Raw genomic sequence first — 56,398 nt, 5'->3', positions numbered from 1 at the left:
AGCGCGGTAGGCCTCTTTCGACGTGAGCGAGATGGCCCCCATCGTGCGCCCGTGGAAGCCACCCTCGAGAACGACGACGTCGGGGCGACCGGTGCGCCGCGCGAGCTTGAACGCGGCCTCGTTCGCCTCACTGCCGGTGTTGCAGAGGAATACGCGTGATCCCTCCGGCGCTCCGGCGATCTCGAGTAACCGCTCACCGAGGGCCACCTGACCGGGCGTCGTGAACAGGTTCGAGGTGTGGATGAGGCGTGCAGCCTGCTCCTGTACCGCGGCGACGAGCGCCGGGTGGCCGTGACCGAGAGAGTTGACGGCGATGCCACCGAGCAGATCGAGGTAACGCCGGCCGTCGGCGTCCGTGACGTAGCAGCCGTCACCCTCGGTGAGGACGAGGCCGGGCTCGCCGAAGACACCCATCATCGCCGTGCCGTACCGCTCGAGGTACGTCTGGCTCTCGTGCTGGGTACTCACCAGCGTCCTCCTGACGTGATCATCGTGCCGATGCCTTCGTCGGTGAAGATCTCGAGAAGGATCGAGTGCGGGCGGGTGCCGTTGACGACGTGTGTGTGCGGCACCCCTCCGCGCACCGCGCGAATGCAGGCCTCGAGCTTGGGCACCATGCCGGTCTCGACGGTCGCGAGCATCGCTTCGGCGTCCTCGGCGGGCAGGGTCGACAGCAGCGACTCCGGGTCGGGCCAGTTGGCGTAGACGCCCTCGACGTCGGTGAGCACGACGAGCTTGTGGGCACCGAGTGCCACGGCCAGCGCGCTCGCTGCCGTGTCGGCGTTGACGTTCAGGACCTGACCTTCGTTGTCGAGGTCGGGAGCCACCGACGAGATGACGGGGATGCGCCCCGAGTGCGTCAGGTCGCGCACGATCTGCGGATCGACCATCTCGACATCGCCGACGAGACCGATGTCGACAGCCTCCCCGTCAACGTACGCCGGCCGACGGCGGGCGCCGAACAGGCGGGCGTCCTCCCCCGACAGCCCGAAGGCCATCGGGCCGTGCTGGTTGATGAGGCCGACGAGTTCACGCGAGACCTGGCCAGTGAGCACCATGCGCACGACCTCCATCGTCTCGGGGGTCGTGACGCGCAGCCCACCGCGGAACTCGCTCTTGAGGCCCATGCGCTCCAGCATTGAGGCGATCTGAGGTCCGCCCCCGTGAACGACCACGGGGCGCAGCCCCGCGTAGCGCAGGAAGGCGATGTCCTCGGCGAAGGCCCTCTTCAGTGCCGGGTCGGTCATCGCGTTGCCGCCGTACTTCACGACGACGAGCGCGTCCTGGTAGCGCTCGAGCCACGGCAGCGCCTCGACGAGGGTGCCCGCCTTGAGTGCCGCAGAAGCGATCGAACTCAGGTCACGGCGCTCGCCGGCCAGCCCGTGGTCGTGCTCGGAGGTGCTCATGTGCTGTAGGCCGAGTTCTCGTGAACGTAGTCGTGCGTGAGGTCGTTGGTGAAGATTGTCACGGACTCCTCGCCCGCCTTGAGGAAGACCTCGACCTTCACTTCACGGTTCGACAGGTCGACGCCGGATCGGTCGTCGCCGACGCCGCCGTCGCGACAGACCATGACGCCGTTGATCGCAACGTCGAGCGTACGAGCGTCGAACGCCGCCTTGGTCGTGCCGACGGCCGCGAGGACGCGACCCCAGTTGGGGTCTCCCCCGAAAACCGCGCACTTGAAGAGGTTGTTCCCGGCGATCGTGCGTGCAACTTCAAGTCCATCGTTAATGTTTGCAGCTCCGTTGACGACGATCTCGATGTCGTGGGCAGCGCCCTCGGCGTCGGTGATGAGCTGCAGCGCAAGATCCTGGCAAACCTCCGTCAGGATGCTCGTGAACTCGCCCATCTCGGGGGCGACGCCGGAGGCGCCGGACGCCATGAGGAGCACGGTGTCGTTCGTCGACTGGCAGCCGTCGGAGTCGATGCGGTCGAACGACAAGCGCGTCGCCGTGCGCAGGGCTTCGTCAGCCTGCTCCGGGGTGAGGACGGCATCTGTCGTCACGACGACCAGCATCGTGGCCAGTGAAGGTGCGAGCATGCCCGCTCCCTTCGCCATGCCACCGACGACGTACCCCGAGCCGATGCCTTCGCACTCCTTGGCCACGGTGTCGGTCGTCATGATGGCCTCGGCCGCGTCGGCGCCACCGTCGGCGCTCACGGCGCCGGACACCTGCGTCACACCATTCTCGATGCGGTCCATCGGCAGGAGTTCACCGATGAGCCCCGTGGAGCACACCACGACATCGCCCGCACTCACGCCGGCGGCCTCGGCCACGAGTTCGGCCGTGCGGTGAGTGTCGAGGAAGCCCTGGGCGCCCGTGCAGGCATTCGCACCACCCGAGTTGAGGACCACAGCATCGACGCGGCCGTCGGTGACGACCTGGCGTGACCACGTCACGGGGGCCGCCTCAACCCGGTTGCTCGTGAACACCGCGGCACCGACGTGCTCGGGGCCGTCGTTGACCACGAGCGCGAGATCGGGCTTTCCGCTGGGCTTGAGGCCGGCCGTGACACCGGCGGCCCGGAAGCCTGATGCGGCAGTGACGCTCATTCCTTCTCCTTGATGATGTGGCCGGCACGCTTCCACAGCCCGCGGGCGCGGTCGGACTCGAAGGTGGGAACCATGATCCAGTCGGTGTCGAACGTGGAAACGGTGAAAACCGTCAGCTCGGCCTCACCGAGCGGCGTCACGATCGCCGACAGGAGACCGGTGAGGGCGAAGTCGAGCGGACCGTCGACCTCGAAGACGTTGAACGGCCCCTGCTGGCGCACCACCGCGTCACGCGGGATGGCGGACGACAGACACAGCACCGAGGTCTCCGATGCGGTGGCGCTCACCGAGACGAGCGGGGCGTCCGTGAGGGCCCAGTCTGGCACCACCTCGTGCGGCCCGAGGCGCACGTACGACAGTTCCTCGGGGTGGGCGATGAGGGTGAACTGCGCTCCGAAGGCGACCATCAGGGAGCCACCCCCACCGCGGGCAGGCCCGCGGCTTCGTCGAAGCCCAACGCGAGGTTCATCGACTGCACGGCAGCTCCTGCCGTGCCCTTCGTGAGGTTGTCGACGGCGGAGACGACGACGACGCGGCCGGAGCTTGCATCGAGGGCGAACTGAACCGCGACGGCGTTGGACGCAACGACCATCCCCGTCGAGGGCCACGAGCCGTCCGCAAGCAGGTGGACGAACGTCTCGCCGCCGTAGGCCGCCTCAAAGGCCGCGCGAATCGCCGCGGCGTCCACGCCGTCACGCACGCGCGCGGTACACGTGGCCAGGATGCCGCGCGGCATCGGCGCGAGCGTGGGGGTGAACGACAGGGACACGTCGTCCGCTCCCTGCGTGGCGCGGCGGAGGTTCTGCACGATCTCAGGGGTGTGACGGTGGCCGCCGCCGACACCGTACGGGCTCATCGATCCCATGACCTCGGATCCGAGCAGGTGCGGCTTGAGGCCCTTGCCGGCCCCCGAGGTTCCGGAGGAGGCCACGACGACGACGTCATCGTGCTCCACGAGGTCGTGGGCAAACAGGGGCGCGAGGGCGAGCGAGACCGCGGTCGGATAGCAGCCCGGGACGGCAATGCGGCGCTCCCCGGACAGGTTGTCCCGCTGCTTGGCTGCGGTCCCGAGGGTCAGTTCGGGCATACCGTAGGCCCACGAACCTGCGTACGGGGTGTCGTAGAACGCAGTCCAGTCGTTCTCGTTCTCGAGGCGGAAGTCGGCACCGCAGTCGACGACGAGCACGTCCTCGGCGAGCGCGGCGGCCAAGGCAGCGCTCTGACCGTGGGGAAGTGCGAGGAACACGACGTCGTGTCCTGCGAGGACCTCCGGCGTCGTCTCCTCAAGAACGACATCGGCCAGCGGCATGAGGTGCGGGTGGTGCTCACCCAGTCGCGAACCCGCGGAGCCCCCGGCCGTCAACGCTCCGATCTCGACGTTGGGGTGAGCGAGCAGCAAGCGGAGGAGCTCTCCTCCGGCGTATCCGCTCGCACCGGCGACTGCGACCTGAACCATGTCGTTCAGGCTACACGAATACGCATACTCATGCACAAGAGAGGAAAGTCATGCACCCCCGTGGGCGGGCCACAGGGGTGCATGTCAAGGTCAGGCGCCTCGCAGGCTGGCTCCGACGGCCTTGTCGACCTCACGGACGGCCGCATCGCGGGCGACGTTGACCTCCTCCGTCGTGAGCGTACGCTCCGGCGAGCGGAAGAAGAGCCGGTAGGCGAGCGACTTCTTGCCCTCGCCGACCTGCTCGCCCTCGTAGATGTCGAACAGCGCCAGCGACTCGAGGTTCTCCCCACCGCCGCGGTGCAGTGCGTCCTCGACGACCGCCGCGGTGACGCCCGAATCGACGACGAGCGCGACGTCGGAATGCGCCTGCGGGTACGTGGCGATCGGCTCCGCGACCCCGGTCCTCTCGGCGAACGCCGAGAGGGCGTCGAGGTCGAGTTCGCCGGCCACCACGCGCGGCGGGAGGCCGAGGGTCGTGAGTACCTTCGGGTGAAGCTCACCCGCGTGACCGATGACGCTGGCGTCAGGCAGCATGATCTGGGCACAGCGGCCCGGGTGGAACGGGGCCACGTCGGCCTGCGCCACCTCGAGCTGCACGCCGAGCACGCGACCGATGCCGAGCGCGGTGGCGACGGCGTCGCTCCAGTCGCTCGAGCGGCCTGCACCCCACCAGCCCTTGCGTTCACCGTCACCGGTCATCACCCAGGCGACGTGGCGCGGCTGAGCCGGGACGGCGTCACGGATGGCGGCGAGAACCTCGGGCGTCGGGTGCACTCCGACCCGCTCGGTCGGCGCCGTTCCCGCGGGGCCGGCCACGACGAGACCGAGCTCGAACAGGCCCACGTCCTTGAAGCCGCGCGCGATGTTGCGCTTGAGCGACTCGAGCATCGTCGACAGGACGCTGGTGCGCAGCAACGGCGCCTCGTCCGACAACGGGTTGCTCAGGCGAACGGTGGAGCGCCGCGTGTCATCTGCCCCGTAGCGCAGCTTCGTGTGCAACTCGTCGCTGACGAAGGGCAGCGAGATGATCTCCGAGAGCCCCTGAGCGGCGAGCGCGTTGGCCACGGTGCGGCGGTAGCGCTGCGACGCCGTGAGGCCGCGCCCGGCGACGGGGCGAGCGAGGACCGACGGGATCTGGTCGTAACCGCGCAGGCGGGCAACCTCCTCGACGAGGTCGGGCCCCGTCGTGAGGTCGGGGCGCCACGACGGAGCCGTGACGTTCCACCGTGCCCCCTCGACTCGCTCGACGACGCAGCCGACCGCGGTGAGAGTCGCCTCCACCTCGTCGTCGGTGTACGAGACACCGACGAGGCGCGTGGGCTGCTGCGGGTCGAACGCGATCGGAGCGGCAGGCACGACGGTGTCGAGGTCGGTGACGCCGTCGTCGACGCGGCCGCCGCCGTACTCGACGAGAAGATCGACGGCCAGCTGCGCTGCCGCGGCGGCGATCGCCGGGTCGACACCGCGCTCGAAGCGCTTGGACGCCTCGCTGCTCAGTCGGTGACGACGGGCGCTTCGGGCGATGCTGACCGGGTCGAAGTGTGCGGCCTCGATGAGGATGTCGCTCGTCGTGTCGCTCACCTCGCTCTCGGCACCGCCCATGACGCCGGCGATGGCGAGCGGACGCTCACCGCCGTCGGTGATGAGGAGGTCCTCGGCGAAGAGCGTGCGCTCCACGTCGTCGAGGGTCGTGATCTTCTCCCCCACCCGCGCGCGACGCACGACGATTTCCTCACCGAGCGTGGCCAGGTCGAAGGCGTGCAGCGGCTGGCCGAGACCCAGCATGACGTAGTTCGTGATGTCGACGGGCAGGGAGATCGAGCGCATCCCCGCCTCCGTCACGGCCTGGGACAGCCAGGCCGGCACGGGCGCCGCCGGGTCGACGCCGCGCACGATGCGGGCCACGTAGCGGTCGCACCCGACGTTTCCGCGCAGGGGCGCATCGTCGTCGACGCGCACGGGGTAACCCGAGGCGTTGGCCTCCGGAGCACGCGAGTTGAGTTCGAGCACCGGGTCGGTGAAGCGGGCCCCCGTCGAGTGGCCGTACTCGCGCGCGACGCCACGGATGGAGAAGCAGTAGCCGCGGTCCGGGGTGACGTTGACCTCGACCGTCTCGCGGTCGAGACCCAGCAGCGGCAGGGCGTCCTGGCCGGGCGTGAGGTCGCTCGCCTCGACGCCGAGACGCTGCGGGAGCAGGATGATGCCGTGCGAACCGTCGTCGGGCAAGCCGAGTTCGTCGGCTGCACAGATCATGCCGGCCGAGAGGTGACCGTAGGTCTTGCGGGCGCTGATGGCGAAGCCACCGGGCAGAACGGCACCGGGCAGGACGACGACGACGGTGTCGCCGGCGTCGAAGTTGTGCGCGCCGCACACGATGCCCTGGGGCTCACCGGTTCCGTTGGCGTCGCCGACGTCGACGGAGCACCAGTTGATGACCTTGCCGTTCTTCTGCTCCTCGGGCTCCTTCGTCAGAACGCGCCCGACGACGAGCGGGCCGGTGATGCCGCCGCCGTGGATCGCCTCCTCCTCGAGACCGATCTTGACGAGGTCGGCCGCTACCTGGAGACCTGTTGCTCCGGCCGGGACGTCGACGTACTCACGCAGCCATTCGATGGGAACTCGCATTACCTCAGACCTCCAAGCCGAACTGGGCGTCGAAGCGCACGTCGCCCTCGATCATCTCGCGCATGTCGGATGCGCCGGTGCGGAACATGAGCGCTCGCTCGACGCCCATGCCGAACGCGAATCCGCTGTACTCGCTCGGGTCGACGCCGCAGGCGCGCAGGACGTTCTCGTTGACCATGCCGCAGCCACCCCACTCGATCCAGCCGGTGCCGCCGCACGTGCGACAGGCCGGGTCTTCCCCGCGGCAGACGAAGCAGCGCAGATCCATCTCGGCGCTCGGCTCGGTGAACGGGAAGTAGTTGGGACGCAGACGCGTCGTGATGCCTTCGCCGAACAGCTGCGTGGCGAGATGGTCGAGCGTTCCCTTGAGGTGGGCCATCGTGATGCCCTTGTCGACGGCGAGGCCCTCGAGCTGGTGGAAGACCGGCAGGTGCGTGGCGTCGAGTTCGTCCGTGCGGTAGGCCTTGCCCGGCGCGACGATGTAGAGCGGCACACCGCGCTCGAGCATCGAGCGAGCCTGGACGGGCGACGTGTGCGTACGCATGACGAGCCCACCGTCGGCCGGGTCGAGGTAGAAGGTGTCCTGCATCTGGCGGGCAGGGTGGTCCTCGTCGAAGTTGAGCGCGTCGAAGACGAACCACTCTGCCTCGACCTCGGGGCCCTCGGCCACCTCCCAGCCCATGCCGACCATGAGGTCGACCATGAGCTGCTGCATCATCTCGACGGGGTGACGGCCACCGACCGGGCGGCGCAACGTCGTCGCCGTCGTGACGTCGACGGCCTCCTCGGTGAGGATGCGCTCGTCGCGCTCTGCCTCGAGCTCGGCCTGACGCTCCTTGATCGCCTGACCCACGCGTCCGCGCGCCTGGCCGACTCGCTTGCCCGCCTCGGCCTTGGCCGTCGGCGGCAGCGCACCGATCTCACGGTTGGCGAGAGCGAGGGGCGACTTGTCGCCGGCGTGGGCGAGGCGTGCGTCCTTCAACTCCTCGAGCGAGTTCGCGGCCGCAATGGCGCTGAGGGCGTCGGTGACGTTCGACTCCACGACCTCGGGGTCCAGTGCGGACACCTCGACCGGGTCGTAGTTGGTGTTGGGGCCAGACATGGGCCCGAGTCTATCGAGTGCGCGCAAACCGGAATGACGCGCCGTGTCAGTGCTGCGCGCCCGCCGAGGCGTAGAGGCAGACGGTGGCCGCCATGGCCAGGTTGAGCGACTCGGCAGCGCCGTAGATCGGCACGCGCACGACGTCGTCGCAGGCCTCGCGGACTTCGGGTTCGAGGCCCCAGGCCTCGTTGCCCATGACCCACGCGTGCGGCGTGGAGAGCTCGACGTCCGGAAGCAGCGTCGTGCCGACACCGTCCGCGGCGTGCAGCGTCAGCCCGGCGTCGCGGCAGCGGGCGAAGATGTCCTCGATGGCGGCACCGCGACAGATCGGCAGGTGCCACAGCGAACCCACGGTCGAGCGCACGACCTTGGGGTTGTAGATGTCGACACTCGAGTCGCTGACGACGACGGCGTCAGCACCCGTCGCGTCGGCGCCGCGGATGACGGTGCCCGCGTTACCGGGGTCCCTCACGTTCGTGAGGACCACGACGAACTTCGGCGAACCGGCGAGCACCTCGTCGAGGGTGCGGTCGACGGGTCGCGCGACGGCGATGATCCCCTGCGGCTGCTCGGTGTCGCACATCTCGGCGAGCACCTGGGCAGAGCAGTCGTGGATGAATCGACGCTCGTCAGGCTCCGCGTCGCGCTGCCAGGAAAGCGCCATCTCCCGCAGGTCCGGGTGACGTTCGGTGGCCTCGGCGTCGAGGTAGAGGTCGCGGATCGTCTCGGGCGCGAAACGGATCAGTTCGCGCACGGCCTGGCGTCCCTCGACGAGGAACAGTCCGGCCTTCTCACGCGCAGAACGCCGCCCCAGTGCCCTGACCTGCTTGACCCGATCGGAGCGGGTGTTCGTGATCATGGCGTGGAGCGGCGTTCGATGCGAAAGAGGTGCCTAGGAGGATCAGGCAGCCGGCGTCTGGGCCGGGACGTTCTTCTTGGCGATCTCGACGAGCGCGGCGAAGGCCGGGGCGTCGTTGACGGCCAGCTCGGCGAGCATGCGACGGTCGACCTCGATGCCAGCGGCCTTGAGGCCCTGGATGAAGCGGTTGTACGTCATGCCGTTGAGGCGAGCCGCAGCGTTGATGCGCTGGATCCACAGGCGACGGAAGTCACCCTTCTTGGCGCGACGGTCACGGTAGGCGTAACCGAGGCTGTGCGTCACCTGCTCCTTCGCCTTGCGGTAAAGGCGCGAGCGCTGGCCGCGGTAGCCGCTGGCCTGCTCGAGAACGGTACGACGCTTCTTCTGGGCGTTCACTGCCCGCTTCACGCGTGCCACGTGAGTACTCCTTGTTCATGGGCGGCGGCGCCGGGCGCCTGCCGCAAAAGCTGGTTGAGGGAAAGCTTCGGCTTACTTACCGAGAAGCTTCTTGATCTTCTTCTCGTCGGACGGCGCAACGACGACGTCGTTCACGAGGCGACGCGACTGACGCTTGGCGCGCTCTTCGAACTTGTGGACGTGGCGGGCGCGCTGGCGCATGACCTTGCCCTTACCGGTGACACGGAAACGCTTCTTGGCACCGCTGTGCGTCTTCATCTTCGGCATAGCCGACTCCTTCGCTCACTCGGCGCGCTCGTGCACGCCGGCTGTCTGACGGCCCGCCACCGGTCTCCCGGCGCGGGGGTCTTCACCCGAGGGTGAAGGACGATTTCAGTTGGCTGCCTCGTCGGCAGCCGGCTCCGCAGCGGGAGCCTCGGTCTCGGCGGCCTGCGTCGCGGGAGCAGCCTTGCTCGCCTTCGCAGCCTCGCGACGACGACGGTCCTCGGCGCGAGCCTCGGCCTTCTTCTTCGTCGGGCCGAGAACCATGACCATGTTGCGGCCGTCCTGCTTCGGCGCGCTCTCGATGAACGCCAGCTCGGCGACGTCCTCGGCGAGCTTCTGGAGCAGTCGGAAACCGAGCTCCGGGCGCGACTGCTCGCGACCGCGGAACATGATGGTGACCTTGACCTTGTCACCGGCCGACAGGAACCGAACGACGTGACCCTTCTTGGTGTCGTAGTCGTGCTGGTCGATCTTCGGTCGGAGCTTGATCTCCTTGATGACCGTGTTGACCTGGTTCTTGCGAGACTCGCGGGCCTTCATGGCGGCTTCGTACTTGAACTTGCCGAAGTCCATGAGCTTGGCGACCGGGGGCTTGGCCTGCGGCGCGACCTCCACGAGATCGAGATCCGCTTCCGCCGCGAGGCGCAGCGCGTCCTCGACTCGGACGATGCCCACCTGCTCACCGTTGGGGCCAACCAACCGGACCTCGGGTACACGGATCCGATCGTTGATGCGTGGCTCAGCGCTGATGGCCGACTCCTTCACTGTTGTGACGATTCGTTCCACCGCCGAGGCGGAGAAACGCGAAAAGGCTTCTTGCCTACGCAAGAAGCCTTCGTCTCAACGTTTCGCACGCTCTCAGGTATTCCCCGAGAACAGGCTCACCGGGGTGAGCCTTGTACAAACCATGACCACGACCCTGCCTCCCTGAGGAGAACCGAGGGTGGAGACCGAAGTCCCTCTTGCGCACCGTTCGTGGTGTGATTTCGCGGATCGCTCCAGGAAAGCACCACACGTACGGCTGGTAGCAACCAGACTAACAGCCCGGGGACCGCCCTCCAAACCCGGCGAAGCGGTCACTCCCCCACCCACGCGGACGCCCGTCGCGCACTGTGGGAGCGCTGCGCCCGCCGTCCACTGACGATGAGCACCCCGGCCACGCAGATGAGGGCTCCGAGCCCGCCCACAGCGGCGAAACCGCCGGCGAAGCCGTGACGGTCGATGGCCCATCCGGCGATCGGTCCGCCCAGCGCGCCGCCCGTCTTGAGGAAGGAACCGTGCCAGCCCATCGCCTCACCGCGCACTCGCTCCGGAACGACGCGAGCAACGGCGTCGACGGAAGCCGTCATCGTAGGCGCGCAGAACATGCCGGCGAGGAAGGCACCGAGTGCCAGGGTGAGCATGCTCGAGGCGAGTCCGATCGGCACGGTGGCCGCTGCCCACGAGTGCTGTGGCTGCCAGGATGGCGACGCCTGTCCTTCGTCGTCCCACGACGACCCCCTTCTCATGTCGCACCCAATTTCTGCTCAGTTGAGCAATAGTGAGCACACATGAGTAAAGTGTGATGTGACGCACAGTGTCAACCCTTGTCTCAGGAGGCCTCATGGTCGACGTGAACCTGCCGCTGACTCAGCTGCACATGGTCCAGGCGGCGCGCCGCTATTACCTCGACGACGCCTCCAAGGTGCAGATCGCCGAGGAACTCGGCATCAGCCGGTTCAAGGTGGCTCGCCTGCTCGAGGCCGCTCGCGACAGTGGAGTCGTGCGCATCGAGATCCTGGACCCCGGCGCCGTCAAGGACCAGTTGTCCCAGGACCTACGCGAGCGTTTCGGGCTGCGTCATGCGCTCGTCGTCGACGTCGAGGCCCTCGCCGGTGGCGAGAAGCTGGCTGAACTCGGCCGCGCTGCCGCATCCCTCATGCAACGCATCGCACAGCCCACGGACGTCATAGGCCTGCCGTGGAGCCGCATGGTGGCGCAGACCGTTCCGTTCTTCGAAGGACTGCCTCCGGTGCCGATCGTCCAGCTGTCGGGAGCCCTCGACCTCCCGGCACACGAGGCCTCCCCCGTTGACGTCGTGCGTGACGCCGCCCGCCTCACCGGCGGCGAGCCACGCGTGTTCTACGCGCCGCTCGTCGCGACGGACGCCGAGGCCGCGCGCGTCATCCGGGCACAGACAGCCGTGGCGGGCACCCTCGACGAGGCACGTCACTGCTCGCTCGCCCTCGTCGGCATCGGGGGGTGGAGCGAAGGCGAGAGCACGCTGTACGACCTCGCCACCGAGGACGAGCGAGATGAACTCGAGCGGCTCGAGGTCGTCGGGGAGATCGCCGGATCGCTGTTCAACACCGACGGCGAACCGGTCGAATCGGGGCTGAGCGCGCGCCTGGTCAGCATGAGCCCCCGCGATCTGCGGCTCATCACCGAGGTCGTCGCTGTCTCCCACGGAGCGGCTCGAGCGGAGGCGCTGCGCGCCGGGATCAAGGGCGGCTACGTCACGTCGGCCGTCGTCGACACCGAGCTCGCCCGCGCATTGCTCGGCGCACCCGCGGACGCCTCGGCAAGTTCTACCGGCCGGTAGAGGCGTCGACTCCCGCTAACCGGCCCCGGGGGTTTAGGCTCGCACTCGTGGCTAAGCACTTTGATGTCGTCGTCCTCGGCGCCGGTCCCGGTGGGTACGTCGCGGCAATCCGCGCCTCCCAGCTCGGGCTGAGCGTCGCCGTTATCGAGAAGAAGTACTGGGGAGGTGTCTGCCTCAACGTCGGGTGTATCCCGTCGAAGGCCCTTCTGAAGAACGCGGAACTCGCGCACGTGCTCACGCACGAGAAGGACCAGTTCGGCATCACCGGTGATGCCTCGATGGAGTACGGCCCGACGCACAAGCGTTCCCGCCAGGTCTCCGCGGGCATCGTCAAGGGTGTCCACTACCTCATGAAGAAGAACAAGATCACCGAGATCGACGGCTGGGGCACGCTCAAGTCCGACAGGACGGTCTCGGTGGAACTCAACGACGGCGGCAGCGAGGACGTCACCTACGACAACCTCATCATCGCCACGGGCGCCACCGTGCGCACGATGCCGGGCGTCGACCTGAGCGAGAACATCGTCAGCTACGAGGAGCAGATCCTCACCGACGAGCTGCCGAAGTCGATCATCATCGGCGGTTCGGGCGCCATCGGCGTCGAGTTCGCCTACGTCATGAAGAACTTCGGCGTCGACGTCACGATCGTCGAGTTCGCCGACCGCATGGTGCCCACCGAGGACGCCGACGTGTCCAAGGAGCTGCTCAAGCACTACAAGAAGCTCGGCGTCAAGGTCATGACCGGCACGAAGGTCGAGAAGGCCGAGGACACCGGCTCCGGCGTCAAGGTCACCGTCTCCCCCGCGAAGGGTGGCGACAGTCAGGTACTCGAAGCCGACAAGATGCTCTCCGCGTTCGGCTTCAAGCCGCGCACCGAGGGCTACGGCCTCGAAGACCTCGGCGTCGAGCTCACCGACCGTGGTGCCATCGCGATCGACGGCCGCGGCCGCACGAACGTCGAGGGCGTCTACGCCATCGGTGACGTCACCGCCAAGCTCATGCTCGCCCACACGGCCGAGGCGATGGGCATCGTCGCCGCGGAGACGATCGCCGGCGCAGAGACCATGGAGATCAACTTCGACATGATCCCGCGCGCCACGTACTGCCAGCCGCAGGTGGCCTCGTTCGGCTACTCCGAGGCTCAGGCCAAGGAGAAGGGCTACGACGTCAAGACGGCAACGTTCCCCTTCACGGCCAACGGCAAGGCCATGGGCCTCGGCGAGGCCGTCGGCTTCGTCAAGGTGATCGCGGACGCCAAGCACAACGAACTGATCGGCGCCGCGATGATCGGCCCGGACGTCACGGAGCTTCTGCCGGTACTCAACCTGGCTCAGCAGTGGGACCTGACGGCCGACGAGGTGTCGCGCAACATCTTCGCGCACCCGACGCTCGGCGAGGCTGTCAAGGAAGCCGTTCACGGCATCGCGGGGCACATGATCAACCTCTGATCGCGCACCGCGCAGCGCTCCACGGGGCGGCACTCCATGACGGAGTGCCGCCCCGTTCTGCGTCAGCCCTCGGCCGCAGAAGGGCACAGATGGACGCACGGTCAACCGATCTTCACGCCACGGCGGGCGGCGCCACGCCCGCACGAGCGTCAGTAGGTGAATTCCAGGTGAACATCGCACGATCGAACCTGTCGAATTGCCCGTCATCACGCGAAATTCTCGCGATGGGGGATGGACAAACGCCGTCACGGCCTCAGACTGGGAGTCGTGGACCTTTCCCTCATCCTCCTCGGGCTCGTCGTCGTCACGGCCCTTGCCTTCGATTTCACCAACGGCTTCCACGACACCGGTAACGCGATGGCCACGTCCATCGCCACGGGTGCGCTGAAGCCGAAGGTGGCCGTCGCCCTTTCGGGCATCCTCAACCTCGTCGGAGCGTTCCTCTCCGTCGAGGTCGCGCTCACCGTCACGAACGCCGTCATCAAGATCCAGAGCAAGGACGGCTCACCCAAGCCGGAGTTCCTCGCCGATCACGGCCAGGCTTTGTTGCTCATCGTCCTCGCGGGCCTCGTCGGCGGCATCGTCTGGAACCTCCTCACGTGGCTCCTCGGCATCCCGAGCAGCTCGAGCCACGCCCTGTTCGGTGGCCTCATCGGCGCCGCGATCGCCGCCATCGGCTTCGGCGGCGTCAAGTGGGTCGGTGACGGTACGAAGCTCGACGGCGTGGTCGGCAAGGTCATCGCCCCGGCGCTCCTGTCGCCCGTCATCGCCGTCATCGTCGCGGCGATCGGCACGAAGTTGATCTACGCCATCACGAAGAAGGTTCAGCACAAGGAGGCCGAGCGCGGCTTCCGCTGGGGCCAGATCTTCAGCGCCTCGCTCGTTTCCTTGGCACACGGCACGAACGACGCCCAGAAGACGATGGGCGTCATCACCCTCGCCCTCATCGGCTACGGCTCCTGGACCGACACCGAGTCCGTCCCGTTCTGGGTCAAGCTGTCCTGTGCCCTGGCCATCGCGCTGGGCACCTACCTCGGCGGGTGGCGCATCATCCGCACCCTCGGCAAGGGCCTCGTCGAGATCGAGTCCCCCCAGGGCATGGCTGCCGAGTCGTCGAGTTCGGCCGTCATCCTCGTCTCGAGCCACATGGGCTTCGCGCTCTCCACGACCCACGTCGCCACCGGTTCCATCCTCGGTACCGGCATCGGCAAGCGTGGTGCCGAGGTGCGCTGGAGCGTCGCGGTCCGCATGGTCGCTGCTTGGCTCATCACGCTCCCGTCGGCCGCGCTCGTGGGTGCACTCATGTGGTACGTCGGTGACCTCATCGGCGGAGTCGCCGGTGGCATCGTCATCTTCGCCATCCTGTGCGCCGCCTCGCTCTACATGTGGATGCGCTCGCGCAAGGCTCCGGTCGACCACAACAACGTCAACGACTCCTGGGAGCCCGAGGAGATCGCTGCGACGCACATCCCGCCGGTCGTCGACGAGACGAACTCGGACAAGCCCTCCACGTCCAAGGCAGGTACCCGATGAAGACGCTCTCCCTCGCGTTCAACAGTGCGTGGCACGTCCTGGCCGTCGGCATCGTGCTCGGCGCCGGCGTCCCCGCGCTCTTCGCCTTCGGAATCCGCGGCCTCGCGGCTTCGTCGGGCCAGATGACCGACGACTCCACGCCTCGTGCGTGGGGAAAGCCGGTCGCTGCGGTGTGCTTCCTTCTCGTGTGTGCTGCCATCGCGCTCGGTCTGACGATCATCGTCAGCTCCGGCTTCGGCATGAAGGTCTCCTTCGAGCACATCTACCCGACGCTGGTCGAGAAGAAGTAAGAACGACATGAACCCCGCACTCGAGCGCATCGTGGGGTGGCTGCGCCACAGCTACCCTGCCGGCGTTCCCGAGCGAGACTTTCAGCCGTTGCTCGCCCTCATGCGCCGCCGCCTCAGCGAGGACGAGGTCCACGAGCTCGGTGATCGTCTCGTGGCCGACGGACTCGTTCCGGCTGACCGCATCGATGTCGGCGTCGGCATCACGAAGGTGACGCAGGATCTTCCGGCGCCCGATGAGATCGACCGGGTCGTCCACCACTTGGAGGCCTACGGCTTTCCCGTCAACGACGACTGGCGCTGAGGGGCCCGCCCTTCACGACATGACAGTGGGGCTGCACAACCGATCGGTTGTGCAGCCCCACTCTCGTGTGGTGGCGCGGCTGTTTCAGACCTCGAGCTCCTCAGCCGTGAACGCGAACGCGAGCCCTTCGATCCTGGCTCGGGTTTCACCGTCGCCGGCCAGGCGCTCCCCCACGCGGGTTGCGAGAGCCTGCAGCTCTTCCTGGGCCAGACCGGGAGTCAGCTGCAGACGCAGTCGAAGAACGCCCTCCCCGGCGTCCTCGAGCCGGCGGCCGAGAACCGCGTTCCCCTCGGGCACGAGCGCCGCATCGACGGCTTTGGCCACGAACGGGTCCTCGTGAGCGGGTAGCCACGCCTGCTGCTGCGCGAGCGACCACAGCATGCTCGCGCGTACCACGACGCGGTGCGACGAAGCCATGTCGAGCAGGATTACCTCACACTGCTCCGATATGGCTGCCTGAGCGGCGAACGCGGCGCGCACCGGTGAGGGCCGCGCTTTCGGGTCCCAGCGCGCGAGGTCGTCGAGGCTGGAGAAGACCGGGAGCCCCTTCGTTCCGTCCGGCGCGGTGAGCGTCACGACGGCCATGTCGGTGGACTTCTCCACCGCGAGCGTCCCGGATTCGTCGACCTCGGTGGGCGCGGCGACGATCGGCACGAGCAGACGCGACTCGGCCAGTGCGGCCACCCAGTCGCTCTCGTTCCCGCTCTCCAATGCTGCGACGAGGGCAGGGTCTGCGGCGCCGGTGTCGTCGTCGAAGCCGGTGCTCGTCACCTGGCGGCCGGTGAACGGAATGCCGGCGGTGTCGGCCGACTCCCCCGCAGGGTCGATGTTCGGGTTGTGTGCGCCGCTCATCACTCGGGGCGGCCGGCGGCGTCGAGCGCGTCGGCGAGCGTGATGGTGCCCTTGTAGAGCGCGGAACCGATGATGGCGCCTTCGACGCCGGAGGGCACGAGCTCGCGCAGTGCGCGCACGTCGTCGAGCGTCGTGACGCCGCCGGAGGCGACCACCGGACGGTCCGTGCGGGCGCAGACCTCGGACAGGAGCTGCGTGTTCGGGCCGGCGAGCATGCCGTCCTTCGCGACGTCGGTGACGACGTAGCGGGCACAGCCCTCGCTGTCGAGACGCGCCAGCGTCTCCCACAGGTCACCGCCCTCGCGGGTCCAACCGCGCGCCGCGAGCGTCGTACCGCGCACGTCGAGACCGACGGCGATCCGGTCGCCGTGTTCGGCGATGGCGGCAGCCGTCCACTCGGGGTTCTCGAGGGCAGCCGTGCCGAGGTTCACGCGGCGACAGCCCGTGGCGAGCGCTGCCTCGAGCGACTCCGCGTCGCGGATGCCGCCGCTCATCTCCACCTTGATGTCGAGCTCACCGACGATGCGCGCGAGGATTTCACGGTTCGTCCCGCGTCCGAACGCAGCGTCGAGGTCGACGAGGTGGAGCCACTCGGCACCGGCCTCCTGCCAAGCCTTTGCAGCGGCGATCGGGTCACCGAACTGGCCGCCGGTGCCGGAGACGCCCTGGACGAGCTGGACGGCCTGGCCCTCCGAGACGTCGACGGCGGGCAGGAGTTCGAGGCGGGGGCTGGTCGACATGACGAACCTTTCGGTCGATTACAGGCTGCGAAGCCAGTTGGTCAGCAGGTGAGCGCCGGCGTCGCCGGACTTCTCGGGGTGGAACTGAGTCGCGGCGAGAACCCCGTCTTCGATGGCGGCCACGAAGCGTTCGCCGTGCGCGGCGTAGGTCGCCTCTCGGCCCTCGCCGAGCTGAGCCGAGGCAGCGAAGGAGTGGACGAAGTAGAAGCGCTCCCCCTCGATGCCCGCGAAGAGCGTCGTCGTGACCGGCGGCTCGACGCGCGACCATCCCATGTGCGGGACGACGGGGGCCGCGAGACGCTCGACCTGACCGGGCCATCGCCCGAGGCCGGGCTGCGGGGACGTGGAGGGTTCGCTCGAGCCGTCGAACATCACCTGCATGCCGACACAGACGCCGAGCACCGGCGCACCGGCCGCGAGACGATCGTCAATGAGTCGGCGCCCGCCGGCCGCCTCCAATCCCGCCATGCAGGCGTGGAAGTTGCCCACACCGGGCACGAACAGGCCGTCGGCTGCCGCGACGAGCTTCGGGTCGGCCGTCAGTTCGACGTTCGCTCCGATCCGTTCGAGCATGCGCACGGCAGAGCGGATGTTGCCGCTGCCGTAGTCGAGGACGACGACGCGCTTCATGACTTCTCCCCCGCGTTGACGCGGCCTTCGATCTCGGCGCGCTCCTCGCGCTCGTCCGTGACGTGCTTGTCGAAGCGGCGAACGGCCTTCGCGGTGGGCTCGACGAGGACGGCGTCGATCTTCGCCGTTCGCGCGAGGCCGAGCAGGTGCCCGGCGTTCACGCCAAGCGCAGCCATGATGCCGCGCAGAAGGTCGGCCGGTGCTGCGTCCGGCTGGGCCAGCACACGCCCGAGCGCTTCGGGGTGGGCGTCGTGACCGGCCGAGAGCAGGTCGCCGAGGGAGGCCTGCGGCAAGGCTGCCCGCACCGGGCCGATGCCCTGCTGCACGACAAACCACCGCGGCAGTGAACGCCACGCGCGCGGCTGGACGACGGTGATCGCCTGCTTCTCGGTGGGGACGAAGGCGAGCGACGGACGCAGCGCCATCGGCACCGGGCGCGCCGCGATCATCTGCGCAGGGTCGTCGTACGGAGCCTGTGCGTGTCCAGGTCCGGCCGGGACGACAGCGCACCACGGCCCGTCGATGTCGATGACGTAGGCAGGAACCGTGCCTCGCTCGACCCACGAGGTGACGCGCGAGACCTCACCGCGCACGACGACGACGGCGTCGACGGCTGCGGTGAAGCCGGTGTTCTGGGCGACCTTGGGCATCAGATCACAGAGCGCCCTTCGCGCTCGGGATGCCCTGAACGCGCGGATCCTTGGCGACGGCCGCACGCAGTGCACGGGCGATGGCCTTGAACTGGGCCTCGACGATGTGGTGAGGGTCGCGCCCGGAGATGACGTTGACGTGCAGCGCGATGCCCGCGTTGTAACCGAGCGACTCGATGACGTGCTGCGTGAGCGAACCGATGTAGTTGCCACCGATGACGGCGTAAATCTGCCCCTCGGGCTCACCGGTGTGCACGACGTAGGGGCGCCCCGCGACGTCGACGACGGCCTGGACGAGCGCCTCGTCCAGCGGCACCATGGCGTCGCCGAACCGGGAGATGCCCGCCTTGTCGCCGAGCGCTTCGCGCAGGGCCTGACCCAACACGATGGCGGTGTCCTCCACCGTGTGGTGTGCGTCGACGTCGAGGTCGCCCGTGGCGCGGATACGCAGATCGATGAGGCTGTGCTTGCTCAGCGAGTCGAGCATGTGGTCGTAGAAGCGCACGCCTGTGCGTACGTCGGACGTGCCGGTGCCGTCGAGGTCGAGCCACAGGCGGATGCTCGCCTCCTTCGTCGTGCGCTCGATGAAGGCGGTGCGGTGGTCTGCAGGGACCTCGGGTACGTCGAACCCGTCGGCGGTCACGTTCTGGTCGTTCATGTCATCCCTTGTGGGTCGGAGCGAGGTCGGTGAGGGCGGCGAGCACGGCGTCGGTCTCGCGCGGCGTGCCGGCCGTGATGCGCAGGTGATGGGAGATGCCGACGTCACGCACGAGGATGCCGCGATCGAGCAGCGCCTGCCAGGTCTGCTTCTCGTCGGCGAAGCCGCCCACGAGGACGAAGTTGGCGTCGCTCGGCGTGGGGGTGAAACCCAGCTCGGTGCACGTCGCCACGATGCGGTCGCGTTCGTGCTTGATCGCGTCCACCATGCCCAGCATCTCGTCGGCGTGGTCGAGCGCGGCGAGCGCGACGGCCTGCGTCACCGACGACAGGTGGTAGGGCAGGCGCACGAGACGCATCGCGTCGCAGAACTCCTGCGAGGCGGCGAGGTAGCCGACGCGGGCGCCGGCGAACGCGAAGGCCTTGCTCATCGTGCGGCTGACGACGAGGCGCGGGCGGCCGTCGAGGAGCTCGACAGCGCTGGCCGTTCCGGGGCGCGCGAACTCGACGTAGGCCTCGTCGACGATGACGACGGCGTGGTCGGTGGCATCGTAGATCGCCTCGACGACGTCGTTCGTCACGGCGGTGCCCGTCGGGTTGTTCGGCGTGCAGACGAACACGACGTTCGGCTGGTGCTCACGCACCTGCTCGACGGCCAGGTCGGCGTCGAGGTCGTAGACACCCTCGTGGCGATCGCGCAGACCGTCGATCCACGTCGTTCCCGCGCCTCGGCTGATGATGGGGTGCATCGAGTAGCTCGGCGTGAAACCGAGCGCCGTGCGCCCCGGGCCCCCGAAGGCCTGCACGATGTGGCTGAGCACCTCGTTGGAGCCGTTCGCGGCCCAGATCTGCTCGATCGGAAGGCGAACACCGGTGACGCGTGCCAGGTACTCGGCGAGGGCGGCACGCAGCTCGGTGAACTCGCGGTCCGGGTAGCGGTTGAGCCCGCCGGCGGCCTTCTCGACACGCTCGACGATGCTCGCGACAACGCTCTCGGGTACGTCGTAGGACGACTCGTTCGTGTTGAGCGCGACGGGCACGTCGAGCTGCGGAGCGCCGTACGGGCTCTTCCCCTGCAGTTCGGGGCGCAGCAGCGATTCGAGGGACTGCTCGCTCATGCGCGCCCTTCCACGTCCTGCTCGAAGCGCGCCGTGACGGCCTCGCCGTGGGCCGGAAGGTCCTCGGCGTTCGCCAGGGTGACGACGACGTCGGCGACCTCGGCGAGGGCGTCACGCGAGTACTCGACGATGTGGACGCCCTTGAGGAACGACTGCACCGACAGACCGCTCGAGTGGCAGGCACAGCCGCCCGTGGGCAGCACGTGGTTGGAGCCGGCGGCGTAGTCGCCGAGGCTCACCGGCGAGTAGGTGCCGACGAAGATGGCACCGGCGTTGCGCACCCGCATCGCGTCCTCGCGGCTGTTCGCCGTGTGGATCTCGAGGTGCTCAGCGCCGTAGGCGTCGACGACGCGCAGACCGGCTGTCACGTCGTCGACGAGGACGATGGCCGACTGCGGACCGCCGAGGGCCGTGGTCACGCGCTCGGTGTGCTTCGTCGCGGCGACGAGGCGCTCGAGAGCAGCCTCGACGTCACTCGCCAGACGCTCGGAGTCGGTGACGAGAACCGACGCAGCGAGGTTGTCGTGTTCGGCCTGGCTGATGAGGTCGGCGGCCACGTGGTCGGCGTCGGCCGTGTCGTCGGCGAGGACGGCGATCTCGGTGGGGCCGGCCTCGGCGTCGATGCCGATGAGCCCCTTGAGCAGACGCTTGGCAGCCGCGACGTAGATGTTGCCCGGACCGGTGACGAGGTTGACGGGCTCACACACGGTGGCGCCGTCCTTCTCGCGCGCGCCGTAGGCGAACATCGCGACGGCCTGCGCACCACCGACGGCGTAGACCTCGTCGACGCCGAGCAACGAGCACGCGGCGAGGATGGTGGGGTGCGGGTAGCCGACGAAGTCGCCCGTGTTGTGCTCCTGGGGCGGGCTCGCAACGGCGATGGAACCGACGTTCGCCACCTGCGCGGGCACGACGTTCATGACGACGGAACTCGGGTAGACCGCCAGTCCGCCGGGCACGTAGAGGCCCACCCGCTCGACCGGGATCCAGCGTTCTGTGACGGTGCCGCCCTCGGAGACGGTCGTCGTGACGTCGGTTCGGGCCTGGTCGGCGTGGACGATGCGCACGCGGCGAATCGCCTCGACGAGGGCGCCACGCACCGCGGGGTCGAGCTGTTCCTCGGCGGCCTTCAGGACCTCGGCGGGTACGCGAAGGTGCGTGGGACGCACACGGTCGAAGCGCTCCCCCAGCTCCCGCAGGGCGTCGGCGCCGTCATGGCGCACCTGCTCACAGATCGGTCGCACCACCTCGAGTGCGGCCTCGATGTCGAACTGGGCGCGCGGCAGCGCATCGCGCAGGCCACGAGCGTCCAGGGCGCTGAGCGCTGAACCACGAAGATCACGGCGAGAAATCACCCGTCCAGTCTAGGCGGGCGGCGAAAGTGCGCTCGCGCACGTCTCACGTGCCAGAAGCTCAGCGGCGGAAGCTCGGGCCCCGCCTGGTCTCCTCGGACTCGCCGTAGAAGACACGATCGACGACGAGGCGCGCACGGCGTGCGAGCTTGCGGTACTCCTCACCGAGTTCACGCCCGTCCCCGCGCGGCATGCCGAGCAGCGTGGCGATGCCCTCGCTGTCACGCAGGTCCGAAGGCAACGACTCGACGGGGCGACCCCGCCACAGCACCGACGCATTGCGCACGCGCGAGGCCATGATCCACGCCTCGGCGAGCACCTCGGCGTCGTGCTCGTCGAGCAGGTCGAGTTCGGCCAGCGCCCGGAGGGTGGAAACGGTGCTCGTCCCGCGCAGTTCCTCGTGGTCGTGGGCGTGCTCGAGCTGGTAGAGCTGCACGCACCATTCGACGTCGGAGAGTCCACCGCGGCCCAGCTTGAAGTGGGTGCGAGGGTCGGCTCCGCGCGGGATGCGCTCGGCCTCCATGCGCGCCTTGAGCGTCCGGATCTGACGGATCGACTTCTCCGAGATACCGCCCTCGGGCCAGCGAAGCGGATCGATGAGGGCCTCGAAGTCACGCCCGAGGGAGGGATCACCGACGACGAAGGCGGCGCGCAGCAGCGCCTGGGCCTCCCAACCCTCCGACCAGCGTTCGTAGTAGCTCGCGTACGAATCGATGGAGCGCACGAGCGGCCCGCTCTTGCCTTCAGGGCGCAGGTCGGCGTCGATCTCGAGCTTCGGGTCCGAGCCGGGCAGGTGCACGAGGCGACGCAACTGCGTGACGACGGCGAGCGCCTGGTCCTGGGCAGCCGAGGCGTCAGCTCCCTCGCGCGGGCGGTGGACGAAGATGACGTCGGCGTCCGAGCTGTAGCCGAGTTCGCCTCCGCCGTAACGGCCCATCCCGATGACGGCGATGTCGGTGATCTGTTCCTTCTCGCCGCCCAGCACTTCCCGCCAGGCGAGGTCGAGGCCGACCTGGAGCGTGGCGGACATGATGTCGGTGAGTGCGCCCGAGACGCCGTCGAGGTCGATCTCGTGGAGCACGTCGGCGATGGCCACGCGAGTGAGTTCGTTGCGGCGCACCGAGCGCGCCGCGAGCATCGCCTTCTCGACGTCCTGCTGGCGGCTGACGACGGACGCCATCGTCGAGGCGATCGCCGTCCGTGAGCGCGGCAGGCGGCGCGAGGACTCCGCGAACAGTTTGACGCTCTCGGGTGCGCGTTCGAGAAGGTCGGCCACGTAGCGCGAGCGCGAGAGCACCTCGGCGAACAGTTCGGCGGTGCTGCCCTCGCGCAACGTGTTGAGGTACCAGTGCGACGTGCCCAGCTCGTCACTGATGCGCCGGTAGGCCAGAAGTCCCGCGTCGGGAGTCGGGCCGTCGGCGAGCCACTGCAGGATGACCGGCATGAGGGTGCGCTGGATCTGCGCGCGACGCGTGAGGCCCGCTGTGAGCGCTTCGAGGTGACGCAGAGCGCCCGCCGGATCCGCGTACCCGAGCGCCGAGAGGCGGTCGCGAGCGCCTTCGTCGGACAGGCGCGCATCGTCGTCGTCCAGGCGCGCGACGGCCGAGAGAAGAGGCCGGTAGAAGAGCTTCTCGTGCAGGCGGCGCACGGAACGCGACAGATCGCGCCAGTGGCGCGTCACCGATTCGGCGGGGTCGCTCGTGAAGCCCACGGCGCGACCGAGACGACGCAGGTCGGCGTCGTTCGTCGGCATGAGGTGCGTGCGGCGCATCTTGTTCAGCTGGATGCGGTGTTCGAGCACGCGCAACTGGCGATAGGACGTGTCGAGCGTTGAGGCATCCGTGCGCCCGACATAGCCCCACGAACTCAAGGTCATGAGAGCGTCGAGCGTCGAGCGGGCGCGCACCCGATCGTCGGTGCGTCCGTGCACGAGCTGGAGCAGCTGCACGGAGAACTCGATGTCGCGCAGACCACCCTGGCCGAGCTTGATCTGTCGCTCCTGCTCGTACGAGGGGACGTGCGCCTCGACGCGTCGACGCATCGCCTGGGCGTCCTCGACGAAGTTCTCCCGCTTGCTCGCCTGCCACACCATCGGGCGGATGAGCTCGGTGTACGCCTCGCCGAGGGCCACGTCGCCCGCGACAGGCCGTGCTTTGAGCAGCGCCTGGAACTCCCAGCCCTTGGCCCAGCGGTCGTAGTACGCCTTGTGGCTCTTGAGGGTGCGCACGAGCGGACCCTGCTTGCCTTCGGGGCGCAGTGCCGCGTCGACCTGCCACAGCGAACCCTCACCGGTGCTTGCGGAACAGGCGCGCATCATCTCGGTGGCGAGTTCGGTGGCCACCCGCAGTGCCACGTCCTCGTCAGCATCCTCGGCTGGTTCGGCGACGAAGACAACGTCGACGTCGGAGATGTAGTTGAGCTCGCGACCGCCGGTCTTGCCCATGCCGATGACGGCCAGACGCGCCTGATCGGCCCCGTCGATGCTCGTCGTGGCGATGTGCAGACCCGCCTCGAGCGCAGCGCCCGCAAGGTCCGCGAGCGAGGCCGCCGTGGCCGGCAGGACGTTGACCGCGATCTCGGTGACGTCGAGCGCCGCGATCTGCACGAGCTGACGGCGGTAGGCGACGCGCAGGGCGTCGTAGGCCGTGACCTTCTCGTCCCGACCGTCGATCTCCGCGATGAGCAGACGGGCCAGCGTGTCCTGATCCCGCCGCTGTGCGGCGACGACGTCACGCCACTGGTCGGGCTTGGCGACGAGGTGGTCACCCAGCGCGCTCGACGCACCCATGACGCCGAGAAGGCGTGCGCGGGCCCCGGTGTCACTCAACGCGTCGGCGAGCGCCTCACGCTCACCGTCGTCGAGGACCTCCCGCAGGCGAGCCAGGAGGAGCAACGCCTGATCCGGGTCGGCCACCGCCGTGACCGTGGCCAACAGCGAGACCTGATCGAGCAGGTCCGACACCTCCGCGGCGAGGCTCTGGGCGCGCGTCGTGTCGAGGAATCCGGCGCGCCGCCAGGGCGACGAGCCTGCTCGGGCGGCGTTGGCGTTCACAGCCGACGCAGGTCCTGCTTGATCTCGAACTCCGTGACCTGGTCGCGGTAGGCGGCCCACTCGGCGCGCTTGTTGCGCAGCACGAAGTCGAAGACGTGTTCACCGAGCACCTCGGCGACGAAGTCGCTCTCCTCCATCGTGCGGATCGCTTCGTCGAGCGAGGCCGGCAGAGGCTCGATGCCCATGGCGCGGCGCTCACGCTCGGTGAGGTTCCACACGTCGTCCTCGGCCTCGGGCGGCAGGTCGAGCTCGTCCTCGATGCCCTTGAGCCCGGCGCCGAGGAGAACCGAGTACGCGAGGTAGGGGTTGGCTGCGGCGTCGAGCGAACGCACCTCGACGCGGGTGCTCTGCCCCTTCGACGGCTTGTACATGGGCACGCGCACCATGGCGCTGCGGTTGTTGTGCCCCCAGCAGATGTGCGCGGGCGCCTCGGCGCCGCCCCACAGGCGCTTGTAGCTGTTGACGTACTGGTTCGTGATGGCGGTGAACTCCGGCGCGTAGCGCAGCAGTCCCGCGATGAAGTGACGGCCGGTGCGCGAGAGCTGGTAGGGCGCTCCCGGCTCGTGGAAGGCGTTCGTGTCTCCCTCGAAGAGCGAGAGGTGGGTGTGCATGCCGCTACCGGGCTCCCCCGCCATCGGCTTGGCCATGAAGCTCGCGAAGTAGCCCTGTTCGAGAGCGACCTCCTTGACGACGGCCTTGAACGTCTGGATGTTGTCGGCCATCGAGAGGGCGTCGGCGTAGCGCAGGTCGATCTCGTTCTGGCCGGGCCCGCCCTCGTGGTGGCTGAACTCGACGGAGATGCCCATGTTCTCGAGCATCGTGATGGCCGCGCGACGGAAGTCGTGGGCCGTGCCGTGCGGCACGTGGTCGAAGAAGCCCGCCGAGTCGACCGGCACCGGGCGACCGCGACGCAGTTCTTTCTCGAAGAGATAGAACTCGATCTCGGGGTGGGTGTAGAAGGTGAAGCCGAGGTCACCGGCCTTCGTCAGCGCTCGGCGCAGGACGTCACGCGGATCGGCCAGGCTCGGGCTGCCGTTCGGCAGGAGGATGTCGGCGAACATCCGGGCCGTACCGGGGTTCTCACCGCGCCACGGGAGCACCTGGAACGTCGAGGCGTCGGGGCGAAGGAGCATGTCGGCCTCGTAGACGCGGGCGAACCCGTCGATCGACGAGCCGTCGAAGCCGATGCCCTCGGAGAACGCGCCTTCCAGTTCAGCGGGCGCGACGGCCACCGACTTGAGGGTGCCGAGCACATCCGTGAACCACAGACGGACGAATCGGATGTCACGTTCTTCGATCGTGCGCAGCACGAACTCCTGCTGTTGGTTCATGGAACTCATCCTGCCTCACTCGGCCCGCGAACGCGGAGCGGCCCCGGGGAGACTCCCCGGGGCCGCTCACATGCCGGACTCAGTTCACTTGGAGTACTTCACGTGGATGTTCATCCGGTCCTTCGTCTCACCCGAGACCGTCAGCGTGACACCGCTGCCCGCCGTCAGGGTCGAACCCGTCGGGTTGGACGCGTCGTAGTAGTTCGTCGCCTTGCGGTCGTCGAACGTCTCGACACCGCGCTGGCCGGCCCACGTGGTGGGCACGTCGTTGCGGTGCAGCGTGAGCGACGGCGTCTTCTGACGCGAGAACGGCGCGTCCCACGGCTGCAGCTTGTTCGAGACGTTCGTCCCGTCGGACCACTTCATCGCCTTGGCGTGGCTGTCGACCGGGAGGACGAGGCCGTGGCCGGGGTGCGTGGAGACGTTGTTGTCCTCGTACTCGTTGTCGACGTACCAGACGAGCATGCCCGTTTGGAACGCGAAGTGCTCGACGAGGTTCGGCTGCGTCGTGAGGAACCCGAAGTTGTACGGCCCCGTCTTGAGGTAGCGGTCGTAGCCGTTGTACTGACGGTTCTCCGCCATGTAGTAATGGCTCTTCTTCTCGCTCGTCGAACCACTCGTGCGCGAGAAGCCCTTGGCAACCCAGCCGTTGTCGCCGGACTCGACGTCGTCCGACAGCAGCGTGGTGCCGTCGGCGACCACCTTGATGTCGTCGAGGAACGGGCCGGCCATGTGGACGCCACCGTCGGTCTGGTAGCGGAAACGGAAGTCGATCTTCTTACCCGCGTAAGCCGACAGGTCGAAGGAGAGCTGCGACCAGTTCTTGTTCTCACCGGTCACCTCCTTGCCGACCTGCGTCCACGTCGAGCCGCCGTCGGTGCTGACCTCGCCGTAGAGGAAGTCGTAGCCCTCCTCGATCTCGTACCAGGCACCGGTGGTGAGGGTGGCCGACTTCTTGCCCGTGAGGTCGATCGAGCGGGTCAACGTCGAGTTGAGGTTGTCGGCGCTGCCGCCCCACCACTCGCTCTTGCCGGACTGCGGCGTGTTGTACGTCGTCGTGATCGTCTTGTCGGGAAGGCCGACGACGACCGCCTGCGGAAGCTTGGCCGAGTCACGATCACTCGGGCCGACAGCGACCTTCTGGCTCTTGCCGTACGGGACGCTCGTCGCGTCGAGCCAGCCGAGCTGCAGCTTCTCCCACGGGCCCATGTAGCCGGGGCGGGAGCCGATGTCGGTCTTGCCGTCGCCCAGCCACGAACCGGCGCTCATGAGCGACCAGTAGGAGACGTCGTTCTGCGCGCGGTTGGTCGTGTCGTAGAGGTCCGGCAGGCCCAGGTCGTGGCCGAACTCGTGGGTGAACACGCCGAGGCCACCGTTCTCCGGCTCGGTGGTGTAGTCACCGATCCACAGCCCCGTGTTACCCAGGGGCACACCGCCGAGCTTGTTCTCCGCGGGGCCGGTCTTGCCTGCGTTGTTCGAGTAGGCGTACCAGCGGTGCGACCAGATGGCGTCCTCGCCCTGTGCGCCGCCGCCTGCCTCCTCGCCCTCACCGGCGTGGATGGCCTGGAAGTGGTCGATGTAGCCGTCCGGCTCGTCGAAGTTGCCGTCGCCGTCGTAGTCGTAGCGGTCCCACTTGTCGTAGTCGGCGAGGTAGGCCTTGATCTGGGCGTCGGTCTTGCCGGCCTTCTTCTGCGCCTCGACCCACGCCGTGGCACTGTCGCGGATGAACGACCAGGAGCCTTCAGCCTCGCTCGTGCCATCACCCTCGACCGGGTTGTGGCCGTAGCGCGCCTCGTTGAAGGGCACCTTGACCCAGTCGCTCACGTCACCCTTGACCGCGAAACGGCCGTTGGACTGCTTGGCGTAGAAGTCCTTGAAGGACTCGCCCACGCCGAACATCATGTCGAGGTAGTGGGAGCGGTTGAAATCGGCCTTCCACAGCGTCGTGTTGTCGTCCGTGGCACCGCCGTCGAGCTTCTCGTCCGGCTGTGCGATCTGGTTGTGCAGCGGGCCTGCGGCGCCGCCCGTGGCAGGCTTCGTCTGGTCACCGAACTCGACGAGGAAGCTCAGGATGCTGGCCTCACGGTTGACGTCGTACTGGACGTAGCGCTCCTTCTTACCCTTCTGGCCCTTGCCCTTGCCGTGTTCGTTGCCCTTGAGGGCGATGACGCGCTTGCCGTTGACCGTCTTCGTCGTCGCCTCGCCCTTGAGCAGGGCGTCGACGGCAGCCTTGCGCAGTTCGTTCTGCTGCTCGGCGAGGGGGTTCGGACGGTTGTCGGAGCGAGCCTGGCGCTGGTTGGCGTCGCCCTGAGGCGGCGACTCGGCCGAGACGGCGCTCGGCGCCACGACGAGCCCGAAGACCGTCATGGTGCCGATGACTGTGGATGCGATACGTCGCTGTGTCATGTGTTCTCCATGGTGTTCCACACGCGGCTGCGCCCGACGCGCAACCACGGAGAACCTACCCAGGTTTCACTCAGATACCCATGACCGGCGCCACAACGGTTTGATAACGCTACGAATGCGGATTGCGTTCTGCCGCAGGCAAGCTGGACGTCCAAATGCGTCCCTTTCATCGCAAATAGCGTCCCGCAACGGACCAATTTTTCGAACCTGACGCGAATGGCGTCCCACCACCAGCTCGCATGGCAGACCGACGCGCCGCGCGTCAATGACTACCCTTGGCCCATGAGTGAAGAGGCAGCCCCCTACCGCGCGCCGGAACGCAAACGTGTGCGCACGGTGACCCTGCAGCAGATGAAGGAGCGCGGCGAGCGCTTCACGATGCTGACGTCCTACGACATGTACACCGCCGAGATCTTCGACGAAGCGGGCATCGAGACCCTCCTCATCGGCGACTCGGCCGGAAACAACGTCTACGGCTACGAGACGACGCTGCCCATCACGCTCGACGAGATGATCCCGCTCGTGCGCGCCGTCGCCGGCGCCGCCAAGCATGCCCTCGTCGTCGCCGACCTGCCGTTCGGCAGCTACCAGGAATCGCCTGCCCAGGCTTTCGCGAGCGCCGCTCGCCTCATGAAGGAGGGACGCGCGCACGCGGTCAAGCTCGAGGGCGGCGCCCACATGGCCCCCACCGTCGAGCACCTGGCGAAGAACGGTATTCCGGTCGTGGCGCACATCGGATTCACTCCGCAAAGCGAGCACGCTCTCGGCGGTTACCGCGTGCAGGGTCGCGGTGACGCTGCCGCACGACTCGTCGAGGAGGCCAAGACCCTCGAGCGGGCGGGCGCGTTCTGCGTCCTCATGGAGATGGTGCCCGCCCCGGCGGCCAAAGCCGTGACGGAGGCGCTTCGGGTCCCGACAATCGGCATCGGCGCGGGCCCGGACTGCGACGGGCAGGTGCTCGTGTGGCAGGACTTCGCCGGTTTGCGCGACGGTCGCTACCCGCGCTTCGCCAAGAAGTTCGCCGATGTCCGCACCGTTTTGCTCGACGCCGCTCGCGCCTACCATGAGGACGTCTCCTCGGGTGCTTTTCCCGCCACTGAGCACAGTTTCGAGAACTGAATTCCGCACCACGGCGCCACTCACCTCATGAGGTGAGTGGCGCCGTGTTCTGACACTGCGTGTCGCGTCCCCGACCTACCGGCCGTCACGAACCGCGGGTCGCGCTCTCGGTGTCGTCCTGCGGCCGGCCGTGCGGCCCCCACCCTTCGCGCACGAGGCGCGCCGGCCAGTACGCAAGTACCCCCGCAGCCGCCAAGCCGAGAAGTGCGTTGACGGCCACCGCCGGCGCCAGGCCCACGAGGGCCGTCACACCCGAGAGCGTGAGCGGTCCGAGCGTGTTGCCGGTGTCGCTCAGTTGGCGCCAGATGCCGAGGAACGCCGCGCGCCCGACATCCGGTGAGAAGTCGGCCCCCAGCGTCATGACGAGGCCCGAGCTGATTCCGTTGCCGAACCCGAGGACGCAGCTGACCGCGAGCACTGTCGCGGCCGTGTGGGTGAACGGCATGACGGCGAGTGCCGCGGCCATGAGCAGCATGGACGGGACGGCGACCGCACGCCGTCCGCGTAGGTCCATGACGCGTCCGGCCGGATAGAACACGAGCATGTCGATGCCGGCCGAGATGGCGTAGACGAGGCTCGTCGTCTGCTCGTCGAGGCCGACGTGCGCCGACCACAGCGGGATGACAACCTGGCGCGAACCACGCACCGCCTGCACGAGCAGGATCCCGAGCCCGACCGTTGCGAAAACCGGCAGGTGGGTGCGCAGCACGTCACGCGGCGTGACGCGCGCCGGAGTGGCGCCGCCGGCATCAAGAGCACCGGGTAGGTCCTCCATGCGGGTGGCACACCATCCCGCGAGGAGGAGGCAGGCGATGGCCAGAATCCACGCGGCCGCCACCCCGAAAATGCCGATGAGCGCGGCTCCGATGAGGGGGCCGATGAAGAAGCCGATGCGCATGACGCCGCCGAGGAGCGACAGGGCTCGCGCGCGGTGGGTGATCGGTACGGCTTCGGTGAGGTACTTCTGGCGTGCGAGGAGAAAGACCGCCGATGCCATGCCGATGACGAAGACGCCGGCGATGAGGCTCACGAGACTCGGCAGCATGGCGAGGACGCACCCGAGGGCCGCCACCAGACCGGCGAACACGAGGGCTCGGCGCTCCCCGAAGCGATCGGTGAGCCCGGAAGCGGGGATGTTCGACACGAAGGAGCCCAGCCCGAAGAGCATCGCGATGAAGGCTGCGAGCGCCACGCCCGCTCCCCTGCTCGTGGCTTCGGCCGGAATGATCGGCAGCAGTGCCCCCTCGGCCGCTCCGAACAACAGCGACGGGCCGTAGGCGGGTACCGCGAGGCGGCGCAGATCGAATCCGAGTTCCGCGCTCATCCCGCCTCCTCCCGCAAAGCGCCGACGACCCGTCGAGCATCGTACTTCGATGATCTATCTATCCCCGTGCGCCCTCGCCCACGCGCAACGGCACCCACCGGACGCGGTGGGTGCCGTTGCGGGTCGCGACGGGCTGCGTCAGTTGTCGCCCTCGAACTCGCGGTCTTCCTCGTCCCACTTCTCGCTCTTGGCGTGGGCCGTTTCGAGAGCGTTGCGAGCCTCCGCCTCGGTGGCGTACGGGCCGAGCAGGTAGGACTTCGAGTTCGTCTCGTCGCCCTGCTCAACGGAGTTCGTGTCGACGTTGTACCAGTAGGCCATGCGGCTCACCTCCACTGGCGCGTGCGCGCCTCGTTGGCTCGTCGAGTCGCGTGTGACCCGACCTCTAAACTCACCCTATGACGAGTACGCGCGCGAAGATCACCCCTGGACACATCGGCCCGAAGCGCTCCGTCCCCTCATCCATCGCGCGCCCCGAGTACGTCGGGCGCAGCGAAGCCCGCGAGGGCCACGAGAGTTACGTCAAGGACGCGGAGACGATCGAGCGCATCCGGGCGGCAGGACGCATCGCCGCCGGCGCCATGGCGGAGGCCGGCAAGGCCGTCGCCCCCGGTGTCACGACCGACGAACTCGACCGCATCGCCCACGAGTACATGTGCGACCACGGCGCCTACCCCTCGACCCTCGACTACCTCGGATTCCCCAAGTCGCTGTGCACGAGCGTCAACGAGGTCATCTGCCACGGCATCCCCGACTCCACGGTTCTGGAGGACGGTGACCTCGTGAAGCTGGATGTCACGGCGTACAAGGACGGGGTGCACGGCGACAACTGCGCCACCTACCTCTGCGGCGACGTGGACGAGGAATCACGGCTGCTCGCCGAGCGGACGAAGGAAGCCATGATGCGCGGCATCAAGGCCGCCAAGCCGGGACGCCAGGTCAACGTCATCGGCCGCGTCATCGAGCAGTACGCCAAGCGCTTCGGGTACGGCGTCGTGCGCGACTACACCGGCCACGGCATCGGCACCGAGTTCCACAACGGGCTCATCATTCCGCACTACGACGCGGCACCTCACCACGACGACGTCATCGAGGTGGGCATGGTGTTCACCGTCGAGCCGATGCTCAACCTGGGCTCCGGCGACGCCGCAGCAGTGTGGAGCGACGGGTGGACCGTCGTGAGCCGTGACGGCTCCCGCTCCGCACAGTTCGAGAACACCGTCGTCATCACCGAGGACGGCTACGAGATCCTCACGAGCACCGAGGCCTGACGCTCGTTCCCGACGGCGCGCGGGTTGCAGCGTCCCGGTGAACCGGCACTAGTCTGACCGGAATACTTCATCGACCCCCGCGAGCCCGCACCGGGCCGCGACGAGGAGAGAGCATGACGAAGAAGTCCTACCCCCTGGGCATCGACGTAGGCGGTACCGGCATCAAAGGCGCTCCCGTCGACCTCGACACGGGCGAGTTCGTCGCCGACCGCCTCCGGATCGACACCCCCGAAGGCGCTACGCCCGGTGCCGTCGCGGATGTCATCGCCGAGATCGTCGAGCACTTCTCCGACCTCGTCGGTGACGAACCGATCGGGGTGACGATCCCGGGCGTCGTCCAGCACGGCGTCGTGCGCACGGCGGCGAACATCGACCCGGCGTGGATCGACACGAACGCCGAGGAGCTCATCGCGGCGCGCCTCGGCCGCCGCGTCACCGTCGTCAACGACGCGGATGCCGCGGGTTACGCGGAGATCCACTACGGGGCGGCCAAGGATCGTGACGGGCTCGTCGTCGTGACGACGCTCGGCACCGGCATCGGTTCGGCCGTCATCAACGACGGGCAGTTGGTGCCCAACTCCGAGTTCGGTCACCTCGAGATCGACGGCAAGGACGCCGAGAAGAAGGCGGCGCACTCGGCGAAGGAGCGCGAGGAGCTCAGCTACGAGAAGTGGGCCAAGCGCCTCACGAAGTACTACACGACGCTCGAGAACCTCCTGTGGCCCGACCTCCTCGTCGTCGGTGGCGGGGTGTCGAAGAAGGCGGACAAGTTCTTGCCCCTGCTCGACGAGGTCCGCACGGAGATCGTGCCCGCGAGGCTGCAGAACGCCGCGGGCATCGTCGGCGCCGCGCGTCTCGCGCACGAGGCGCACACCAACTGACCGCTGCGCCCTCGCGGGCGTGACATGACAGAAGGCCGGATTCCCGATCATCTCGGGATTCCGGCCTTCTCGTCCGTTCGGCGTGCGTGGCCGGGGTGCGGCCCGCATCGATGACGTCACCTCGTGAGTTCTGCCACCGTGCCCGCTTCGACTGCCGGGGTGGTGGCCCGCGAAGCGCGTTGAGAAGTACTCAACACCACACCGCGCAGGGTGCGCAACAACCTCATTCTTGATTGATCATTCTGTTCAAAGCGGACGGGTATGCTCTGCTCATACCGCCCATCATGATCAGGAAGATGCCCATGGAACCGGCCAAGGACGTTCGCGAGCAGCACCCCGACGTCCAGTTCGACGACACCGACCGCGCACTGTTGCTCGCTCTGGACGAGGATCCCCGCATGACGACGATGGCCCTCGCGCAGCGGTGCGGACTGGCCCGCGGCACGGTGCACGCGCGTCTCGAACGCTTCCGCGAGGCCGGCGTCCTGCGCCTCAACAGCGCCCGCGTCGATCCCGCCAGGCTCGGGCGTCCGCTCAGCGCCATGGTTGCTGTCGAGCTCGACCAGCACGACATCGACGGTGCGATCGCCGCCCTCTCCCGGGTACCCGAGGTGCTCGAGTGCTTCGCCCCCGCAGGCGAGACCGACCTCCTCGTGCGCGTTGTCGCACGCGACCCGGACGACCTCTACCGGGTGAGTGAGGATGTGCGCCTGTGTCCGGGTGTCACTCGGACCCGCACGAGCGTGCACCTGCGTCGAGTCATCCCCTACCGCGTCGGGCCGTTGCTGCGCGAGGGCCTGCCGAAGAACAGGGTTCCGAAGAAGAGTTGAACCGGGCCGACGGGTGTCGGCAGAGGCACTGTCGGCCTAGTCTCGAGGAAGCAGGTTGTGTCGAACCCGACCGAGAGGACACGACGATGACCGACCCGAAGAAGAAGCTCAGCGCCGCCGAGGTCCGTGAGACTGCCCCGGCCGGCTGGGCGCAGATCATGGGTTCCCTCAAGGCGCGCTACGCGACGAAGGACTTCGCCACGGGCCTCGCCCTCGTCGATCGCATCGGTGCGTCCGCGGAGGAGATGGATCACCACCCCGACATCACGCTCACGTACACCGATGTCGTGGTGTCGCTCGTCAGCCACGACGTCGGCGGGCTCACGAGTCGCGATCTGGCTCTGGCGAAGACCGTCGGCGACCACGCACGCGATCTCGGCGTCGAGGCTGACGTCGCGGGTCTCACCCAGCCCGACCTTGGTTTGGACACGCGCCGTCACGATGACCTCGGCCCGTTCTACGCGGCGCTGCTCGGCTCGTCACTGAAGAACGGCGAGCCGGTGGACTCCACAGGTCAGGTTCCGACGGTGTGGTGGCAGAACCCGGACGAGGACGAGGGCGGCCCCCAGCTTCCGCCGTCCGAGGTCGAGCAGCGCTGGCACATCGACGTATGGGTCGCGGCCGACGCTGCGGAACAGCGTCTCGCGGCCGTCCTCGACGCCGGCGGGCGCCTCGTCAGCGATGCCGCGGCACCTGCGTACTGGGTCGTCGAGGACGCCGACGGCAACCGTCACTGCATCTGTACGCCCGAGGGCCGCTGACGACTCACGTCGCAGCCGCTTGCTCGGCGTGCGACTTGAGCACCGCGACAGCATCGCTCGGGTGTTCGAGTGCCAACGCGATGCCAGTGACTTGACGCTCAGCTCCGAGCAAGCTGACGGCTCGCACCGGTTCGGCGAGTTCGATCCGGACGTTCGGCGGGGCCATAGGACGCTCGATCACGAGGCATGAGCGCGGTGGGTCTGCAAGCGCCCCGATCGGTGTCACGGAACTCACGAGGCCCCAGGGCACCTCGGCCACGGTGAGCGGTCCGACTCGCAGATGCAGCATGTCGGCCGTCAGCACGTGGGGGTAGGCCCTTCGCGTGGCCACCCAGCCGATCGTCCACCAGATCCCGTACAGGGATAGGGCGAGGACGAGCCACCTAACCCCCGCGAATGCAGCGACTCGATGCCAAGGAACGGCAGTGTGAACCGCTGCCGCTTCCACGGCCATCACGGCGATGAGAACACCCATCACAGGCGCCTCTCCGTCGGGTGCCTGCAGACCAGTGGCCCCGATCGGTAGATCAGGGCGGCCACCCCATCGCAGCCACACACCTCGCGCGAGTGAGAGCTCGAGCGTGATGAGACGTGCAATTCGGCGCGGCAGCGGCCCCGCAAGCGCCGCTTCGATCCGTTGCGACCACAGGGCACTCAGGCTCGCATAGGCACGAACGGCAGCGAACACGGCCCAGACGGCTAGGGCCAGCTCGACGACGATGACGGCAACGATGAGATGGCGAAGCCCGCTTCCGCCCGTGACCGCGAGCAGGACCTCGGCGAGCAATACGAGGCCGAGCGCGACCGATACCCATCGGCGCCTCACGGCGTCCCGTTGCGCGCATCGAGCACGACCTGACGAATCCTCGTCCGATCCGCCGGGCTCACTCCGAGGAAGCGAAGCCACACCTCGAAGGCCGGGCCCAGCTTCGCAGTACGCACGAGGACACGCAGTTCGTGCGGCCATTGGGCTGGTGGTGGAACTCGCCCGAGGCGAGCAGCCGTCTCGTACGCCGAGGTGAGTGCCGCGAGCACCCGCCCGTCGCCGTCCCGCCGCCTCACAAGATCCAGGGCGCGTCGTTCGGCGCGGACGAGGCTCTCCGGAAGCCCGATCCGGGCCGCGGCATCCTCCATCGCCGTTACGGCCTGGTCGTAGACCGCGGCGAACTCGTGCTCATGGGCCAGCATCGCCTCCAGCTTGGAGATGCGCACTTCGATCGCCGCGCGTTCCACCATGGCCTTGTTCAGTGCGACCTGCAGGCGATCTTTCGTGTCCCGGCCCGAATGGGCCGCGTCCTTGAGCGAAACTCCCACATCCGCGAGCGCCCGCAGCGCGAGCAACCGGTCCACGTCGTCACAGTCATAGAGCCGATACCCGTTCGGTGATCGTGCGGGCTCGGGCAGCACGCCGACCCGGTGGTAGTGACGGATAGCCCGCGGGCTGACTCCGGCGAGGGCGGCCAGCTCACCGATCCAGAAGAAGCCCGGCATGTCGCTCATGGGTTCATCCTCGACGTTGTCGCCACGTCAAGGTCAAGAAGGCAACGAAGTTCGCGAGCTCGAACGCCCATGAAGAGGCCGTCCAAGACGCGAGCCCGCCCCGGACCGGCCTTCGATGATGCCCTGGCGTCAGCCGAGCTTGTTCCACTTCGCCGCGGAGCGCCTGGCCTTCACATCGCTCGCCTTCGAGCGGGCGCCCGACGCTGCGCCGGCGAGAGTGGCCCTGGGGTCGTTCTTGAGGTCGGTGGCGGCCTTCTTCGCGGCGGGAACGCCGCGCTTGAGGGTCGAGCGGACAACCGGAAGCGCCGTCGCGAAGACGGGGAAGAGCGGCGAGAGAGCCTTGTCGTAGGTGCCGACGAGCATGTCCTCGTGCTTGGCGAACTGACGCTTGAAGTCGGAGATACCGTCGTTGAGCAGCCCGTTGAAGTCGTAGCGCTCGACGCCCTGTTCCTTGACGTGCTTCATCGCCCAGAACTTGAGGCCGTAGTTGAGGCGCAGCTTCATGCCGCGCGGGTTGACGCCGCCGTAGAGCTCGAACGCCGTCTTGCCCGAGACAACGAGCCAGACGAAGGCGACAACCTCGTCACCCTCCCAGGCCGCGATGAGCTGCGAAGCCGGCCCCATGAAATCGCGGATCTGCTCGTGGTAGAGGTCGGAGTGGACGGCGAAGTTGGCGCGCTTCGCTGTCTCCTTGTTGATGGCCAGCACCTGGTCGAGGTCGGACTGCTCGGTGACGAGGCCGAAGCGCACGTTCTCGGCCTTGAACGACTTGCGCACGTTCTGGCGGGTGGAGCTCGACAGCTCCTTCATGATGGTGTCCTCGTCGCGCGTCACGTCCACGATGAGAGTGCGAGGGATGAGCCCCGTGTTCTCGCTGCGCTTGTAGCCCGCAGCTTCGACATCGGCCAGCCAGTCCGAGGACGGTGCCGCAATCCTCTCGGCGAGGTCTTCGTCCGAAACGCCCTTCTCCAGCGGGGAGAAGGGGGCCTCCCAATCGGGTTCGATCGTGATGCCGATCGGCCCGTGGGTGCGCTTGACGTAGTCGGCGAGTGCCTCGACGACGCGGCCACGGTCGGCCTCTTGGGCCTGCGGGCCACGCGGGACGTACGCGAGTGACTTGAACGGCTGCGGCAGCGTGCGAAGCAGCACCTGCGCGGAGCCGACGATCCGTGCGCCGTCACGCACGACGACCCGGTCGGCACTCCACTCGTACTGCGACTTCAACTCGCCCCATCCCCACAGCTGCAGGGGGTGTCCGCCGGAGGAGTTGACGAGATCGTCCCACTCGTCGCGGTCGTGGCAGGGGGTCACCGTGAGCGTCATGTGAGTCAGGCTATCGGCTCACGGCGACCCGCTCGAAACGTCCACGCCGGGCGGCCGCTCCGTTCAGGAGAGCGCGGCGCTCTCTCCCTCGGGAACCTCGATGACATCGACGCCACCGTTGAGACCGTAGTCGCGCACGTGCCCCAGGTAGATGCCGCGTGCTCGGTCCGCCGCCACCTTGTCGTGGATCGGAATGACGCGCTTCGGCTCGACGGCTCGCACGAACGCGATCGTCTCGCGCACGGCGGACCACGGGGCCACCAGGGGAAGACAGAGATAGTCGACGTTCTCGGGGCGCCCCTCGAGGGAGTCGCCGGGGTGGAACAGGCGCGGCTCCCCGTCGCCGCTCGCCACGATGCCGACATTGCTGATCCGCTCGATGTACGGGTGGATCTCGGCGTGCGTCGCACCCACGCCTTCGAAGCGCGCGCCCTTGACGGAGAAGGTCTCCCCCGCCTTCGTCGCCGTGACGTCGAGGCCTTTGTCGCGCAGCTGCTCGGCGGTCTGTGGGTCGGCGAACCACGCGGCGTCGGGGTTGGCCTCGCGCAGGGCGTCGAGGCGGTCGGGGTCGAGGTGATCCGGGTGTTGGTGCGTCACGACGATCGCGTCGACGCCCGCAACGTCGTCGAAGGAGCTGAACGTGCCCGGGTCGAACAGAACGGTCGCGTCGGCGACGGAGAGTTCGATGCACGAATGTCCGTGGTGCGTGAGCTTCATGTTCTCACGGTAGGCACACACGCCCGCGGTGTGGGAAGGAGGGCGTGACCTTCGCGCGAAGCGAATGCCGATTCGCCTGGACCCCAACGTCTCCAGGGCGTTGTCGGTGGCTGCGGATAGGCTGACGGACGTGGACTTCATCACCGATCAGCCCCCGTACGACCTCACGTACAACGACGTCTTCATGGTGCCGTCGCGCTCGCACGTGACGAGCCGCCTCGACGTCGACCTCACGACGCCCGACGGCGTGGGCACCACGATCCCGCTCGTCGTGGCCAACATGACCGCGATCTCCGGCCGACGCATGGCGGAGACGATCGCGCGCCGCGGCGGCATCGCAGTCCTTCCCCAGGACATTCCGATCGCAGCCGTCCAGGAAACGATCCGGGACGTCAAGGCGAGCCACACGGTCTACGAGACGCCGGTGACGATCGCCCCCACCGCTCCGGTCTCCGACGTCCTCGCCCTGCTCGGCAAGCGTGCTCACCGCATGGCTGTCGTCGTCGACGACGAGAACACGCCGCTCGGTCTCGTGAGCGAAAAGCACTGCCTCGAGGTCGACCGGTTCTCCGTCATCGCCGACGTCATGTCGAAGGACATCACGGTCGTCGAGGCGGGCGGCGACCTGCAGGACACATTCGATCTGCTCGAACGCGAACACCGCGATCTCGCGGTCGTCGTGGAGAACGACGCGCTCGTCGGTGTGCTCACCAAACGGGGCATTCTGCGTTCGACGATCTACTCCCCGGCTCTCGACCCACAGGGGCGCCTCGCCGTCGGTGTGGCCATCGGCATCAACGGTGACGTCGAGACGAAGGCCCGCACGATGCTGGAGTCCCACGCCGACGTGCTCGTCGTGGACACCGCGCACGGTCACCAGGAGAAGATGATCGAGGCGCTCGGCACGGTGCGTCGCGTGCGTGACGAGTTCGAGGCCGCGAACGGGCGTCGCGTACCGATCGCGGCGGGCAACGTCGTGACGGCTGACGGCGCGCGTGACCTCGTCGAGGCAGGCGCCGACATCATCAAGGTGGGCGTCGGGCCGGGCGCCATGTGCACGACGCGCATGATGACCGGCGTGGGCCGTCCCCAGTTCTCCGCGGTGCTCGAGTGCGCCGCAGCAGCCCGTGAACTCGGCGCTCACGTGTGGGCCGACGGCGGCGTGAAGTACCCGCGTGACGTCGCGCTCGCGCTGGCCGCCGGCGGCGCGTCCGTCATGATCGGTTCCTGGTTCGCCGGCACTTGGGAGTCTCCCGGCGACCTCAACCGGGACGCCGACGGGCGCCTCTACAAGGAGTCGTTCGGCATGGCCTCGGCCCGTGCGGTGCGCAACCGCACGTCCGCCCAGGGTGCGTTCGACCGTGCTCGTTCGGCCCTGTTCGAGGAGGGCATCTCGAGCTCGCGTATGTACCTCGACGATCAGCGACCCGGAGTCGAGGATCTTCTCGACTCGATCATCGCGGGCGTGCGCAGTTCGTTCACGTACGCGGGCGCCAAGAACATCGAGGAGTTCCGCGCGAAGGCTCGCATCGGTGTTCAGAGCGCGTCCGGTTACGACGAGGGGCGCCCGCGTCACACGAGCTGGTGACCTGGCCCTGACGCTGTGCTGCCCCCACCCGAGACGATTCGGGCGGGGGCAGCTGTTGTTCAACTCGCCGAGCGAACCTACTGACGCTGTCTGACCCGGTTCTCACCCGGCAGGAGCCTTGCTCTCCGCGCTGCTCGGCACCTCGAAGGTCCGCATGCTGCGGATGAAGAGAGGTACGACGGACGCGACGAGCAGGAAGCACGCTCCCACGACGATGACCGGACGGGCTCCGTAGGCGGCGGCCAGGGGCGCCGCCAGCATCGAGCCGAGCGGCAGCGCGACGAAGGACATGAGGATGTCCCACGAGTGCACGCGGCCTTGGAGCTCACCCGGCACGGCATGTTGGATCGCCGTTTCCCAGTGCACGTCGTAGAACAGCAGTCCCGCGTAACCGATGGCAGCGAGTACCGCGATAGGCCATACCGAGTGGAACACCGCGAAACTGAACGCCCACAGCGGCATGAGGATGAGCGGTGCCCAGCCGGTGAACAGCGGACGTTTGAGATGAATGCGCGCCCCGAGCGCAGCGCCGAGAAAACCGCCGAGCCCCTCGGCAGCAGCGACGATGCCGACGGCGTGTGCGCCCCCGAGTTCCGACGCGACGAGCAGCGGGGCGAGCACGAGCACCGCGCCGTTGCCGATGTGGTAGAAACCCGCGGCCAACAGGCCCCAGAGCAGCCACGAGCGCGAGCGCACGGCGCGCCAGCCCTCCACGAGCTGCGCTGTGAACGCCTCGGATCCTTCCGTCCGCACGATGTCGACCGGGCGCGCCCAGGCCAGCACCGCGGCGAGGGAGACCACGAACGTCACAGCGTTGAGGGTGAACCCGAAGGCCGGCCCGGCGAATCCCACGGCCGCGCCGCCTGTCACGGGTCCCAGCATGAGCATGAGCTGACGCAGGCTGGTCAGCGTGCCGTTCGTGCGTTGACGCTGATCGGCGGGAATGACGGCTCGTCGCCACGTCATGAAGGCTGGCCCGAAGAAGGCGCCCGCCGCTGCACTGACGAAGGCGCACACGATGACGAGCGGCGTCGACCAGGCGCCGAAAACAAAGGCCGCGGCGAGCACCGCCGCCGAGATGGCCCTCACGACGTCGGTGAGAGCCATGATGAGCCGCGGCTGCACCCGGTCGGCCCACACTCCGCCGAAGAGCGTGAACACCAAGCGTGCGACGGTGGTGGCCGTGATGGCGGCGGCCATCTGGCCCGCACTTCCGTGGGCGAGAACGATGGCTACCGGCAACGCGACCACCTGGAAGGCGTCGCCCAGCCAGCTCGCCACCTGGCCGGCCAACACGCCCTGCGTCCGTCTCTCCACCCACGAAGTGTGCCGCATGCGCGCCGACCAGGCGGTACTGCAAGGAAGTCACCGACAGTTCGACAGTGCGCTGCGGGGAGATGGTGGGATGAGCCGGCCTGTAAGCCGGGTTGTGTTCCGCGCACCGTCACCGGTGTCGCTTCGGCGATCATCCATCTAGGCCGCGCATTGCTGCGTGGCTCGAGCAATCTACCCGTGCGCTCAGCGGGCAGCTTCGACGCGCACTGTTCGATCTTGCTCCGGGTGGGGTTTACCGAGCCGCTCCAGTCACCTGGAGCGCTGGTGGTCTCTTACACCACCGTTTCACCCTTACCGCGCACGAAGCGCGGCGGTCTGTTTTCTGTGGCACTGTCCCGCGGGTCACCCCGGGTGGCCGTTAGCCACCACCCTGCCCTTCGGAGCCCGGACTTTCCTCGGCGAAGATGAATCTTCGACGCGACCGCCCGGCCGACTCATCCAAGGGGCAACTCTACCGCCGGTCAGGAGGCGGCCTCGACCACCTCGAACGTGAGCTTGCCGCCCATGATGTCGGCGTCCGTGAGGCGCACCGTGCAGGTCTCCCCTGCGGGCGGCGCGGTAGCGCCCTCGGCGGCACGGGCTGGTGCGACGACAGCGTGGTCGACGAGTTGGACCGTCACACGTCCGCCACCCTTGCCCTCCTTGTCGGGGCCCTCGACAACGAGCGCGCCGAATGTCTCGCCGACGGAGGACGACAGGGCAGCTGCCTCCACGCGGTCGACGCAGGCGCGGTCGATCTTTCCGGCAACCTGGTCGCTCGAACGCATGATCTCGGGCAGGTCGGGCAGTGCCTCGCGGGCCCAGGCGGGCGCCTCGCGTCCGTTTGCGAGCGCCTCACAGATGACGAGCCCGAATCGGTCGACGAGGCGGCGAAGCGGCGCCGTCACGTGGGCGTACGGCGCGGCGACGGCGGCCTGCTCGGTGATCTCGGGGGTCGTGCCGTCGAACGGCGTGTAGGCCGCCCCGCGGAACAACGTGACCGCCTCGTGGATGAGCGCGAGGTGACGCGGGTCGTCCCGGTCGAGACGGCGCAGGAATGCGCCGTAGGTCTCGTCCTTCGCCCACACGAGCCCGAGGCCCTTGGCCTGGAGGCGGAAGCGTTCGACGTCGCGAGGATCGGGCTTCGGCATGGTGCGCAGGATGCCGACGCCGCCGTCGAGCATCATGCGTGCCGCCACCATGCCGGTCATGAGTGAGATCTGCGCGTTCCAGTCCTCGCTGGGCACGGGCGGACGGAAGTGCACCTCGTACCGGCCGGGCTCGGGCTCGCTGACTTCCTGGTCGGGCATCGGCAGCGAGGCTCCGCCGCGCTCGAGTTCGAGCGTGGCGCGCAGCTCTCCGATGCGCTTGAGCAGGGCAAGACGCGGGTCGTCGCTGCCGGAGTCGACCGCGCCCTGAACGCCCCGGTAGTCGAGACGTTCGACGCTGCGCACCTGGGCGCGGTAGAGCGTCGCGTCGGTGACCTCACCGCGGGCGTCGAGCGTCATGTCCCACACGAACGCCGAGCACACCTGATCGGGCAGAAGGCTCGCGGCGCCCTCGCTCAACTGGCTCGGGTGCAGCGGGATGCGCACGTCGGGCATGTAGATCGTCTGGCCGCGACGGCGGGTCTCGGCATCGAGGTTACCGCCGGGACGCACATACAGCGGCACATCGGCGATGGCGTAGCGCACCCGGAACCCATCACCGGCCTCCTCGAGATGCATCGCCTGGTCGAGGTCCATCGACCCGACGGGGTCGATCGTGAAGAACGGCACGGCCGTTTCGTCGCGTTCGGGCATTTGGACCGCAGCCATCGCCTCGCGGGCCTCCCCGACGGCGGCCTCGGGGTAGTCGAGGCTCAGTTCGTACTCCGCGCGCAGGGCGTCGAAGGAGCGAGCGAGGTCGCCGCCGGTGTCACGGCTCGGCCAGAGGATGCGGGTCTTCGGCATGGCCCGAGCCTACAAGCGCACGTCGACGAGAGGCACGCTCCACGCGCGTTGTCCGGCCCGGAACGACTGCTGCGCCGAACGAGGATCGGGCTACGCTGGCCCGCGTGATCGTCCTCCTGCCGCCGTCGGAATCGAAGGCCACGCGCAGGCGTGGCGCGCGCCTCGACCTCGCGAAGCTGTCGTTCCCCGAGCTGACCGAAGCCCGACAGCAGGTCGCCGCAGCGGTCAGCGAGGTGAGCGCGCGCGACGAAGCGCCCGAGGTGCTCGGGGTCTCCCCCAACCTTGCCGACGAGATCGCGCGGAACACCCGACTCTTCGATGCTCCGACGTTGCCCGCCGGGCAGCTCTACACCGGCGTGCTCTACGACGCGCTCGGGTTGTCCGACCTCGAAGGCGCCGACAAGGCGCGGGCGACGCGGCGCGTCGTCATCTCCTCGTCGCTCTACGGCGCGGTCCGTCTCGGAGACCGCCTCGCGCCCTACCGCCTGTCGATGGGGGTCAATCTTCCTCCGCTCGGTGCCCTCGCCGCGCACTGGCGCTCGGTGCTCGACGCGCCGCTGAGCGAGGCCGCAGGCAAGGGCGTCGTCGTGGACTGTCGATCCTCGACGTACGCCGCCTCGTGGAACCCGAGTGGCGAGCTCGCGCGCCGCTGGGTTCACATCCGCGTTCCCGGCGCCACGCACATGGCGAAGCACACCCGCGGACTCGTGACCCGAGCCCTCGTCACGGATGCGCGCGACCCACGCACCCCCAAGGCGCTCACTGCCCAGCTGGCCGAGACGTTCGACGTCGACCTCCACGAAGCGACGTCACCGTCGAAGCCGTGGATCCTCGACGTGAGCGTGCGCGAAGCCACGGCTTGACCGGCGTGGACGTCGACGCCGCACTGGAGCTGCTCGCTCGGGTCCCGAGCGTTCTCGTCTTTCTCGCCGCCCTGACGGTCGTGGCGGAGTGCGCGTCGATCGCTGGCCTCTTCGACCTGCTCGGCACGAAGGTGGTGGCCCTCGCCCGCGGGCGGACCGCCCTCGTGTGGGTGCTGTTCATGACGACGGCAGTTCTCGTGACGGCCTTCCTCAGCCTCGACACGACGGCGGTTCTCATGACGACGGCCGCCGTCGTGGTCGCGCGGCGTCTCGACCGCCCCGTCGCATTGTTTGCCTTTCCGACGCTCTGGATCGCGAACATGGCCTCGCTCTGGCTGCCCGTGTCGAACCTGACGAACCTGCTCGCCCGGGACGTCCTGCCTCACCCCAATGCGCTCGGGTTCCTGGAGGAGGCGTGGCCCGTCGCGCTCACGACGACGCTCGTGCCCCTTCTCGTGGCGGCCGTCGTCTGGCGGGCCTCACTGCGCGGCACCGCGGTGGCCCCTGCGGAATCGACGCCCCCACAGCCTGCCCAAGACGGCGTGCTTCCCGCAGTCGGCACGCTCGTTGCTTGCATGTGCGTGTCGATCCTTCTCGTCGAACCCGCCGTGGCTGCATCCGTCGCGGCGCTCTTGTGTGTCGCCGTCATCGCCATGAGGCGCCGAAGCACCCTCGCCGAGATCGAGATCCCGTGGCGCAGCCTCGCCATCACATCGGCCCTGTTCGTCACCGTGGCGCTCGTTCACAGTTCCGGGGTCCTGCGTCCCGCACTGGGTTCGTTGGGCGACGCTCCCGCGTGGACGCTCACGGCCGCCGGAGCGCTCGTCGCGAACGGGCTGAACAACCTTCCGGCCTACCTCGCGCTCGAGCCCGCCGCCCACGGTGAGACGGATCGGGTGCTCGCGCTCCTCGTGGGCGTCAACGTGGCGAGTGGCATCACCTGGTGGGGTTCGGTGGCCACGCTCCTGTGGTGTGACCGTCTTCGCCGTGCCGGTGTCCGGATCAGGTGGGGAACCCACCTTCGGCTGACCGGCCTGGCCACGCTCGTCACGACGCTCGCTGCAGCCGGAGTGCTCGAGCTCGTCAGCCGCTGAGCTACAGCGTGCGTCAGTTCGGACCGAACGCCACCGTGAGGGCTCGCTCGAGATCTGCGGCGAGGTCGCCCGCGTCCTCGAGGCCCACGGACAGGCGCACCGTGCCGTCGGTGATGCCGATGGCAGCGCGCGCCTGCTCGCCCATGCGGCGATGGGTCGTCGTGGCGGGGTGAGTGGCCATCGACTTGGAATCGCCGAGGTTGTTGGAGATGTCGACGATCTCGAGAGCGTTCATCAGGGCGAAGGCCTCGGCCTTGCCGCCGTCGATCTCGAACGTCACGACCGTGCCGCCGCCCCCCATCTGCCGCTTCGCCAGCTCGTGCTGGGGATGTGAGGGGAGGAAGGGGTAGAGCACGGTGCGCACTCGGGGGTGCGCTTCGAGCTGTTCGGCCAGACGCAACGCCGCTGCGGCCTGCGCCTCGACGCGTAGACGCATCGTCTCGAGCCCCTTGAGCAGCACCCAGGCGTTGAACGCCGAGAGTGTCGGCCCGGTGTGACGCACGAGGTTCTGCACGGGCCCGTCGATGAACTCCTTCGGCCCGAGGATCGCCCCGCCGAGCACGCGGCCCTGGCCGTCGATGTGCTTGGTGGCCGAGTAGACGACGATGTCGGCGCCGTGTGCGAGCGGCTTGCTGAACACGGGCGTTCCGAAGACGTTGTCGACGACGACCTGCGCACCGGCGCCGTGCGCGAGGTCGCAGACCGCTCGCATGTCGACGAGCTCCTGCATCGGGTTGCTCGGCGATTCGAAGAACACGGCGGTGGTCGGCTCGGCCAGCGCCTTGCGCCACTGCTCGAGGTCAGGTCCGTCGACGAAGACCGTCTCGACGCCCCACCGCGGCAGGATCTCGTCGAGGATGACGAAGCACGAGCCGAAGAGCCCCCGCGAGGCGACGACGCGGTCGCCGGCGCCCAGCAGCGCGGCGAGGGCCGTGAACACCGCCGACATGCCCGATGCAGTGGCGGAGCACGCCTCAGCCCCTTCGAGGGCCGCGAGGCGCTGTTCGAGCATCGCTGTCGTCGGGTTGCCGTACCGGCTGTAGACGAACCGCTCGCTCTCCCCGGCGAAAGCGGCCTCGGCGGCTTCGGCGCTGTCGTAGACGAAGCCGGAGGTGAGGTACATGGCCTCGGCCGTCTCCTCGAAGCCGCTGCGGGCCAAGCCTGCTCGGACAGCGAGGGTGTCGGGGCGAAGGGTGGGCTCACTCACCGGATGCTCTCCTTCCCACGGGCAGGTTTACTGCGCGTGGTACGTCGGGGAAGCCGGGCGGACCCAGCTGTTTCCATAACGCAACCTTATGAAGAAGTGTCTGCTTCGCTATCTCGCCCGCTTCGATGTCCAACCGGTGGACGATGGCGGGGGGCTCAGCGCAGGTGGTGCGTGTCGTTGGTGAACGCGACCTGCGCGTTCCCGTCGCGCCACACCTCGATACCGGTGAGCGAGCCCGGTGCTGCCGCGAGCCTCCACGCCGCATCGATGTCGAGCCCGAGCACCGCCGAGAGCACCGACATGATGGCGATACGGTGCGTCATGACGACGACCGCTCCCCCGCGCTCCACGGCGCGCTCGAGCGCGTCGGAGATCCGCGCGTCGAGCTGTGCGCGCGTCTCACCGCCGGGGGCGCTGTACGTGGCGTCATGGCGCAGACTCGACAGCCCGGCGGCGTCCCGAGCGTGGATCTCCTTGAAGCTCAGGCCGTCCCACTCGCCGAAGGCCTGCTCGTCCCAATCCTCGTCGACCTGCGCCTGCACGCCCAGCGCCTTCGCGACCGGCGCTCCGGTTTCGATGGCCCGCGCGAGCGACGACGTCACGACGCTCACGGTCTCGGCGCCTGAGACGAGCGCGCCGACGGCCCGCGCGACGCGCTCCGCCTGGTCGCGACCGGCCGCGTTGAGCGCGGGGTCGGCGCCGCCACGGCCGTCGAGCTTTCCGCCCGTCGTGAAGTCGGTGACGCCGTGACGCACGAGAACGATGCGGGTCGGCTTGCCGAGGTCGGGTTTCGACGTCACCGGGGCGACGGTCTCGGCTTCGCGCTCGGTCGTGTCCGGTTCGCTCGTGCCGCCCGGGGCCTCGTCCTTCGTTGCTCCGCCAGGCGCGCCCTCATCGTCGGTCTCACTCGTCGAATCGTCGGGCTGCCACGCGTCGCGACGCACGGTCACCCCGTCCATGCCGTCGTTCGACAGCTTGTCGGCAGCCTTGTTCTTCTCGCGCGGGATCCATTCATAGGTGACGGCCCCGCCGGCACTGGCGATCTCGGACGAGATGGTGCGCGCTTCGGCGGCGAGACGCTTCATGTCTTCGTGCTTGATCTTCCAGCGACCCGACATCTGCTCGACGACGAGCTTGCTGTCCATGCGCACCGTCACTGCCGCGGACGGTTCGTGGTCGCGTACGGCCCGAAGCCCCTCGATGAGGCCGGTGTACTCGGCGACGTTGTTCGACTCCTTGCCGAGCGGCGCAGCCCGCTCGGCAAGCACCTCCCGCGTCTCGCCGTCCCGAACCAACGCGCCGTATCCGGCAACACCAGGATTACCGCGCGACCCTCCGTCAGCTTCGACAATGAGGCGTCGTGTCATGGCGAGATCCCTTCGGGGTCAGCGTTGTTCAGCGACGCGAGGCGTCGGTCAGAGACAGGGTCGGGTCGAGGGGGCGCCCCTTCCGACGTGCGTCAGACGTCGGATTCGGCCGTGCGCACGAGAATGCGGCCACACTCGTCACAGTTGACGACCGTGTCGGCCGAGGCCGCCTTGATCCGGGCGAGGTCACTCGCGTTGAGCTCGAGGCCACAGCCCATGCAGCGACGTCCGTGCAGCGCGGCGGCGGCCACACCGCTACGCGCCCGGATGCGGTCGTACTCGGTCAGCAGTTCGGCGTTGATCGTGGGTGCCATGTCGGCGCGCTTGCTCGCGACCTGGGCCCGCTCCGCGTCGAGCTCCTTCGAGTCCGCGGCCATCGCGTCCTTGAGTTCCTTGACCTTCACCTCAGCGGCGTCGGCGGCCTTGGTGAAACCGTCGAGGCGCTCACGCAGTTCCTCGGCACGCTCCATGATCTCGAGTTCGGTGTCCTCGAGAACGCTCTGGCGACGGGCCAGGGTGTCGAGCTCGTGCTGGAGAGCCTGAAGGTCCTTCGCCGTGCCCTGACCCGCGTCGAGACGCTTTCGGTTGCGCGCAGCACGCTCACGCACCTGCTCGACGTCGGCCTCGCTGCGGCTGATCTCGCGTTCGACGTCCGACACGGCGGTCTGAGCGAGAACCATCTCCTCCGTCGCGGAGTCAGCGGTGGCCTTCGCCTCGGCGAGCTCCTTGGCCTGCGGCAGGTTGGCCAGACGGTGGTCGATCTGGTCCAGACGCGTGTCGAGCTTCTGCAGGTCGAGCAGCTTCCACTGCTGCTGAAGTTCTGCCTTCACTGCTGTTCTCCTTCGCTTGTCGAGACCAAGAAGTCCCAAGGGTCGGTGCGGCGGCGCGAGACGGCCACCTCGAGGTCGGCGCCTTCGGCGGCAACGGCGTCACGCAGGCGTTCACTCGCGTGCTCGAGCCACAGCCACTCACTGGCCCAGTGCCCGGCGTCGACGAGGAAGAGCGGCTTCTCGGCCGCGTCCTCCTCGCGCGATTCGATGGCGGGGTGGTGACGCAGGTCCGCCGTCACGTAGACATCGGCTCCGGCCGCACGGGCGGCGCCGAACTCACCGTCACCTGCGCCACCGAGCACGGCGACGCGGGCGACTTCGGCGTCCGGGTCACCCGAAACCCGCAGGCCCACAGGAGCGGGCGGCAGTTTTGACGCGAGGCGTTCGCAGAAGGCACGCAGCGTCATCGGTGACTCCAGGTCGCCGACCCGGCCGAGCGGCTGGCCCTCGGTCTCGACGAGCGGCTCCACGCCGCTCAGGCCGCACGCGACGGCGAGCGCGTCGTTGACGCCGGGCGTCGCCACGTCGGCGTTCGTGTGCGCGGCATACAGCGCGACATCGCCGACGACGAGAGCCGTCACAGCGCGGCCCTTGCCGCTCGTCGTGGCAACGGACTTCACGCCGCGCATGAGCAGAGGATGGTGCGTGACGAGCAGGTCGTACCCGCCGTTCACGGCCTCGTCGATGACGTCGAGGGCAGGGTCGACAGCGAAGAGCACTCGCTCGATCGGCTGCGCCGGGTCGCCCGTGACCAGGCCGACGGCATCCCACGACTGAGCGGTCGACGGCGGATAGAACCCGTCGAGGATTCGCGTGACCTGCGCCAGCGTCGTGGTGGAGTTGTTCATGTGGGCCCCGCCGGGATCGAACCGACGACCGACGCGGTGTAAACGCGTTGCTCTACCAGCTGAGCTAGAGGCCCCGAGCCCGGTTGGTTGCTGCGGGCACGAAGGGCAAGCCTACCCGTCGCGTGCCGCCCCACCGTCGGGCCTGCTCGTCAGAGCGCTTCGAGCGCGCCCGTGAAGTCACGCGCCTCACCGGGGCCGTTGACGAGCGACCAGCGCACCGTCATGTCGGCATCGACGAGGAACGTTCCACGAATGGCGAATCCGGCGTTCTCGTCGAAGACCCCGTACGCCTTCGCAACCTCGCCGTGCGGCCAGAAGTCCGAGAGCAGCGAGAAGTCGTAACCCTGGTCCTCGGCCCACGCGCGCTGGGTGAACATCGGGTCGCAGCTGATGCCGACCACGCGCACGGAGGCGTCGTCGAAGCTCGGCATCGTGTCGCGGATGGTGCACAGCTCACCCGTGCAGATGCCCGAGAAGGCGAAGGGGTAGAACACGATCAGCGTGGGCCGCTCGGTGACGATCTGCGACAGCGTCACGTCCTCACCGAATTGGTTCTTGAGCGTGAAGTCAGGAGCCTTGGAACCCTCGGTCACTGTCGTCATGGTTCGTCCCTTTCGTCGGTGCGCGATCAGCGCTGTTTGGCCGTGCCGCCCTGCACGAGCTTCGTGCCGATCCAGTCCTCGCCGACCTTGAACGTCGAGCTGGCCTTGAGGCCGGCCGTCGTGGCCGCTTCCTGGATGTCGGCGGCGTCGACGTTCTCGGGGCTGCCGACCTTGGGAACGATGAGCAGGACGAAGCCCTTCTCCTCGAGGGTCGCGAGCGAGTCGACGATGTCGTCGGTGAGGTCGCCGTCACCGTCGCGGAACCACAGCAGAACGGAGTCGACGCTGCCGTCGTAGTCCTCGTCCTCGATCTCCGAACCGACGATCTCGGCAATCGCATCTCGCCACGATTCCTCGACGTCGTCGTCCCAGCCGATCTCCATGACGACGTCGTCAGCGGAAAAACCGATCTTGGCCGCCGGATGTGCCCCTGCGGTCTGGTTCACGTGGTGCGTCCTCTTTCTTGCTCCGGGGCGCATGCGCGCGTACCCCTTGACGATGTTCCCTCGGGCAGTTCGCCCGAAGGTGCTTTCAGGTTAGTCCACAAGGTCGCGACGCACATTGCAAGGTGGTGTGCCGTTTACGGAGTTGTCGCACGCCCAACTCGCAAGGGAATTCGTACCGATCAGTAGCCCTCCCCGGTTTCCCACGACGCGCCTTTCGGGGGCAGGATGGGGGCAGTGGCGCGTGCCAGGTAGCGCCGACGAAGAAACTGAAAGGACGCACCGTGTCCCTTGATGAAGCCGGCCCGATTCTCAATGGCATCCCGAGCCAGTTGCCGGACGTCGATCCGGAGGAGACCCAGGAATGGCTCGACTCTCTCGACGGTGTCATCGACGAGCAGGGCCGTAACCGCGCCCGCTACGTCATGCTCAAGCTCCTCGAGCGTGCCCGCGGCCAGCAGATCGGCGTGCCGTCGCTGACCGCGACGGACTACATCAACACGATCGGCCCCGAGTCCGAGCCGTGGTTCCCGGGCGACGAGGACATGGAGCGCAAGTACCGCGCCTGGATCCGCTGGAACGCTGCGGTAATGGTGCACCGCGCGCAGCGCCCCGACGTCGGCGTCGGCGGCCACATCTCCACGTACGCCTCGGCCGCGACGCTCTACGAAGTCGGCTTCAACCACTTCTTCCGCGGCAAGGACCACCCGGGCGGCGGTGACCAGATCTTCATCCAGGGCCACGCCTCCCCCGGTATTTACTCGCGCGCCTACCTCGAGGGTCGCCTGAGCGAGGAGCAGCTCGACGGCTTCCGTCAGGAGAAGAGCCACTTCATCGACGGTGAGCCCGCCGGTCTGCCGAGCTACCCGCACCCGCGCAACATGCCGGAGTTCTGGGAGTTCCCGACGGTGTCCATGGGCATCGGCCCGATGAACGCCATCTACCAGGCCATGGTCAACAAGTACCTGCACAACCGTGGCCTCAAGGACACGTCCGAGCAGCACGTGTGGGCCTTCCTCGGTGACGGCGAGATGGACGAGGTCGAGAGCCGCGGCGCCCTGCAGTGGGCAGCCAACGAGGAGCTCGACAACCTCACGTTCGTCGTCAACTGCAACCTGCAGCGCCTCGACGGTCCGGTGCGCGGTAACGGCAAGATCGTCCAGGAGCTCGAGGCGTTCTTCCGCGGCGCGGGCTGGAACGTCATCAAGGTGCTGTGGGGCCGCGGGTGGGACCCGCTGCTGGCCCAGGACCGCGATGGCGCGCTCGTCAACATCATGAACAAGACGCGTGACGGCGACTACCAGACCATCCGCGCCAACGACGGCGCGTTCGTGCGTGAGCACTTCTTCGGTCAGGACCCGCGCACGCGCAAGATGGTCGAGAGCTGGTCGGACGACGACCTGTGGTGGAAGCTCAAGCGCGGTGGCCACGACTACCGCAAGGTGTATGCCGCCTACAAGGCCGCCACGGAGCACACGGGCCAGCCCACCGTCATCCTCGCGCACACCATCAAGGGCTACTCGCTCGGCACGCACTTCGCGGGCCGTAACGCGACGCACCAGATGAAGAAGATGACGCTCGAGGACCTCAAGATGTTCCGCGACTCGCTGCAGATCCCGATCAGCGACGAGGAGCTCGAGAAGGACCCGTACCGTCCGCCGTACTACCACCCGGGTGAGGACGACCCGGCGATCCAGTACCTCATGGAACGCCGCGCCAAGCTCGGTGGCGGACTGCCGTCGCGCAAGGGCCGCTCCGGTGAGCTGACGCTGCCGGGCGACGAGGCCTACAAGATCGCGAAGAAGGGCTCCGGCAAGCAGGAAGTGGCCACGACGATGGCCTTCGTGCGCATCCTCAAGGAGCTCATGCGCGACAAGGAGTTCGGCAAGCACATCGTGCCGATCATCCCCGACGAGGCGCGCACGTTCGGTATGGACGCGTTCTTCCCGACGGCGAAGATCTACAACCCGCACGGTCAGCACTACCGCTCCGTCGACGCCGAGCTCATGCTCGCCTACAAGGAGTCGCCGCAGGGTCAGCTGCTTCACCTGGGCATCAACGAGGCCGGTTCGGTGGCGGCGTTCACCGCCGTCGGCTCGGCGTACGAGACGAACGACGTGCCGATGGTGCCCGTCTACGTCTTCTACTCGATGTTCGGTTTCCAGCGCACGGGTGACTCGATCTGGGCGGCTGCCGACCAGATGGCTCGCGGCTTCCTCATCGGAGCCACCGCCGGTCGCACGACGCTGACGGGTGAGGGTCTGCAGCACGCGGACGGTCACGGCCTGCTTCTCGCGGCGTCCAACCCGGCGATTCGCGCCTACGACCCGGCTTACGGGTACGAGATCGCGCACATCGTCCAGGACGGCCTCAACAAGATGTACGGCCCGAACGCCGAGAACGTCATCTACTACCTCACGGTCTACAACGAGCCGCTCGTGCAGCCGGCCGAGCCGGAGAACGTGGACGCCGAGGGCATCCTGCGTGGCATCTACAAGCTCAAGGACGGCTCGTTCGACGGTGTCGGCGAAAACGCTCCGCGCACGCAGCTGCTCGCTTCGGGCGTCGGTGTGCCGTGGGCTCTCGAGGCCCAGGAGCTGCTCAAGGACGACTGGGGCGTCGTCGCCGACGTGTGGTCGGTGACGTCGTGGAACGAGCTGCGTCGTGACGGTCTCGAGGCCGACGAGCACAACTTCCTCCACCCGGACGAGGAGCGTCGCGTCCCGTACGTCACGCGGAAGCTGCAGGACGCCCCCGGGCCGGTCATCGCGACGTCCGACTCGATGCGTCAGGTGCACGACCAGATCCGTCAGTACGTGCCGGGCGAGTACCACTCCCTCGGCGCCGACGGGTTCGGTTTCTCCGACACCCGCGCTGCGGCTCGTCGCTTCTTCCACATCGACGGTCCGTCCATGGCCGTGCGCGCACTGCAGTCGCTGGCCGACCGCGGTGAGGTCGACAAGGACGTGCCTAAGCAGGCCGCCGAGAAGTACCAGCTGCTCGACGTGCGTGCCGGAACCTCCGGCAACGCCGGCGGCGAGTCGTAGACCGACACCGCCAGAGCAAAGCGAGGGGGCCGGTCACCGCTGAACTGCGGTGACCGGCCCCTTCGTGTACCGAGGCGGACGCGCGTCAACGCCGGCTGAGGTACCTCTCGCGTGCGAGAACGGCGATGTCCGGCATGTCCGAGAAGATCCCGTCGATGCCGGTGGCGTACAGCTTGTCGAGATAGTCGACGACCCGACCGAAATCGCCGGGGTTGCTTCCGTTGCGCAGGTCCGCGGGCAGGAAGTCGTTCTCGGCCCGCACCGTCCACGGGCACACCTGGAGGCCGACCGCGTGGGCATCGCGAACGAGAGACGTCGCAGCACCGAGGGTATTGTCCGCGTTCCAGGCGATGACCTGCTTGACCGACGGCCCCAGACCGTCGAGCAGGTGTGCCCACTCCCGCAGCCCGGCCGGTGACGTCAGGTGGGCGTAGGAGCGCTTCTTCGGGTCGGCGAAGGGGCCGCCCTTCGCGTCGGTCAGGAAGACGAGTGGTGCCTTCACCTTGAAGCGAGTGCGCAGGTCGAGCAGGTTCTGCAGTTCGAACGACTGGATGAAGATCGGGGCACCGGGCCGGTCGAGCCCGTAGGTGCGGATGAGCGGGACGAGCTTCTCCTCGAGTGGCTTGCCCTGCGCGCGAAAGTACGTGGAGTGCTTCGTCTCGGGGTAGACGCCGATCGTGCGCCCGAGCTCGCGCTCCAGTTCACGGCGCAGCTTGAGCACCTCCTCGAACGTCGGCACCTGCCACAGCCCGTCGTAGATCGTGTTGTGCTGACGCAGCTCGGGCAACCTCTCCACAGCGCGCAGCGTCCGGAGCTCGGCGAGCGTGAAGTCCTCCGTGAACCATCCGGTGACCGGTTTGCCGTCGAGCGACTTCGTCGTCTTGCGCGAGGCGAACTCGGGGCGCTTCGCGACATCCGTCGTGCCCGAGATCTCCGGCTCGTGGCGTACGACGAGCACGCCGTCCTTCGTGATGACGAGGTCCGGTTCGATGATGTCGGCACCCATGCGTGCCGCCAGACGGTAGGCCTCGAGTGTGTGCTCGGGGCGGTAGCCGCTCGCTCCGCGGTGTCCGACGACGTAGGGCTTGCGGTAACGCGCACCGTGTCCATGACGTCGATGACCGGAGGTCGTGGAGGCCTGTGCGGCATCGCCCAGAGCGAACGTCGCCGCCGAGGCGGTGGTGAGTGACAGGAGTGATCGTCGCTTCATGAAGGCCATGAGACCGCCCCGGTGTGATCACGGCGCGTCGGGGAAGTGAACAGGGAACGAACCGGGGAACCCGGCCTCGGCGGCCGTGACGGTACGGTGTGGCGCATGGTTGCGCACTCCCCCGTCTCCGACGCGTCGATGACGGCGATCCACCGGGCGAGTTCGGCCATGGCCACCCACGCGAGCGCCCGCGTCGAGAGCCGTCACGCGTGGTTCTCCGACCTCGCGGCCGACGATCGCAGCTGGATCGGCGTCATCGCCCAGGACGGCATCCGTTCCTTCCTTGCCTGGCTGCGCGACCCGTCCGTCGACGACTCGCACGCCATCGACATCTTCGCCAACGCCCCGCGCGAGCTGGCGCGGCGCATCACCCTGGAACAGACCCTCGACCTGCTGCGCACCGTCATCGAGGTGGTCGAGGAGGAAGCGCCGCAGCATGCGCGGGCCGAGGAGCGCGCCACGGTGCGCGAGGCCGTTCTGAGATACGCGCGCGAAGTGGCGTTCGGGGCCGCGCACGTCTATGCCCGAGCCGCGGAGTCACGCGGCGCGTGGGATGCCCGACTCGAATCCCTCGTCGTCGACGCCGTCGTCCGCGGTGAGCCGGACGAATCCCTCGGCTCGCGTGTGAACGCTCTCGGGTGGGCCGAGGTGCGCGGCGTGACGGTGGTCGTCGGCTCCAGCCCCGCGGGCGGCGAGTCGAGCGTCGTCGACCCGCTGCGGCGCGCCGCTCGTCATGCCGGTCTCGAGGTGCTCGTCTCGGTCGAAGGACGACGCATGATCGCCATCATCGGGCCGGTGACGGATCCGATCGAAGCCGCGACGACCCTCGCAGATCATTTCGGACCGGGCCCCGTCGTCTGTGGCCCCAAGGTGCCCCACCTCTACGCTGCCGGGCGCTCCGCCCGCGACGCCATCCGCGGTTACGAGGCGGCGCCGGCGGCACCACAGCTGCCTCGCCCGACCCGAAGCGACGACCTGCTCGCGGCCAGGGCCGTTGCGGGAGACGACAAGGCGCGCCGCGCGTTGGCCTCCATCGCGACCGGCACGCTCGACGTGGGTTCGCCACTGGGCGACACGGCCCGCACGTACCTGCGCACGGGTTCGCTCGAAGGCACCGCGCGCGAGCTGTTCGTCCACGCCAACACTGTGCGATACCGGCTCGGACGCATCCTCGACGCCACCGACCTCGACCTCACGGACACCCATGACGCGTTCGCTCTGCGGCTCGCGATCATGTTCGCCGACCTCGAGGCCGGGCGCCGCGCACGACGCCCCCGCGGGGACGTCGGCTTGTAGGAACCCTACAAATCACACTCGCGAAGTTCGTCGCCCGCCCGGTCGCAGTGCAGGGGCCAGGCCGGGCAGAGTGGAACCGTGCTTGCGATCGTGTGCCCTGGACAGGGCTCCCAGACCCCCGGTTTCCTTCGCCCGTGGCTTGAGCTGCCGGATTTCCGCTCCCGCATGACCTGGCTGTCGGCCTGCGCGGGTATGGACCTCGTGCACTACGGCACCGAGGCCGACGCGCCCACCATCAAAGACACGGCAGTCGCACAGCCCCTCATCGTCGCGAGCGGGCTCGTCTCGCTTCTCGCGCTGTTCGAGCACCCCGTCGAGGGCTTCCGTTCGGTCAGCGCCGGTGCGGGCCACAGCGTCGGTGAGATCACCGCAGCTGCCGCCGCGGGCGTCCTCACGGCCGAGCAGGCCATGGTGTTCGTGCGTGAGCGCGGCGCCGGAATGGCCGACGCGGCCGCCGTCACCCCCACCGGCATGAGCGCCGTCATGGGCGGCGAGCAGAGCGAGGTCGTCGCCCACCTCCAGGCCAAGGGCCTCACCCCCGCCAACATGAACGGCGCCGGCCAGATCGTCGCCGCGGGCACGCTCGAGCAGCTCGAGGACCTCAAGGCCGACCCGCCGGCCAAGGCCCGCGTCGTGCCGCTGCCGGTCGCCGGAGCGTTCCACGCCGAGCACATGGCGCCCGCGCTGGACCGCCTCTCTGCCTTTGCCGGCGCCATCTCGACGCACGACCCGCGCATCCCGCTCGTGTCGAACAAGGACGGACTCGTCGTCCACGACGGCACGAAGGTGCTCAAGC

At 68.3% G+C, this 56,398-nt stretch carries 53 protein-coding genes, 1 tRNA gene and 1 other RNA gene (2 of these 55 running past the window's edge); 16 read left to right on the top strand and 39 right to left on the bottom strand.

Translation table 11 applies throughout. The annotated features are described in order from the left end of the window. The 12 genes from AA983_RS10325 to AA983_RS10270 form a co-directional block, all read right to left on the bottom strand. Positions 1 to 468 carry the beginning of an acetylornithine transaminase gene (locus AA983_RS10325; RefSeq protein ID WP_255352626.1) on the bottom strand. The gene continues 747 nt to the left of window position 1, outside the view, so 468 of the gene's 1,215 nt are visible here — the first part of the coding sequence; the start codon lies at positions 466 to 468; the stop codon falls past the left edge of the window. Beyond that, positions 465 to 1,406 carry an acetylglutamate kinase gene (gene argB, locus AA983_RS10320; RefSeq protein ID WP_047312131.1) on the bottom strand — a complete coding sequence of 314 codons (942 nt, stop codon included), beginning with the start codon at positions 1,404 to 1,406 and terminating at the stop codon, positions 465 to 467. The genes AA983_RS10325 and argB overlap by 4 nt, the downstream gene beginning before the upstream one ends. Next, positions 1,403 to 2,554, bottom strand: coding sequence for a bifunctional glutamate N-acetyltransferase/amino-acid acetyltransferase ArgJ (gene argJ / locus AA983_RS10315; RefSeq protein WP_047312130.1), 1,152 nt, complete (start codon positions 2,552 to 2,554; stop codon positions 1,403 to 1,405). The genes argB and argJ overlap by 4 nt, the downstream gene beginning before the upstream one ends. Then, complete coding sequence (locus AA983_RS10310; protein ID WP_047312129.1) at positions 2,551 to 2,961, bottom strand: ACT domain-containing protein; 411 nt, start codon at positions 2,959 to 2,961, stop codon at positions 2,551 to 2,553. Before AA983_RS10310 ends, argJ begins: the two co-directional genes overlap by 4 nt. Beyond that, positions 2,961 to 4,010 carry an N-acetyl-gamma-glutamyl-phosphate reductase gene (gene argC / locus AA983_RS10305; protein WP_047312128.1) on the bottom strand — a complete coding sequence of 350 codons (1,050 nt, stop codon included), beginning with the start codon at positions 4,008 to 4,010 and terminating at the stop codon, positions 2,961 to 2,963. The genes AA983_RS10310 and argC overlap by 1 nt, the downstream gene beginning before the upstream one ends. A gap of 90 nt (positions 4,011 to 4,100) precedes the next feature. After that, complete coding sequence (pheT, locus tag AA983_RS10300) at positions 4,101 to 6,635, bottom strand: phenylalanine--tRNA ligase subunit beta (protein ID WP_047312127.1); 2,535 nt, start codon at positions 6,633 to 6,635, stop codon at positions 4,101 to 4,103. A 4-nt stretch (positions 6,636 to 6,639) separates the two neighbouring features. Continuing rightward, positions 6,640 to 7,737, bottom strand: coding sequence for a phenylalanine--tRNA ligase subunit alpha (pheS, locus tag AA983_RS10295; RefSeq protein WP_047312126.1), 1,098 nt, complete (start codon positions 7,735 to 7,737; stop codon positions 6,640 to 6,642). 46 nt (positions 7,738 to 7,783) lie between these two features. Next, positions 7,784 to 8,596 carry an RNA methyltransferase gene (locus AA983_RS10290; protein WP_047312125.1) on the bottom strand — a complete coding sequence of 271 codons (813 nt, stop codon included), beginning with the start codon at positions 8,594 to 8,596 and terminating at the stop codon, positions 7,784 to 7,786. A 42-nt stretch (positions 8,597 to 8,638) separates the two neighbouring features. Then, a complete protein-coding gene (gene rplT, locus AA983_RS10285; protein ID WP_047312124.1) occupies positions 8,639 to 9,013 on the bottom strand; it encodes a 50S ribosomal protein L20 in 375 nt (124 codons plus the stop codon). Between the two features lie 72 nt (positions 9,014 to 9,085). Then, a complete protein-coding gene (gene rpmI / locus AA983_RS10280) occupies positions 9,086 to 9,280 on the bottom strand; it encodes a 50S ribosomal protein L35 (protein ID WP_047312123.1) in 195 nt (64 codons plus the stop codon). A 105-nt stretch (positions 9,281 to 9,385) separates the two neighbouring features. Next, complete coding sequence (gene infC / locus AA983_RS10275; protein WP_047312122.1) at positions 9,386 to 10,042, bottom strand: translation initiation factor IF-3; 657 nt, start codon at positions 10,040 to 10,042, stop codon at positions 9,386 to 9,388. A 311-nt stretch (positions 10,043 to 10,353) separates the two neighbouring features. Next, a complete protein-coding gene (locus AA983_RS10270; RefSeq protein WP_082128842.1) occupies positions 10,354 to 10,785 on the bottom strand; it encodes an MFS transporter in 432 nt (143 codons plus the stop codon). 95 nt (positions 10,786 to 10,880) lie between these two features. On the opposite strand from AA983_RS10270, the gene AA983_RS10265 reads away from it, so the two are divergent. The 5 genes from AA983_RS10265 (at position 10,881) to AA983_RS10245 (ending at position 15,430) form a co-directional block, all read left to right on the top strand. After that, a complete protein-coding gene (locus AA983_RS10265; protein WP_047312120.1) occupies positions 10,881 to 11,858 on the top strand; it encodes a sugar-binding transcriptional regulator in 978 nt (325 codons plus the stop codon). A gap of 47 nt (positions 11,859 to 11,905) precedes the next feature. Next, complete coding sequence (lpdA, locus tag AA983_RS10260) at positions 11,906 to 13,306, top strand: dihydrolipoyl dehydrogenase (RefSeq protein WP_047312119.1); 1,401 nt, start codon at positions 11,906 to 11,908, stop codon at positions 13,304 to 13,306. Positions 13,307 to 13,573: 267 nt separating this feature from the next. After that, positions 13,574 to 14,839: an inorganic phosphate transporter gene (locus AA983_RS10255; protein ID WP_047312118.1), complete on the top strand. Its 1,266-nt coding sequence runs from the start codon at positions 13,574 to 13,576 to the stop codon at positions 14,837 to 14,839. Then, positions 14,836 to 15,129, top strand: coding sequence for a hypothetical protein (locus AA983_RS10250; protein ID WP_047312117.1), 294 nt, complete (start codon positions 14,836 to 14,838; stop codon positions 15,127 to 15,129). Before AA983_RS10255 ends, AA983_RS10250 begins: the two co-directional genes overlap by 4 nt. A 7-nt stretch (positions 15,130 to 15,136) precedes the next feature. Next, positions 15,137 to 15,430, top strand: coding sequence for a DUF3349 domain-containing protein (locus AA983_RS10245; protein WP_047312116.1), 294 nt, complete (start codon positions 15,137 to 15,139; stop codon positions 15,428 to 15,430). Positions 15,431 to 15,514: 84 nt separating this feature from the next. Here AA983_RS10245 and AA983_RS10240 read toward each other — a convergent pair whose 3' ends face one another. From AA983_RS10240 to AA983_RS10195, 10 genes are all read right to left on the bottom strand, one after another. Further along, positions 15,515 to 16,282: an SseB family protein gene (locus tag AA983_RS10240; protein ID WP_047312115.1), complete on the bottom strand. Its 768-nt coding sequence runs from the start codon at positions 16,280 to 16,282 to the stop codon at positions 15,515 to 15,517. After that, entirely contained in the window at positions 16,282 to 17,022 is a 741-nt protein-coding gene (priA, locus tag AA983_RS10235; protein ID WP_047312114.1) for a bifunctional 1-(5-phosphoribosyl)-5-((5-phosphoribosylamino)methylideneamino)imidazole-4-carboxamide isomerase/phosphoribosylanthranilate isomerase PriA, read from the bottom strand. Before priA ends, AA983_RS10240 begins: the two co-directional genes overlap by 1 nt. Before the next feature lie 18 nt (positions 17,023 to 17,040). Continuing rightward, positions 17,041 to 17,652 (bottom strand): imidazole glycerol phosphate synthase subunit HisH, encoded by a 612-nt coding sequence (hisH, locus tag AA983_RS10230; RefSeq protein WP_047312113.1) that lies wholly within the window; start codon positions 17,650 to 17,652, stop codon positions 17,041 to 17,043. Next, positions 17,649 to 18,302 carry a hypothetical protein gene (locus AA983_RS10225; RefSeq protein WP_047312112.1) on the bottom strand — a complete coding sequence of 218 codons (654 nt, stop codon included), beginning with the start codon at positions 18,300 to 18,302 and terminating at the stop codon, positions 17,649 to 17,651. Before AA983_RS10225 ends, hisH begins: the two co-directional genes overlap by 4 nt. A gap of 4 nt (positions 18,303 to 18,306) precedes the next feature. Then, on the bottom strand, positions 18,307 to 18,960 hold the full coding sequence (gene hisB / locus AA983_RS10220; RefSeq protein WP_047312111.1) for an imidazoleglycerol-phosphate dehydratase HisB: 654 nt from the start codon (positions 18,958 to 18,960) through the stop codon (positions 18,307 to 18,309). Between the two features lies 1 nt (position 18,961). Then, on the bottom strand, positions 18,962 to 20,077 hold the full coding sequence (locus AA983_RS10215; RefSeq protein ID WP_047312110.1) for a histidinol-phosphate transaminase: 1,116 nt from the start codon (positions 20,075 to 20,077) through the stop codon (positions 18,962 to 18,964). Further along, positions 20,074 to 21,432, bottom strand: a complete 1,359-nt coding sequence (hisD, locus tag AA983_RS10210) for a histidinol dehydrogenase (protein ID WP_047312109.1) — start codon at positions 21,430 to 21,432, stop codon at positions 20,074 to 20,076. The genes AA983_RS10215 and hisD overlap by 4 nt, the downstream gene beginning before the upstream one ends. Before the next feature lie 58 nt (positions 21,433 to 21,490). Next, positions 21,491 to 24,481 carry a bifunctional [glutamine synthetase] adenylyltransferase/[glutamine synthetase]-adenylyl-L-tyrosine phosphorylase gene (locus AA983_RS10205; RefSeq protein ID WP_047312108.1) on the bottom strand — a complete coding sequence of 997 codons (2,991 nt, stop codon included), beginning with the start codon at positions 24,479 to 24,481 and terminating at the stop codon, positions 21,491 to 21,493. Beyond that, a complete protein-coding gene (glnA, locus tag AA983_RS10200) occupies positions 24,478 to 25,812 on the bottom strand; it encodes a type I glutamate--ammonia ligase (protein ID WP_047312107.1) in 1,335 nt (444 codons plus the stop codon). The genes AA983_RS10205 and glnA overlap by 4 nt, the downstream gene beginning before the upstream one ends. 84 nt (positions 25,813 to 25,896) lie before the next feature. Then, a complete protein-coding gene (locus AA983_RS10195; RefSeq protein WP_047312106.1) occupies positions 25,897 to 28,218 on the bottom strand; it encodes an immune inhibitor A domain-containing protein in 2,322 nt (773 codons plus the stop codon). A 282-nt stretch (positions 28,219 to 28,500) separates the two neighbouring features. On the opposite strand from AA983_RS10195, the gene panB reads away from it, so the two are divergent. Next, positions 28,501 to 29,337 carry a 3-methyl-2-oxobutanoate hydroxymethyltransferase gene (gene panB, locus AA983_RS10190; RefSeq protein WP_047312234.1) on the top strand — a complete coding sequence of 279 codons (837 nt, stop codon included), beginning with the start codon at positions 28,501 to 28,503 and terminating at the stop codon, positions 29,335 to 29,337. Between the two features lie 85 nt (positions 29,338 to 29,422). On the opposite strand, the gene AA983_RS10185 is transcribed toward panB, so the two are convergent. Together AA983_RS10185 and AA983_RS10180 are read right to left on the bottom strand one after the other, a co-directional pair. Further along, on the bottom strand, positions 29,423 to 30,661 hold the full coding sequence (locus AA983_RS10185) for an MFS transporter (protein WP_047312105.1): 1,239 nt from the start codon (positions 30,659 to 30,661) through the stop codon (positions 29,423 to 29,425). Positions 30,662 to 30,799: 138 nt separating this feature from the next. Next, positions 30,800 to 30,979, bottom strand: coding sequence for a hypothetical protein (locus AA983_RS10180; RefSeq protein WP_047312233.1), 180 nt, complete (start codon positions 30,977 to 30,979; stop codon positions 30,800 to 30,802). 77 nt (positions 30,980 to 31,056) lie between these two features. Here AA983_RS10180 and map point away from each other — a divergent pair, with 77 nt between their 5' ends. The 4 genes from map to AA983_RS10160 all read left to right on the top strand — a co-directional run bounded on the left by map (position 31,057) and on the right by AA983_RS10160 (position 34,401). Continuing rightward, on the top strand, positions 31,057 to 31,929 hold the full coding sequence (gene map, locus AA983_RS10175; protein WP_047312104.1) for a type I methionyl aminopeptidase: 873 nt from the start codon (positions 31,057 to 31,059) through the stop codon (positions 31,927 to 31,929). 113 nt (positions 31,930 to 32,042) lie between these two features. Beyond that, positions 32,043 to 32,810: a polyphosphate--glucose phosphotransferase gene (gene ppgK, locus AA983_RS10170; protein WP_047312103.1), complete on the top strand. Its 768-nt coding sequence runs from the start codon at positions 32,043 to 32,045 to the stop codon at positions 32,808 to 32,810. Between the two features lie 296 nt (positions 32,811 to 33,106). Further along, on the top strand, positions 33,107 to 33,640 hold the full coding sequence (locus AA983_RS10165) for an Lrp/AsnC family transcriptional regulator (protein WP_369798795.1): 534 nt from the start codon (positions 33,107 to 33,109) through the stop codon (positions 33,638 to 33,640). A gap of 86 nt (positions 33,641 to 33,726) precedes the next feature. Beyond that, positions 33,727 to 34,401: a 4a-hydroxytetrahydrobiopterin dehydratase gene (locus tag AA983_RS10160; RefSeq protein WP_047312101.1), complete on the top strand. Its 675-nt coding sequence runs from the start codon at positions 33,727 to 33,729 to the stop codon at positions 34,399 to 34,401. A 4-nt stretch (positions 34,402 to 34,405) separates the two neighbouring features. On the opposite strand, the gene AA983_RS14910 is transcribed toward AA983_RS10160, so the two are convergent. From AA983_RS14910 to AA983_RS10140, 4 genes are all read right to left on the bottom strand, one after another. Then, entirely contained in the window at positions 34,406 to 35,227 is an 822-nt protein-coding gene (locus tag AA983_RS14910; RefSeq protein ID WP_156170333.1) for a hypothetical protein, read from the bottom strand. Further along, entirely contained in the window at positions 35,224 to 35,901 is a 678-nt protein-coding gene (locus AA983_RS10150; RefSeq protein WP_047312100.1) for a MerR family transcriptional regulator, read from the bottom strand. Before AA983_RS10150 ends, AA983_RS14910 begins: the two co-directional genes overlap by 4 nt. 129 nt (positions 35,902 to 36,030) lie before the next feature. Then, entirely contained in the window at positions 36,031 to 37,224 is a 1,194-nt protein-coding gene (locus tag AA983_RS10145) for a peptidoglycan bridge formation glycyltransferase FemA/FemB family protein (protein WP_047312099.1), read from the bottom strand. 63 nt (positions 37,225 to 37,287) lie between these two features. Further along, positions 37,288 to 37,941, bottom strand: a complete 654-nt coding sequence (locus AA983_RS10140; protein ID WP_047312231.1) for an MBL fold metallo-hydrolase — start codon at positions 37,939 to 37,941, stop codon at positions 37,288 to 37,290. 130 nt (positions 37,942 to 38,071) lie between these two features. On the opposite strand from AA983_RS10140, the gene AA983_RS10135 reads away from it, so the two are divergent. Continuing rightward, entirely contained in the window at positions 38,072 to 39,529 is a 1,458-nt protein-coding gene (locus tag AA983_RS10135; protein ID WP_047312098.1) for a GuaB1 family IMP dehydrogenase-related protein, read from the top strand. Positions 39,530 to 39,631: 102 nt separating this feature from the next. Here AA983_RS10135 and AA983_RS10130 read toward each other — a convergent pair whose 3' ends face one another. The 3 genes from AA983_RS10130 to AA983_RS10125 form a co-directional block, all read right to left on the bottom strand. Next, positions 39,632 to 40,846, bottom strand: coding sequence for an MFS transporter (locus tag AA983_RS10130; protein ID WP_047312230.1), 1,215 nt, complete (start codon positions 40,844 to 40,846; stop codon positions 39,632 to 39,634). 85 nt (positions 40,847 to 40,931) lie between these two features. Continuing rightward, positions 40,932 to 41,301: RNase P RNA component class A (gene rnpB, locus AA983_RS14915), an RNA gene on the bottom strand. 24 nt (positions 41,302 to 41,325) lie between these two features. Beyond that, positions 41,326 to 42,795, bottom strand: coding sequence for an RNB domain-containing ribonuclease (locus AA983_RS10125; protein ID WP_047312097.1), 1,470 nt, complete (start codon positions 42,793 to 42,795; stop codon positions 41,326 to 41,328). A 104-nt stretch (positions 42,796 to 42,899) separates the two neighbouring features. Between AA983_RS10125 and AA983_RS10120 the strand changes: the two genes are divergently transcribed. Both AA983_RS10120 and AA983_RS10115 read left to right on the top strand, forming a co-directional pair. Beyond that, the gene (locus tag AA983_RS10120; RefSeq protein WP_047312096.1) at positions 42,900 to 43,658 is read left to right on the top strand and encodes a YaaA family protein; all 759 of its coding nucleotides are present in this window, start codon (positions 42,900 to 42,902) and stop codon (positions 43,656 to 43,658) included. A gap of 5 nt (positions 43,659 to 43,663) precedes the next feature. Then, entirely contained in the window at positions 43,664 to 44,752 is a 1,089-nt protein-coding gene (locus AA983_RS10115; protein ID WP_052947055.1) for an SLC13 family permease, read from the top strand. Between the two features lie 13 nt (positions 44,753 to 44,765). On the opposite strand, the gene AA983_RS10110 is transcribed toward AA983_RS10115, so the two are convergent. The 7 genes from AA983_RS10110 to AA983_RS10080 form a co-directional block, all read right to left on the bottom strand. Beyond that, positions 44,766 to 45,959 carry an O-succinylhomoserine sulfhydrylase gene (locus AA983_RS10110; RefSeq protein ID WP_047312094.1) on the bottom strand — a complete coding sequence of 398 codons (1,194 nt, stop codon included), beginning with the start codon at positions 45,957 to 45,959 and terminating at the stop codon, positions 44,766 to 44,768. Between the two features lie 155 nt (positions 45,960 to 46,114). Then, positions 46,115 to 47,326, bottom strand: coding sequence for a bifunctional RNase H/acid phosphatase (locus AA983_RS10105; RefSeq protein ID WP_047312093.1), 1,212 nt, complete (start codon positions 47,324 to 47,326; stop codon positions 46,115 to 46,117). Positions 47,327 to 47,418: 92 nt separating this feature from the next. Further along, positions 47,419 to 48,156, bottom strand: coding sequence for a zinc ribbon domain-containing protein (locus AA983_RS10100; protein ID WP_047312092.1), 738 nt, complete (start codon positions 48,154 to 48,156; stop codon positions 47,419 to 47,421). Continuing rightward, on the bottom strand, positions 48,153 to 49,004 hold the full coding sequence (locus tag AA983_RS10095) for a Nif3-like dinuclear metal center hexameric protein (protein ID WP_047312229.1): 852 nt from the start codon (positions 49,002 to 49,004) through the stop codon (positions 48,153 to 48,155). The genes AA983_RS10100 and AA983_RS10095 overlap by 4 nt, the downstream gene beginning before the upstream one ends. A gap of 1 nt (position 49,005) precedes the next feature. Next, positions 49,006 to 49,078, bottom strand: a tRNA-Val gene (locus tag AA983_RS10090). A 75-nt stretch (positions 49,079 to 49,153) separates the two neighbouring features. Next, entirely contained in the window at positions 49,154 to 49,606 is a 453-nt protein-coding gene (locus tag AA983_RS10085) for a peroxiredoxin (protein ID WP_047312091.1), read from the bottom strand. A gap of 26 nt (positions 49,607 to 49,632) precedes the next feature. Next, entirely contained in the window at positions 49,633 to 50,052 is a 420-nt protein-coding gene (locus AA983_RS10080; protein WP_082128838.1) for a DUF3052 domain-containing protein, read from the bottom strand. Between the two features lie 281 nt (positions 50,053 to 50,333). On the opposite strand from AA983_RS10080, the gene aceE reads away from it, so the two are divergent. Beyond that, on the top strand, positions 50,334 to 53,096 hold the full coding sequence (gene aceE, locus AA983_RS10075; RefSeq protein WP_047312089.1) for a pyruvate dehydrogenase (acetyl-transferring), homodimeric type: 2,763 nt from the start codon (positions 50,334 to 50,336) through the stop codon (positions 53,094 to 53,096). A gap of 85 nt (positions 53,097 to 53,181) precedes the next feature. Here the strand turns inward: aceE and AA983_RS10070 are convergent, their stop codons facing one another. Further along, positions 53,182 to 54,306 (bottom strand): glycerophosphodiester phosphodiesterase, encoded by a 1,125-nt coding sequence (locus AA983_RS10070; RefSeq protein ID WP_082128852.1) that lies wholly within the window; start codon positions 54,304 to 54,306, stop codon positions 53,182 to 53,184. A gap of 105 nt (positions 54,307 to 54,411) precedes the next feature. Between AA983_RS10070 and AA983_RS10065 the strand changes: the two genes are divergently transcribed. Next, a complete protein-coding gene (locus AA983_RS10065; protein ID WP_047312227.1) occupies positions 54,412 to 55,602 on the top strand; it encodes a CdaR family transcriptional regulator in 1,191 nt (396 codons plus the stop codon). 78 nt (positions 55,603 to 55,680) lie between these two features. After that, positions 55,681 to 56,398, top strand: the 5' portion of a protein-coding gene (locus AA983_RS10060) for an acyltransferase domain-containing protein (protein ID WP_047312088.1). The gene runs 458 nt beyond the window's last position; the window shows 718 of its 1,176 coding nt (coding positions 1-718); it begins with the start codon at positions 55,681 to 55,683; its stop codon lies beyond the right edge, outside the window.

It is taken from the genome of Dermacoccus sp. PE3, assembly GCF_001021715.1.
GTDB lineage: Bacteria > Actinomycetota > Actinomycetes > Actinomycetales > Dermatophilaceae > Dermacoccus > Dermacoccus abyssi.
This window is presented reverse-complemented; position numbering and strand designations above follow the sequence as displayed.

What these genes read in the sequence shown, in the direction of transcription:
- argB (WP_047312131.1), bottom strand. Translation starts at nt 1,406, where the DNA reads ATGAGCACCTCCGAGCACGACCACGGGCTGGCCGGCGAGCGCCGTGAC.
- argJ (WP_047312130.1), bottom strand. Translation starts at nt 2,554, where the DNA reads ATGAGCGTCACTGCCGCATCAGGCTTCCGGGCCGCCGGTGTCACGGCC.
- AA983_RS10310 (WP_047312129.1), bottom strand. Translation starts at nt 2,961, where the DNA reads ATGGTCGCCTTCGGAGCGCAGTTCACCCTCATCGCCCACCCCGAGGAA.
- argC (WP_047312128.1), bottom strand. Translation starts at nt 4,010, where the DNA reads ATGGTTCAGGTCGCAGTCGCCGGTGCGAGCGGATACGCCGGAGGAGAG.
- pheT (WP_047312127.1), bottom strand. Translation starts at nt 6,635, where the DNA reads ATGCGAGTTCCCATCGAATGGCTGCGTGAGTACGTCGACGTCCCGGCC.
- pheS (WP_047312126.1), bottom strand. Translation starts at nt 7,737, where the DNA reads ATGTCTGGCCCCAACACCAACTACGACCCGGTCGAGGTGTCCGCACTG.
- AA983_RS10290 (WP_047312125.1), bottom strand. Translation starts at nt 8,596, where the DNA reads ATGATCACGAACACCCGCTCCGATCGGGTCAAGCAGGTCAGGGCACTG.
- rpmI (WP_047312123.1), bottom strand. Translation starts at nt 9,280, where the DNA reads ATGCCGAAGATGAAGACGCACAGCGGTGCCAAGAAGCGTTTCCGTGTC.
- AA983_RS10270 (WP_082128842.1), bottom strand. Translation starts at nt 10,785, where the DNA reads ATGAGAAGGGGGTCGTCGTGGGACGACGAAGGACAGGCGTCGCCATCC.
- AA983_RS10265 (WP_047312120.1), top strand. Translation starts at nt 10,881, where the DNA reads ATGGTCGACGTGAACCTGCCGCTGACTCAGCTGCACATGGTCCAGGCG.
- AA983_RS10250 (WP_047312117.1), top strand. Translation starts at nt 14,836, where the DNA reads ATGAAGACGCTCTCCCTCGCGTTCAACAGTGCGTGGCACGTCCTGGCC.
- AA983_RS10245 (WP_047312116.1), top strand. Translation starts at nt 15,137, where the DNA reads ATGAACCCCGCACTCGAGCGCATCGTGGGGTGGCTGCGCCACAGCTAC.
- AA983_RS10240 (WP_047312115.1), bottom strand. Translation starts at nt 16,282, where the DNA reads ATGAGCGGCGCACACAACCCGAACATCGACCCTGCGGGGGAGTCGGCC.
- priA (WP_047312114.1), bottom strand. Translation starts at nt 17,022, where the DNA reads ATGTCGACCAGCCCCCGCCTCGAACTCCTGCCCGCCGTCGACGTCTCG.
- hisH (WP_047312113.1), bottom strand. Translation starts at nt 17,652, where the DNA reads ATGAAGCGCGTCGTCGTCCTCGACTACGGCAGCGGCAACATCCGCTCT.
- AA983_RS10225 (WP_047312112.1), bottom strand. Translation starts at nt 18,302, where the DNA reads ATGCCCAAGGTCGCCCAGAACACCGGCTTCACCGCAGCCGTCGACGCC.
- hisB (WP_047312111.1), bottom strand. Translation starts at nt 18,960, where the DNA reads ATGAACGACCAGAACGTGACCGCCGACGGGTTCGACGTACCCGAGGTC.
- AA983_RS10215 (WP_047312110.1), bottom strand. Translation starts at nt 20,077, where the DNA reads ATGAGCGAGCAGTCCCTCGAATCGCTGCTGCGCCCCGAACTGCAGGGG.
- glnA (WP_047312107.1), bottom strand. Translation starts at nt 25,812, where the DNA reads ATGAACCAACAGCAGGAGTTCGTGCTGCGCACGATCGAAGAACGTGAC.
- AA983_RS10195 (WP_047312106.1), bottom strand. Translation starts at nt 28,218, where the DNA reads ATGACACAGCGACGTATCGCATCCACAGTCATCGGCACCATGACGGTC.
- panB (WP_047312234.1), top strand. Translation starts at nt 28,501, where the DNA reads ATGAGTGAAGAGGCAGCCCCCTACCGCGCGCCGGAACGCAAACGTGTG.
- AA983_RS10185 (WP_047312105.1), bottom strand. Translation starts at nt 30,661, where the DNA reads ATGAGCGCGGAACTCGGATTCGATCTGCGCCGCCTCGCGGTACCCGCC.
- AA983_RS10180 (WP_047312233.1), bottom strand. Translation starts at nt 30,979, where the DNA reads ATGGCCTACTGGTACAACGTCGACACGAACTCCGTTGAGCAGGGCGAC.
- map (WP_047312104.1), top strand. Translation starts at nt 31,057, where the DNA reads ATGACGAGTACGCGCGCGAAGATCACCCCTGGACACATCGGCCCGAAG.
- ppgK (WP_047312103.1), top strand. Translation starts at nt 32,043, where the DNA reads ATGACGAAGAAGTCCTACCCCCTGGGCATCGACGTAGGCGGTACCGGC.
- AA983_RS10165 (WP_369798795.1), top strand. Translation starts at nt 33,107, where the DNA reads ATGCCCATGGAACCGGCCAAGGACGTTCGCGAGCAGCACCCCGACGTC.
- AA983_RS10160 (WP_047312101.1), top strand. Translation starts at nt 33,727, where the DNA reads ATGACCGACCCGAAGAAGAAGCTCAGCGCCGCCGAGGTCCGTGAGACT.
- AA983_RS10150 (WP_047312100.1), bottom strand. Translation starts at nt 35,901, where the DNA reads ATGAGCGACATGCCGGGCTTCTTCTGGATCGGTGAGCTGGCCGCCCTC.
- AA983_RS10145 (WP_047312099.1), bottom strand. Translation starts at nt 37,224, where the DNA reads ATGACGCTCACGGTGACCCCCTGCCACGACCGCGACGAGTGGGACGAT.
- AA983_RS10140 (WP_047312231.1), bottom strand. Translation starts at nt 37,941, where the DNA reads ATGAAGCTCACGCACCACGGACATTCGTGCATCGAACTCTCCGTCGCC.
- AA983_RS10125 (WP_047312097.1), bottom strand. Translation starts at nt 42,795, where the DNA reads ATGCCGAAGACCCGCATCCTCTGGCCGAGCCGTGACACCGGCGGCGAC.
- AA983_RS10105 (WP_047312093.1), bottom strand. Translation starts at nt 47,326, where the DNA reads ATGACACGACGCCTCATTGTCGAAGCTGACGGAGGGTCGCGCGGTAAT.
- AA983_RS10095 (WP_047312229.1), bottom strand. Translation starts at nt 49,004, where the DNA reads ATGAACAACTCCACCACGACGCTGGCGCAGGTCACGCGAATCCTCGAC.
- AA983_RS10085 (WP_047312091.1), bottom strand. Translation starts at nt 49,606, where the DNA reads ATGACGACAGTGACCGAGGGTTCCAAGGCTCCTGACTTCACGCTCAAG.
- AA983_RS10070 (WP_082128852.1), bottom strand. Translation starts at nt 54,306, where the DNA reads ATGAAGCGACGATCACTCCTGTCACTCACCACCGCCTCGGCGGCGACG.
- AA983_RS10065 (WP_047312227.1), top strand. Translation starts at nt 54,412, where the DNA reads ATGGTTGCGCACTCCCCCGTCTCCGACGCGTCGATGACGGCGATCCAC.